This is a genomic window from Fibrobacter sp. HC4 (genome assembly GCF_023373925.1).
GTDB lineage: Bacteria > Fibrobacterota > Fibrobacteria > Fibrobacterales > Fibrobacteraceae > Fibrobacter.
In genome coordinates, this window is sequence record NZ_JALCZV010000006.1 from 119,953 (window position 1) to 177,623 (window position 57,671).

Below are 57,671 nucleotides of genomic sequence, written 5' to 3' on the forward strand. Positions count from 1 at the left end.
GTTCATCGCCAGCCTTTGCCGACATAAGTGCCGGATAAATATCCAGCACATCGATACCCGCTTCCAGAAGTTCCTGAGTAAAGGCTCGACCTTCAGGATTGACGCACAAGTCAGCAGCAGTCCCCGGCACAAGCTTTTCACCATAGATTTCTTCTTTCACCGGAACTGGAACAACCAACAATTGGATACCAAGAGAATCCAGATACTGCTTCAATTCTACCATTCGGGGCAGCGGATTATGGAGAGAATCCTGGGCACTAATCTTGTCAGCCAGCAGATAATTTGCATTGCGACGGAACCAGAGGAAACCTCCCTCCACCTTCTTGCCGTTAGCATCTACTTCGGCCCAGGCATTCTGTTCCTTGGACAGTTTCGCCATCTGTTCTGCCAGAGCCTTGCGGAATGTTGCGGTAGCTTCGTTCGCCGGGCAGGAACCCTTCACTTCATTCAAAGTTTCAAGGCGGAATGCAGACGTTGTATCCAAGTGACGTTCCACCGGAATCACTTCGCCGGAATTGGCCAGAGAATCAGCCACCTGCTTAGCTCGAATCGCCTCATCACTCATACGGAACGCAGGAACTTCAAAGCCGATCCACATAGGCGTGCCCATTGGATTGCCACGCATCACGGCAAAGGGTTTACCATTTTCCCAGGGAGCACCTGCCGTATGCGGTTCCAAATCTGTATTCAAGGTCGGATACCAGTAAGAAGACAAAGTGCGAGCCCAGTTCATGGCATCATCCGCATTCATCTCACCAGTTAGATAGTAATTCAGGATTTCAGCAGCCTCTCCAGTAGACTTGTACTTCAGCTTACCATAGAAAACACTGCGACCCGTCCAGAAAGCAGGCATCACCTCGACCCACCATTCCACAGAACCGTCACTCATGGGAACACCCCACATGCGATTCACATTCTGGAAGGCACGGAACACTTCAGGTTCGTCCCACTTGACCGCTTCCACGGAATTCAAAATTACATTCAGGGAATCGTTACCCAACTGGGTATACATCAACTTGGCAAAAGGTTCCCAAGAAATGGGAGCACGTCCACCGACAACGGCCGGTTCATAAGCAGAAAGAGAATCCAGCATGGGGAACGGATAATCCTTCAGCTCGGCGGAAGCCATCTTACCAGTATAATTTTCAGGCTTTTCATCCTTACCGGCCCAACGGATAGGATTGTTAAAATAGGTGGCAAAATCAAGGGCAGCCATGGTGGGCTTTTCCACCACACGAATCTGCTTGTCTGCAGAAACCACTTTCATTTCGAAAACGGCAACCGGTGAAGAAGGAGGCGGCAGCGGAATGACAGGCGCAACCATTTCTGCAGAAGAATCAATTTCAGTCTTCTTATCGACCCCGGAATTACTTCCGGCACAAGACATCAAACCAAAAGAAAAAGCCGATGCAGCGAGAACGGCCCCGACCTTAAAACATTTAACGGTATAATTTTTCATATTCATTAGGGAATATAAAAAACTCCGCCCGACTTTATTTTTTTTGATTCTAAAAATTCATTTCCTTTGGGTAACACATCAAGCATATCCAAGTGTTACAGGAAAGGAACAATTTCTATATTTAACTCGGTAAATAAAGGAATGCTTATGCCCGCACAAGGTGAACACAACAAGTGGATAGCTCTAGCCCTCTGTATCTTACTAGGCTATCTAGGACTGCACCGTTTTTACGAAGGAAAAATCTGGACGGGAATCCTCTGGCTTTGCACTGGAGGTCTTTGCGGCGTAGGTATCGTCGTCGACGCAATCCTCATCGTCCTTAAACCGGAACACTACTAATCTTCCCCATCAACCTTTAACCGAACCTCACCCATGAAAAGTCTTTTTGTTATCGCTACCGGCAGCGCAGGTAAAATTCGTGATTTCGCCCACATCCTGGGAACAGACCACTATGAATTCAAGACTCTCAAGGACATCGGTTTTGACGGGGATATCGTAGAAGACGGAAACTCCTTTGCCGCCAATGCCATCATCAAGTCTAGCGTTACCGCCCAGTGGCTCGCCGACCGCGGTATCGAAGCAACCGTTCTTGCCGACGATTCCGGTCTTGAAGTTTTTGCACTAAATGGCGAACCGGGAATTTACAGTGCTCGCTATGCCGGCGGTCACGGCGATGACAACGCCAACAACGACAAACTAATGGCAAAACTTGAGGGAATCAAAGATCGCGCCGCCCGTTATTTCTGCGCCCTCTCCTACCAGCAAGTCATCAAGGGCGAAGACGGAAAGTTCTCCGTGACCGAGCCTAAGATTTATGAAGGCGAATGCCGAGGCAACATCAATTATGCACCCGTAGGCGATATGGGTTTTGGATACGACCCTCTCTTCGTTCCCAATGGCGAAACCAGAACTTTCGCCCAGATGGAACTTGAAGAAAAGAAAGTCATCAGCCACCGCGGCAATGCCATCCGAGCCCTATATAAGGCACTCTCTTCCAAGTAAGACATACTAGAACATTCCACATTAGGGTGTTTTCAGCAGAAAACACTTTTGTGCAATTATTTCAGCAAAACAATCCTCGCTCTGTTTAATTTTATAGTCAAACATGAGGATTGGTTTATGAATTTCAAAAAAAGTATCGCAAGATTCCTGACAGTCGCTGCGTTCTCTACTATAGCAGCCCAAAGTGCTGTGGCAGCAACAGTTCACCAGAACCAGATTGGCTTCTTGACCAAGGGACTCAAGCAAATTGCAGTCGTTGGCGCAGAAGGCATGGAAGTTACCTTCAAGGACGCTTCCGGTTCAAAGGCTCTGTCCGTAAAGGTTCCTGCAGCGGCACCTTGGGCACCCGCAGGCGATACAGCAGCCTCCCTTGTAGATTTTTCCGAACTTTCCAAGGCTGGCACCTACCAGGCCTACATTGGCGATGAAGCCGTAGGCTACCCCATTATTGTCAGCGATAACGCCTATGAGGCAATCGGCAAGGCCGCCCTCAAGTTCTTCTACTTCCAGCGTTCATCCACCGAACTGACCGAAGAATTCGCCGGCAAGTACGCCCGCGCAGCAGGCCACCCGGACACAGCTGTTCGATACCACGAATCCACAGGAATCATCGACAACATCTCCACCTTTAATGGAGCCAAGGGATGGTATGACGCAGGTGACTACGGCAAATACATTGTCAACTCCGGCATCACAACCTACACCCTTCTTCAGCTTTACCGTCTGAACGAAGACTATTTCAAGTCCCTGAATTTGAACATTCCCGAAAGCAAGAACGACGTTCCCGACATTCTTGATGAAATCCGCTGGAACCTTGAATGGATGCTGACCATGCAGGATGTCGACGGCGGTATTTTCCACAAGTTGACCACCAAGAATTTCTGTGGTGAAATCATGCCCGAAAAAGACAAATCCGTCCGTTTCGCAATCGGCAAGAGCATCACCGCTACCTGGAACTTCGTAGCAATCATGGCTCTCGCAGCAGACATCTACAAGCCTTATGACGAAGCTTTTGCAGAAAAGTGCGTTCGCGCCGCCGAAAAAGCTTACTACTGGGGTACACTGAATCCTAACGCAAAGTTTGTACAGCCCTCGGGCGTCGGCACCGGAACCTATTCCGACAACTCCGCTACAGACGAACGAATCTGGGCCGCCGCCGAACTTTTCCGAATCAGCAAGAACGAAACCATCAAGGCAAAGTTCCAGGAAGTCCCCCTGTTCCATTCCAGAACGTCTCTGCCCACCTGGTCTACCACCTTTATGCTGACTTCCTACACCGTATCCACCAACCCCACCATTTTTGACAAGGCAGATGTGGATTCTGCAAGAATTCAGGTTTTGGGTCTCGGAGACAAGATCGTTGACCTTTTGAATGATAACGGCTATGGCGTCGCCATGGACGGCAAGGATTTCAACTGGGGTTCCAATAGCTTCGCTGCCAACAAGGGCATGGCCCTGATCTACTCCTACATCCTGACCAAGGAACAGAAGTATCTGGATGCTGCAGTAGGTCTGTTGGATTACCTCATGGGAAGAAACCCCCTGGATATGTCTTACCTGACTGGCTATGGCGTGAACCAGGTTATGCACCCCCACCATCGTCCCAGCACAGCTGACACCGTTGAAGCCCCCGTCCCCGGCATGCTTTCTGGCGGTCCCAACCCCGCCGCCACCGACATCAAGTCCTGCGGCAACGTAGACTACCGCGATGAAAGCGCTCCCGCCAAATCCTTCTACGACAACAAGTGCAGCTACGCCAGTAACGAAGTGGCTATCAACTGGAATGCCCCCTTCGCCTTCCTGGCCAACGGTCTCCAGGCAATTTCCTCTACTGGCAAGGTATTCGACGTCGAAAAAGCCTCTGCCGCCAACTTTGAAGTGAGCAGTATCGCCAGGAAACGCGAAATTTCCCCGAAAAACACAGTTGGCAGCCAGCTGATTGTTCGCAAGGGAAGCGTAAACATCAAAAAGACCGATGTTAACGGATCTACTCGCTACTTCAATCTCAAAGGACGTCAAATCCGTTAAAATCCACACCCCAGAAAAAATGTGATTAACACCACACATTTTTACAACGGAAAATGCGGCGGAACCATGCGTTCCGTCGTATTTTTATTTACCTTTTGCGGTATGAATAAGAAAATTTTTATCCCCGTCTTTTTTTCTCTTGCCGCATATATTTCCGCAGCAGAGCCTCTCTGCCTTTCTCCTGTAGAAGCCAGTGGCATTTCCGCCGAAACCCAGGCTAGTATTCCTTCCCTTTTCAAGAACTACGTTGACAGCCAGGGCAGCTACCAGATTGTTGCCGAAGGTTGCCAGAAGACAGCCTCCATCAACGTCAGCAAGTTGGGTCAGGCCACCATGGTCAGCGCCAAGATCCAGGATTCCGAAAACAAGCCTGTCTGGAATCACCAGGTCAAGATTCTCAAGGAAGAGAATATGGACAAGGCCCTTGCAAAACTGGCCGAAGTCATGAGTTCCGAAAATCAGGCTGCAGCACCTGCCGTTGAGCCCGCAGTTGAATCCGTCGCCAAGGCAGAACCTGCCGCCGAACCGGTTGCAGAGCCTGTCGCCGAGCCTACCCCCAAACCGGCAGCAGAACCAGTCGCAGCCGCTCCGGCTCCCATGCCCGTAGCAAAGGCCCCCGCAAAACAGCCCGCCGCACAGCCTGTTGCAGCACCGGCTCCCGCAGTTTATGAAGCAGCTCCGGCCGCAGAACCTGCACCCGCCAAAAAGCCTCGCATTCCCAATCTCTACTTCGGTGTCGGTCTCGGTCTGACCAAGTTCATCGGTGACGAAATCAACGCATTCACCGATTACGAACCCCTGACCTCCTACGATTTCTTCTTTGCGTACGATTCCAAGTACACAATCACCATGCTGACCCTCAACATCAGCCACAAGGTCAATACAGTCGACAGAAATAACAAGGTTAACAACGGCGATTACTACTACTATAATTACGATAAGTACGAAGACATCACTACAGACTATATCGCCTGGGGTTTCTCTTTCTACTACCCCATCCTCTCTGGTCCGATTGCCCCCTACATTGGCGTGGGTATGTCTGCAACAACCTTTGACATCGATTACGAATACAACAGCGATGAAATCCGCGACAACGGCCTCCAGGCTCACATTGGTGGCGGCATCCTACTGAATCGTAACAGACGTCTCAACACCTGGATTCATGGTGAATACTTCTTTAACACCTATGAACCCATTAACCACACTTTCCATGGTTTCAGCCTGCTCATGAGAGTTTCTCTGGGCGTCTAACCCACAAGGTCAAATTTTTATGGAAAAGGCTTGGCCCAGGGCCAGGCCTTTTTTTGCAACAAGGAACTGCTCTTTTGAACAGTTCCTGTTTCGTTTTTACTATATTGTCGACCGAAAAGTTCGCAGGGGCAGAACTATCTTGACACTAAAGTGTCAGCGAAAAAGTTTATCTTTGTGAAAAATTTTGAAATAGACATTTTGAACTAGACATTTTGAACTGATTTTTTAACCTTAAACGTTCTGATTTAAAGATTATGGCAGCAGCAAAGTATACAGACGACAGCATTAGAACACTGGAATGGAACGAACACATCCGCGAACGTCCGGGTATGTACATCGGCAAGCTGGGCGATGGCCAGAGCCCCGATGACGGTATCTACGTTCTCGTCAAGGAAATTATCGACAACTCCATCGACGAATTCGTCATGGGCGCCGGTAAAAAGATCATTATCGACATTGAAGATCACTCCGCCCACATCCGCGACTTCGGCCGCGGCATCCCCCTGGGCAAGGTCATCGACTGCGTCAGCAAGATCAATACCGGTGGTAAGTACGATTCCGACGCCTTCCAGAAGTCTGTAGGTATGAACGGCGTGGGTACCAAGGCTGTAAACGCCCTCTCTACCAAGTTCATCGTCAAGAGCTACCGCGATGGCCGCGTCAAGGAAGCAGAATTCAGCAAGGGTGTGCTTGTCCGCGAAGAAAAGGAAAAGGACACCACCGAAAAGAACGGTACCGAAATTTTCTTCGAACCGGACGCCAATATTTTCAAGAACTTCAGATTCCTTCCCGCCTACATGGAAGAAAAGGTCTGGAACTATGCCTACCTGAACAACGGTCTTTCCCTCATCATGAACGGCAAGACCTACGTCAGCCCCAACGGCCTCCTGGATTTGCTCCAGAAGCACGTAGACGATTCTATCCGTTATCCGGTGGCCCATTTCAAGCAGTCCGACATTGAGATCGCCTTTACCCATGGCAACCAGTATGGCGAACATTATTACAGTTTCGTGAACGGCCAGTATACCACCCAGGGAGGTACCCATCAGCAGGCTTTCCGCGAAGGTATCGTCAAGGGCGCCCGCGACTTCTTCAAGAAGGATCTGGATCCGTCTGACGTCCGCAACTGCATTATCGGCGCCATTTCTGTGCGTATCCAGGAACCGGTGTTCGAATCCCAGACCAAGACCAAACTGGGCAGCACCACCGTTTCTCCGGGAGGCGCTCAGCTCCGTACCTGGATCGTGGATTACGTTTCCAAGGAACTGGACAACTACCTCCATAAGAATCCCGAAACCGCAAAGGCCCTTCAGGATCGCATTACCCAGAACGAACGCGAACGCAAGGAAATTGCAGGTATCAAGAAATTGGCCAACGAACGCGCCAAGAAGGCAAGCCTGCACAACAAGAAGCTTCGCGACTGCAAGGTCCACCTGACCGACGTGAAGAACGCACTGAACAAGGAATCCATGATCTTTATCACCGAAGGTGACTCTGCATCCGGTTCCATCACCAAGGCTCGCAACGTGCAGACCCAGGCCGTGTTCAGTCTCCGCGGTAAGCCCTTGAACTGTTTCGGACTTACCAAGAAGGTGGTTTACGAAAACGAGGAATTCAACCTGCTCCAGAGCGCTCTGGATATCGAAAATGGCCTTGAAGACTTGCGTTACGACAAGGTGATTATCGCAACCGATGCCGATGTGGACGGTATGCATATCCGCCTGCTGCTCATGACCTTCTTCCTGCAGTTCTTCCCGGAACTGGTAGAACAGAAGCACCTGTTCATCTTGCAGACTCCGCTGTTCCGCGTGCGTAACAAGAACGTGACCAAGTACTGCTATGACGAAGCCGAACGCGACAAGGCCGCCAAGGAAATCGGCAAGACAGGTCTGGAAATCACCCGATTCAAAGGTCTGGGCGAAATCAGCCCCGAAGAATTCGGGCAGTTCATTGGCGACCAGATGCGTCTGGAAACCGTGATTCTCCCGCCGGACGCCAACTTCGGCAAGATGTTGGCCTATTACATGGGAAACAACACTCCCCAGCGCCAGGACCACATCGTGACGAACCTCCGTGCTGAAGCGGTTGACGAACTTTAACCTAGATCGTCAGACGAAACAGACCGCGAATTTAACGCAAGGAAGCCCGCTTCGGCGGGCTTCTTTTTTAGGTTTGCGGGACTCGATCTGCGTCCCCAAATCAAACAAAATCAAGTGACGCGGAAGGCCTGCGTACGGGGACCGGACTTGGGCTTGTTCTTGCCGGGCTGGATCATGAGAACCTTTTCCATGCGGTTGCCTTCCATCTTGAGCACACGGAAGGTGTAGCCCTTGATGACCACTTCGGCGCCAGGAGAGGGAATGATTCCGAGGGTTGCCTGGATCAGGCCGGAAAGGGTTTCCACATGGGAATTTTCCGGAGCTTCCAGTTCCACGCCCAGTTCGTATTCCAGGTCGGACAGGGTCATCAGCGGATCCAGGATGTAGCGGCCGTCCTTCAGTTTCTGGACGTCCTGTTCCTCATCCACGTCGTCTTCGTCGCGGATTTCGCCAACGATTTCTTCAAGGATGTCTTCCAGGGTTACAAGGCCCGCGGTTCCACCATATTCGTCGACCACAATGGCCAGCTGGTTACCGGTCTTTCGCAGGTCGGTCAGCATGTCGTCAATTTTCTTGTGGTAGGGCACGAATACCGGCGGCATCACCAACTTCATGATGTCGAAAGTTTCGGTTTCGTGATGTTCGGTGTACCACTGCAAAAAATCGCGGTTAGAAAGGATACCTACGATGTTGTCGACGGTTTCCTTATACACCGGCAAGCGGGAATGGCGTTCGGTGTTCAGCACCTTCACCAAATCTTCCAGGCTGGTATCGGCATCGATGGCGCACATGTCCACGCGGGGAGTCATGATTTCGCGAACCGGAGTTTCCACAAAGTCGAAGATGTTCAGAATCATCTGACGTTCTTCTTTTTCCAGACCTTCGCCATCGTCGCCCTGGACGTCAGACAAGTCGGCCTGAACAGCGTCGCGGCGTTCTTCGGGCAAGAAGCTGAGTTTGGAATCGTAACCCATGACCTTCAAGATCTTGACAAACATCCAGTGGCAGATTTTTGCGGGTACCGCAAAGGGCAGGCGGATCCACTTGAACAGAGGGATCAGCACAATGGCCAAGGTGTCGGGTTTCAGGTTTCCGAGAACGTTGGCGCAGAAAACCGTAAGGGTATAAATGCAGATGCAGGCCACCACCATATAGGCCAGGAACGCAAGAATCCAGAAGTCCTTTGCCCAGGGGAGCATCTCGAACAGATAGAATCCCAGGACACCGCTACCCACATTGCAGAAGATTCGGCCAATGGAAATGGTCTCGTTGAATCCGCCCAGTTCCACCAGGGCGGCCACCTTCTCTTCACGGCCTTCGCGGTCCTTGGCATCACGCTTGGCGTAAATGCCACTGAACACAGCCTTGATTAACGAGAAAGAGAAGGAAACAAAAAGGAAAAGGATTAAAAAAACAATCGCCCAACTTTCAGGAGATTCCATCAGTCCTTCTCCTTGTAGGGGTCAAGTCCAAGAAATTCGCACTCGCGGGCGCGCATCACCTTGCGGTCGGCAGCCTTGATGTGGTCGTAACCGGACAGGTGCAAAAGGCCGTGAACAATGACACGCTTCAGTTCGGCGTAGAAAGTGTTGCCGTACTCCGGAGCCTGTCTGCGAACCTGTTCCTGGGCGATGTAGATTTCACCCAGCATTTCGGGTTCACCGGGGAACTCGGCATGCCATTCAAAGGAGAGCACGTCGGTCACCTTGTCCAGACCGCGGTAATTCTTGTTCATTTCGCGGACGAATTCGTCGGAACACATGACGATATTGACGTCCTTCTCCTTGCCTTCTTCGGCCAGGAGTTTGCGAGCCATCTTTTCAAACTTGTCCTGATAAGGGAACTTCTCGATGTCGCCTTCGGTAAGAAAGTCGATGTTATAACTAGCAGGGTCCATTAGATGTTGTACCACTTCTTGAGAACTTCGATGATAGCTTCAGCCTGGGCCTTGCCGGTAATCTTGAACTTACCCTGGGCCTTGAAGTTTCCGTTCATCTTGCGATAACGACGGAGGCTAACCTTAGGTTCACCGAATTCACCGGTCTTGGGATCCTTTTCCTGATAGTGGAACATGACGGTCGGCCATGCGCCCTTGGAGAGGATCTCCTTGCCCAATTCCTTGATGACTTCTTCGCCAGAGTCTTCGTCGCTGAATGCAACGGTCAGTTCTTCAACTTCCATAGTGCTATCCTTTTATGAAATACTTCTATATATATAGCTTTTTTCGCCAAAAGAGCAAATCTCCAAGGGGTTTTAGTCCACGGAATACATCAAACTTTTATTTTTGATACAAAAAGGCATCTTCCCCTAAAGCTATATTTGCCCCAAAAGACATGAAGACCCCTTTGAACGAGAGGCAATATGTGTTCACGCTATTCTAGAGTTATCGCGATATTCCTGGCCCTTCTGGTAGCCAACTCCTTCGCCGCCAAGTCCGCTTCGGGCAAGGTCCGTTCCCGCATTGGCGAAGTAACGACCCAAAAGGAAGGCAAGGGAGACTGGAAAGACCTTAAAGTTGGAAACAAGGTCAACCAGAGCGACTTGATCCGTACCCTGCTGGAATCCCAGGCAATCATCGCCCTCCCCGACGGAAGTAACATTTCCATCGAAGAGAATTCCCTGGTGTCCATGACCGAAGTGATGACAGACGACGGGAAGAATTACATCACCGCCGAAATCAAGTCGGGCAAGATTAAGTTCGACGTCCAGAAACAGAATGGCGGAAGTCATTTCAAGTTCAAGACGGGCACCGCCACGGCAGCTATCCGAGGAACCTACGGTCTGACAGGACTTAGCGAACGCCAGACACCCATTGCAGCCCTGATTTTTGGTAAGATGGACATGTTCATGGGAACTCAGGCCGTATCCATCCACGAAAATCAAGCCATTGTCACCCACCGCGACAAGTTGGTCGTCATTGACCTGAGCGCCGGAGCCGACGCCGATTTCCTGGACAAGATTGACAGCCTGGCAGGCGACTCCACCATCACAGAAGAGGAACTGCTCAAGAAAGCCGGCGAACTGGACAAGCTCCGTGCAGAAGCCCTGAAAAAATTGAAGGATGGCGTGCGTTGCGAATTCGAGGCTCTGCCGGACACCATCCGCGAAAACTCCGTAAAAATCCAGGGCCAGTGCACCCAGGGCATCAAGGTCGGTATCGGCGGCGAAATGCAGAACTCCGACGAAGGCTCCGTCACCTTCACCCCGGAATGGTCTCCGAAACAGCAAGGTCCGAAGAAATTTACAGTCACCTGCCAAGTGGGAAAGACCAGCTTTGACTGCGGAAACTTGGCCACTTACTATGTCAGTTCCGCCCCCAGGGATTCTGTGGCAGGCCACGAGCCCTTGACTCTCATCACCAGCTCTCCCCTTACCGTTAGCGATCCGTCTGCGACCATCATCGAAGGAAGATTTGATCCGTCCGACCCCAATGCCACCCTTACGGTAACCCACGATGGCAAGGTTTCTGACAACCTGCTCCTGCGCAATCCCGATGGACACTTGCGTTACAACCTATCCATCAAGGACTCCTGGAAAAACTGGAACAGCGAACTGGTGGAAGTGGAATACAATTCTGAAAAATACGGAACCGAAAAGGCAACACTCAAGCTGGCCATCAAGAAGAACAGCAAGACCATCAATACAATTTCTCCAACCATCGGCATCACAAGGACCGATTCCCTCAAGTGCTTTATCAAGTTAAATATCAAGGATACTGAAGGTGACCAGGTCATACTGACCCCCTATGTAGATGGAGTCAAGGGCATCGACCAGATTTACGGAAACTCCGGTGAATACACCTTGAAGACCACCAAGGGCATCCACAACTACAGCTTTACTGCAGAAGACCTGGCAGGCAACACAAGCAAGGTTAGCAAGACCTTGGGATGTTTCCCCAAGACTAATGCCACCCTGGATGTTGAAGGACCGAAGAAGATCCGCCTCCGCGTTCCGCGCCCGCCCCAGAACCACACCAATCGTTTTTACCAGATGATCCGTTTCAAGGTTAACGGGCTGCCCGAAAACAATCCCCAGTTTATCAAGCGCATTGTCATTAGCCAGTCCGGCGAAAAGGATGACGTTCTCACCGAAACCGATTTTCAAGGAACAGCTTTTGACAGGCAGGTAGGAATCATCCGAGGAAAGACTACCGAAATCAAGATCAAGGTATTCCTGAAGAGCGGCGAGACCTTGAACGCAACTAAGATTTACGAGGTTCGCTAATGAAACACGTTCTTATTACAGCAATCGCGTTAACAGCAAGCCTTTCCTCTGCACAAACTGAACTTCAGGCAGAAGCTCAAACCGCAGCCCAGACAGAACAGACCCCAGCACAGAAGTCCCCCATTCTTCGGGGCACCGCCATCAGCGGAAACATCCGCGGTTTTCTGCGAGCAAGCGAATCCCCTTATCTTGTCACTGGAGACTTGCTTGTAGACAAGGCTTCGGCCCTGGTCATCGAACCGGGAGTCATCCTCCAGTTCACTCCCGGTTCCAAGCTGAAAGTCGAAGGTCAGATTGTGGCTGCAGGCATCAGCACCGAAGCAGTCGTTTTCAAATCCGCAGCCAGGACACCCAAGGCCGGCGATTGGAAGGGCATCACAATTTCTGGCGAAAACGGATCCGAGTTGCGTAACGCAGTCATTACCGATGCAGAAAACGGAGTCGTCATTGAAAACACAGGGCTGAACCTCCACGGAAGTTCTATCAAGAACAGTACAGGTCGCGGTCTTTATATCCGTAACGGCAAGGCAGAAATCACGGACTGCGAATTTACCGACAACCAGGGTGCAGCCCTCCATGTATCCAACTACGGCGAGGCCTCCCTGGACAACGTTGTCTTCAAGAAGAACACCGTAGCCATCTACAATTCCAATCTGGGATACATTGATGCTAGCGGAACCACCATCCAGGAAAACGGCTATGGTATTCTGGATATGGGCAACAGCCATCTGACCCTGAAAAATTCCGACATATCGAAAAATACCGTGGGAGCAAGCGCCGCTGACGTTCTCGACAATTCCGTTTCAGAAAGCATTTCCGGTAACGCCAACGATTTTACGGTAGATTCCAGAACTGTTGCAGGAGCCCTTTCCGAAGACCCCCAGATTTTCGGAATCAAGAAACGTATTACCGACCCCGACGAAAAGATCGGAAACCTGATCAAGTCCCGCGAAAAGGAATCCGCCCTGCAGGATTCTACCGCAAAGTCCTGGAACATCATCGGTAACGTCATGCTGGGCGGAAACTACCACCATGTCATCACCGGCAAGTCCTACGAAAATACATTCCAGGTTCCGGGATTCGGTGCTGAAGCCAGCGCCTACTTGCTGATGCAGTCTCCAGACGGTCGAACCATCGAATTTAACGCAGACCTCTCTGCAGACTCCTGGAATCACTTCTCACCAAACCCGGTCACCCTCTCCTACACAGACCAAGTCAACCATTTAGTTCTAGGTGACTTCCAGAAAAGTCAGGGGGACATCTACATGTCAAACCTACCCATCTTCGGTGTAGGCTACACCATGTCGCTCCTCAGAAACAACGCAGACATGCCCCTCTTTGAACTGGGCGGTTTCTTTGGCGAAGCCCGCCGCCCTTACGCCTGGAATGACCGTCACCCCCTTATTTACAAAGAATACATTGAAGATGGAGAACTCCAGGCCCAGCGTCTTGCCTACGGAGCCTCCTTCAAGTGGGCGCCCGTACGCCGTTTCGACGCCACCGTGGGAATCATTTACGCCAACGACGAAATGGAAGACCCGCTGCTCCGCGACGGTTCCAGCAGAAGTACCGGCGAACCGATGCAGACTTCCTTCACCATGTACGCCGACGGAAACTGGCTATTCTATCCTGGAGACATTGAACTGAATGGCTCTGTGGCCGTAGGTCGCGCAGACACCGCCGACGTCGCCAAGGAACGCGCAGCAAACAAGGTATTTAGCGAAGCAGGACTGAACGTAAGTTCCATGGGAACTCTCCGTCAGCTTATGAACAACGAATCCCGAATTCGCACCCTCAGCGACCAGGAACTCTACAACATTTTCGGAGACAACACCACCCTCACCCGCAGCCAGATGCGCGACTCCTTGCGCACCCTCATTCGCGATGCGAAACTTGCCAAGCGTGAAGAAGACAGCGATATCGAAGACAGCCGCGTTATGGGCCTCAACTGGGGCAGTCAGAATTTCGCCATCGGCGCTTCTCTTGATTGGAGCATCTACAAGACAACTATCTCGGCTCACGTCAAGTATGTAGGCGAAGACTTCTACAGCGCAGGTTCCCCAGACCAGCTTTCCGACACCCGCGAATTCGGCGGCCGCATTGAACAGGAAATCCGAGATTACTGGACTCTTGGTTTCGCCTACCAGATTAACGTAGAGAACGCAGCCAACCACGGAAACACCAACCTATTCGGCCTTGGTGAAGGAACCCGTTGGGGATTCTTTGACGAGGCATCCGACAGTTGGCAGGAAGAACATGAACTGGATAACGACAGAACCAAGTACATCCAGAATTTCTCTCTAGAAAACACATTCAAGATCTCAAACAACATTTCTACAAGACTGAATTACAATCTTGAATACCGCACTCAATATCGTCCCTACCAGTTGCAGGTGAACCAGTTCTACAAGGACGGAGTTTTCCTAGACGATTGGTTTGCACCTCGCAAGGGAAAGAAAACTATTGAACTGACCGACAACGAAAATTCCACAACCGTAGACGCAGAACGTTGGGCTCAGTACACCGGCTATGCCATTGAAGACTACCTGGCCTCCAATTTCCAGGAAAGAATTTTCAGACATACCTGGGCAGCAGATGTATCCCTGAAACAGGGTAAATCCATTGTCAAGGTGGGTGGAGTCCTCTCTATCAGATCTGACTATTCCAAATTCTACAAGGATAGCCTTGCCAACTTGCTGGACCTCGCTGATTCTACCTGGGGCAAGATGGGTTATTACTTCGGCGGCGCCGATTATCTGGAACACACCTATCCCCTTTCATGGACTCTGGAAACAGACCTTCTCCAGAACAGCCTAATTGTCCGCCCCCGCTTCAAGAACTATACTCGCGACGAAATGAAGGAATCCGAAATCAATGTCGACGAAGAAATGACGATTCCCCTCATGAACAAGTTCCTGACGCTTGGCATCAACGGAGAATTCCGCTACCTGCTTACCACCTGGGAAGACGATGGCGAACAGGATGAAACAGAAATGGATATTCTTGGTGGTCTGAACGTAAAGGTGAACCACACCAAGCACTGGAGCAGCGAATGGTTTGCCGGCACGGCCATGTATCTGCGTCCCGATAGCAAGCGCGATGAATACACCGACATCTACGGCGGTATCCGCGTGAACTACATTTTTTAATACGGTAAGCGTAAAAGTACCGCATACGGTAAAGAAAGAACATTGAGAGGCGAGGCTTATGCCCCGCCTTTTTCATACATTTTTAGTACGTTCACTTTTACCCTTTGGGAAGGTGTTAAAAATTTTTATCATTGGCGCCGAAAATTAAAAGTTTGATTTCTGACGAAAAAAAAAGAGGCGAAAAATGTTCACCCACAAGACGAAAATTGTATGCTCCATGGGCCCCACCACCAAGGATGACGAAGTTGTCTCCCGCCTGATTATCGCAGGCATGAACGTGGCCCGATTCAATTTCTCCCACGGCTCCCACGAATCCCACAAGGATGCCATGGACAGGGTGAAGCGCGTTTCTGCCAACCTCAAGCGACCCATCGCCTTGATGTTGGACACCAAGGGTCCCGAAATCCGCACCGGCAATACCGAGGGTGATGCCGTCATCCAGTTCAACAAGGGCGACAAAGTTTGGGTAACCGTCGACGACACCCTCACCAAGGGCGCCACCGAAAACGAACCGGCAAAGCTGAGCCTTTCCTGGAAGGAATTGCCCCAGAAGATTGAACCCGGCCACCGCATCCTTATTGCCGACGGCCTCCTGGAACTAGACGTAGAAGAAACGGACGGCTTTACCGTCAAGTGCGTCGCCAAGAATTCCGCAGCCATCGGAAGCAAGAAGAACGTGAACCTGATCGGTCTTCACGCCGGCCTTCCCATCATGAGCGAACAGGACAAGAACGACATCAAGTTCGGTGCCGAACAGGACGTAGACTTTATCGCCGCCTCTTTCGTAAGCTACGCCAGCGAAGTCCAGGAAATCCGTCGCTACCTGGATAGTCTCAATTCCAAGGCAAAGATTATCGCCAAGATTGAAAACGAAGAAGGTCTGAACAACATCCGCGAAATTGCCGCCACGGCTGACGGCATCATGATTGCCCGCGGTGACCTTGGCGTTCAGCTGCCCACCGAAAAAATTCCTCTGGCCCAGAAGCACATCATCCGCGTCTGCCGCCAGCTGGGCAAGCCCGTCATTACAGCCACCCAGATGCTGGACTCCATGATTCAGCACCCCCGCCCCACCCGTGCGGAATTGACCGACGTGGCTAACGCTATTTTCGACGGTACCGACGCCGTGATGCTCTCCGGCGAAACCGCCAACGGTCTCTACCCCATCGAAGCGGTAGAAACTCTGGTCCGCGTTGCAGTTACCGTAGAATATTCTCCCGAATACTACAAGAAGATGCGGGAATCCTTCGAAATGGATCTGCAGGGCGACATGAGCCGCATCGTTTCCCAGAACGCCTACCAGACCGCCCGCGAAGTGAACGCCGCTGCCCTCATCACGCCGACGCTTACCGGAAACACCGCCCGCATGATCAGCATGTTCCGTCCCAGTCAGCCGATCCTTGCTGTAACTCCCTTCGCACAGGTCAAGCGCCAGCTCCTCTTGAACTGGGGCGTATTCCCTCTGTTTGCCGAAGAAGTAAACGACTCCGATTCCATGGTGCAGAACGCTATCAAGAGCGCCTACGACGCAGGAGCCGTCCACATTTCCGACCGCATCGTCATGGCTTCCGGCTACCCCATTAGCGCACAAATTGTGAACACCATCCGAGTCCTCCACGTGGGTAACGAACTGGTGAAGGGCGAACAGGGCGGCTGCGCCTCTGCAGATATTGCCCGCGCCAACGGCCGTATCCTTCGCGCAAAGACCCCCACCGAAGCCTACATGCTTCTGCGTCGCGACAGCAACGAAATCTTGCTGTGCAACACTCTGACCGAAGAATACATTCCCGTACTCCGAGACGTTCGCGGCGTAATTGTAGACGGCGAAAGCAGAATTCCTGCAGAAACCTTGCCTCTGATCAACCCCCGCCTGGTATGGCTCGCCCTGGCCAAGGGTGCCTTCAACGCTCTGGAAAGCGGCATGGCCGTCACCATCGACGGAAAACGTCTTGTGGTTTACGAAGGTACGCTGTAAATTTCTACCTTTGGGTTGATGTATACTTACCGCTACAGAGAACTTTCCGTCGCCCTCGCCAAAAAGGGTGAGTACCGAGCCGCTTTGGCCCGGGAATTGCGAATCCATCCCGAAGAAATCTTCAATCTGGAAGTGGAACGTTTTTCTCTAGATAGCCGCCGTAAGGGAGACCCAAAGTGGTCTTACAATGTCATTTTTGAAGTAAAGCGCCAGTTGCGAGCCACGGGCAATCACGCCAAGGGCTTGGTGGCCGCCACACGAGAAACCGAATCCCTGGGAAATGATCCCCAACGCAACACCGTTCCCATGGCAGGCCATGTGGATGTGATCGGTGCAGGTCCCAGCGGATTGTGGGCAGCCCTACACTTGCTTCGCAAGGGTTTTTCTGTGGACCTCTACGAACAAGGCAAACTGGTAGAAGAACGTTTTAGGGATATCCGCCGTTTCTTTGTAGACCGAAAATTCAATGCATACAGCAACGTGCTCTATGGCGAAGGTGGCGCAGGTGCCTTCAGTGATGGAAAACTGAACACCCGCAGTCGCAACCTGTTTTCTGAAGCGGTACTAAAGGACATGGTATCCTTCGGCGTCGATGAATCCGTAGTCACCTTTGCAAAGCCCCACATCGGCACGGACCGACTGGTTTTGATGTTACGTCAGCTTCGCGCCGAAATCGCACGACTGGGCGGCAAGATTCATTACAGCACCACCCTGGAAGATATTGAAATCAAGGACGGACGGATTTGCGGCATCAAGCTGCGGGACGTGTCCCGCCGTAATTTGGGAGAAGTTCCTTCTGCAGACTTCGCAGAAATCTGCCCCAGCCATTGGCAGCCTTGCGAGGCCTTGGTTCTCGCCGTAGGTCATTCTGCACGGCACATTTACGAAATGCTCCATGCTCGCGGAGTCTCTCTCGAAAGCAAGGCGTTCGCCATGGGCGTTCGCGTAGAACACCCGCAGATGCTTATCAATATGCGCCAGCTGGGCCGCGACATCGATACAAAGCTTACCGGTTCCGCAGAATATTTTTTGGCCACGCCGACCTTGAACAAGACCAGTTCCGCCTACAGTTTCTGCATGTGCCCCGGTGGTGTCCTGGTGCCCTGCGCTTCAGAACCCGGCACTCTCGCCACCAACGGCATGAGCTACAGCCATCGAAACGGTCCTTTGGCCAACGGCGCCATCGCAGTTCCTATTACACCGGGTGCAGAAGGTTTCGATATCAAGACTGCCGGCACCCTCTTTGGCGGTCTTGACCTGCAGCGCAAAATTGAAGCGGACGCCTACGCCGTTGGCGGTAAGAACTACGCCGCTCCCGCCCAGACCATCAAGAACTTTTTGGCAAAACGCGTCGACAAGAATCTGCCCAAGACCACATACCCCTGCGGCCTGGTAAACAGCAATATGTGGGATTGGATGGACAAGACCATCTGCGCTTCCCTGGCAGAAGGCTTCCAGAATTTTGACAAGAAGATTCCAGGCTTTATTGAAGAAGGTTTGATTGTGGCGCCGGAAACTCGAACCAGTTCTCCCCTCCGCATCACCCGCAATAACGAAACTTTAGAAAGCGTCAACACCAAGGGTCTTTACGTTCTTGGTGAAGGTGCCGGCTACTCCGGTGGAATCGTCACCAGCGCCGCCGATGGCATCCGTCTAGCCCACTACGCAAAGAAATAGGTATCAGGTATGAGGTATGAGGTCGGAGCCTACGGCTCCTTTCAGGTAGATAATCGCGCCAAAGGCGCCCTGTTCAGCGGTGAGTTTTCTGCAGCGAGCCTTGAATTTTATAATCGCGCCGAAGGCGCCTAGCTTTAGCTCACAGCTCATAGCTCACCACTCATAACTATTCACTTTTCACTCTTCACTGTTTGATATGATTACTCGCCAGATTGACCGCAACTTCGCAAATATGCGTCTCGACCGATTCCTCCGCAAGGCTTTCCCCGAGGAATCCCTCTCCGTATTCTTCTCCGTCATCCGCAAGAAGAAAGTCCGCGTCAATGGCGTGGTCGCCAAGGCAAACCAGATGCTCCAGGAAGGCGATCTGGTAAACATCTATGAAAACTTCAAGTCCGTTTCCGAAGAAGAAAAGGACATGAGCCGCGCCCAGTCCGCACAGATCAAGGCCGAAGTAGAAGCCGCCTACGAGGCAGGCGAATCCAACATCATTTCCTTCCCCGGTGCAGCGGGTTCCGCAGCAGGCGCAAACCGCGACAAATCTGCGGTCACAGGCTTCGCCAAGAACAAATCCACCTGGGGCAAGAACATGTCTGGCGCCGAGAAGCAGTCCAACTGGGGCGCTCAGGAACTGGACATCGTCATCCAGACCGAAGATTATCTGATCGTGAACAAGCCCTCGGGATTGGCAAGCCAGCCCGGTTCCGGCACCAAGCCCGGCGAAAGCCTGGTGGAATACCTGTGGGAATGGGGCCGCAAGGAAGATCTGGACTTCAAGCCCACCATCGCCCACCGACTGGACCAGGAAACTTCCGGCATGATCATGGTGGCCCTCCACGGCGACACCCTCCGCGAACTTACCCGCATGATCCGCGAACACGAAGTAGACAAGTATTACTTCGCCCTGGTCAAGGGCAACCTTTCCAAGGACCGCGGCACCATCAGCGAAAAACTGACCCGCACCGACGCCGCCAAGGGTAGCAAGATGAAAGTTGGCGAAGACTCCAAGGACGCCAAGGAGGCCGTCACCCATTACCGCGTCAAGCAGCATTACATCGGTTTCGACCTGGTTAAGATTAAATTGGAAACCGGTCGTATGCACCAGATTCGCGCCCATTTCGCAAGCATCGGTCACCCCCTGCTGGGCGACTCCCGCTACGGCGATTTTGCCCTGAATCGCGAAATCAAGAAGCAGCTGGGCCTGCACCGTCTATTCCTCCACAGTTGCCGTCTGGAATTCGACTGGCAGGGCGAAAAGAAAGTTTTCGATTGCCCCCTGCCCAAGGAACTGCAATCTGTTCTAGACCAGCTGAAGCGCAAGCCCTACGAACGCAAGGAAAACAACTTCCAGCAGAGCCGCCGCAGGTAATGTCAACCGCTCTTCTTCTGGTTCAATTAGGCTCCCCCGCCAATCTTGATGTCGATGACATCGAGACTTATCTCCATCAGTTTCTTGGAGACTGGCATACCATAGGCAAGAAGAGCTTATTTTGGAAACTGCTATTAAAGTTCGTCATTTTGCCAAAGGGCAAATTTTCTAGTTACGACAAATACCTTCAGATGTTTAACAGCAACGATTTCAAGGAAATGCCGCTGGTAACGTACTCTGAAGAATTTCTGACGGCACTCCGCAGGAAATTCGTCGCATCGGACGCACTGGAACAGCACAAGGTTGAAGACTACGTCACAATCCGTCTCGCCTATCAATACGGCTGTACTCCATCCATTAGCGAAACCCTAAAGCAACTTGAAAAAGACGGTGTCGACACAGTTCACATGCTGCCTTTGTACCCGCAGCGATCTGGCGTTACCACACAGGCAGCCATCGACAACGTATTGGACTGTGCCAGGAAAATCAAGTTCAAGGGGAAGATTTTATCTGCCACAGGTTTCTGCCAAAACGAAGCCTGGGCCCGAGAAGTGGCAAAAACCATTAGCGAGCAAATCGAAGAGGAAGACACCCTTCTTGTGTCATTCCATTCGATCCAAAGTTGGCGTGTAGAAAACGCAAGCGACCCTTACCGCAGTGATTGTGAACAAAGTACCAAGAGCATTTGTCAAAGCCTCGCAGAAATTGCAGGCGACAAATTCAGCGGAGAAGCCCACCTGGTTTATCAAAGTAAGTACAAGCCCGGCAAGCTCCCCTCTGGAAAGTGGTTGGGGCCATCACTGGCAGAGACTTTGCAGCAGCTGGGCGAACAAAACAAACCCGTCGTTGTGGTAAGTCCAGTTTTTACCGCCGACAACCTGGAAACCATCTACGAAATTGACGACGAGGTGTCTCAGATCTATTATAGTGCTGGCGGTCCTCGACTCAAGCGTATTCCTTGCCTAAATGCAAACCCCGACTGGATTACTGCATTCGTCGAAGAAATCCTGCCCGCATTAAAGTTCGCCTAGGTCCAGCCCCAAAGAGTCTCCAACGCTGTCAAAACGCATTTTAACACCCCGGTCCCAAGACCGAGGCTTTTATTATTTCTAAATTGTCCCGCGTAATTTATGGGCTGCACAAGAGCCTGCTGTCTTTAAAAAAGATTGCAGTACAGGATGCAGTTAAAAAAGGAATAAAAGATGAAAGTTTCTTTAAGTTGGCTGAAGCGTCACGTGGATCTGCCGGAATCTGTGGCAGAAATCGAAAAGGCATTGACTTCCATCGGTTTGGAAGTTGAAGGCATCGAAGAACCGGGTAAGGTTTACGACAAGCTGGTGGTGGCAAAGGTCCTCACCTGCGAAAACCATCCGGACAGCGATCACCTCCACATCACCACAGTCGACAACGGCAAGGAAGTTGTTCAGGTGGTTTGCGGCGCACCTAACGTTGCAGCAGGCCAGACCGTAGTTCTCGCTCCTATCGGTGCAGAACTTCCCATGAGCGACGGTTCCGTCCTCAAGATGAAGAAGTCCAAGATCCGCGGCGTAGAAAGCTTCGGCATGATTTGCGCTGAAGACGAAATCGGCCTTTCCGACGACCACGGTGGCATCATGGTTCTGGACGACTCCATCCCCGCCGGCACTCCTTTCGTAAGCCTGGGCATGTACGACGTCTGCTTCGAACTGAACGTCACCCCCAACCGCCCCGACGCACTTTGCCACCGCGGTGTCGCCCGCGAACTGGCAGCCAAGTTCGGTCGCGAACTGAAGCCCCTGGCCTACAACCTGGTTGAAGAAGCAGAAGCCGCATCCTCCGCAGCATCTGTTGAAGTTATCCCCGGTTGCGGTTGCTCCCGCTATACCGCCCGCGTCATCAAGGGCGTTGAAGTCAAGCAGAGCCCCAGCTGGCTGGCTAAACTCCTCCACACCGTCGGCATGAACTCCATCAACAACGTTGTGGACGTTACCAACTTTATCCTCATGGACGTAGGTCAGCCCCTCCATAGCTTTGACATGGACCAGCTGAAGGGTTCCATGATCAAGGTCCGTCGCGCTGTGAAGGGCGAAAAGATCCAGACCATCGACCACACCGACCACGAACTGACCGAAGCTGAACTGGTCATTTGCGATGGCGACCGTCCCGTAGCCGTAGCCGGCACCATGGGCGGCGTAGAATCCGAAATTGTGGACACCACCAAGAACGTTCTCTTGGAAAGCGCCTACTTCAACCCCACCATCGTCCGTAAGCAGGCAAAGCGTCTGGGCATCGGCTCCGACTCCAGCTACCGCTTCGAACGTGGCATCGACACCACCACCCAGGACGAATACAGCAAGTACGCTTGCGCCATGATCCAGGAAGTGGCTGGCGGCAAGGTCCTGAAGGGTTGCGTGGAATACACCGGCGAAGACCACCAGAAGGAACTGACCAAGATCGACCTCCGTGTTTCCCGCGTTGCAAAGATCATCGGCATGGACATCGCTGCCGACGTGATCCGCAAGCACCTCACCAGCATCAACCTGAAGCTGGCTGCAGAGAACGGCGAAACCATGACCTTCGAAATTCCGGGTAACCGTCCGGACCTGGAACGCGAAGTTGACCTTATTGAAGAAGTGGCACGTCTCGTAGGCTTCGACAACATTCCTTACAGCCTGCCCAAGTTCACCATGCAGCCCAACGAACTCCCGGCTGTGGAAGTGATGAACCGCAAGATCCGCAGAACCCTTTCTGCCATGGGCCTCCACGAATGCTTGAACCTGCGTTTCACCAGCAAGGCCCGTACCGAAGCATTGTTCGGCGCAGAATCCGACGACCGTCGTTCCAAGCCCGCAGCTCTTCTCAATCCCCTTTCCGAAGAACTGGGCATCGTTCCCACTTCTCTGTTGCCCAACCTGCTGAAGAACGTTGCAGAAAACGAAAAGAACCGTCCGGGCTCCGTTCGCTTATTCGAAGTGGCCAAGGGCCAGTTCAAGCGTGAACGCGCCGACGTCCGCGACAACGGCTTTGACGAATCCAACCTCATCGCCCTTACCGTTGCTGGTGCATTCGACGTGAACCCGCTGAACGACAAGCCCGCTCAGATTGACTTTGCCGCCTTCAAGGGTCTGGTCCAGTCTTTCTTCAAGCGCTGCGGTCTCGTTGTCGAATTCCGCGTTCCCGAAAAGTTGGAAGCCTTTATGCATCCGGGCAAGCAGACCGAAATCGTCTGCGGCAAGACCGTTCTCGGCACCATGGGCGCCCTGCATCCGTCTGTAGCCAAGTCCTTCGAAATCGGTTACGAAACCTATGTGATGGAAGCTAACCTGGACAAGATGATTGAAGAAAGCCACAAGAAGATTATCTTCCAGGCCTTCAGTCGTCAGGTTCCTTCTACCCGCGATATCTCCCTGGAAGTGGCAAAGAGCCTCACCCACGAAGAAATCGTCGCCCGCATCAAGGGTCTCAATCCCAAGAACCTTGCCAAGATTTCCCTCAAGAGTATCTACGAAGGTGAAAAGATTGAAGCCGGCAAGAAGAACATGGTCTATAGTCTGACCTACCAGACCATGGACCGCACCTTGACCGACGACGAAGTGAACAAGGCCCACAACAAGCTCCGCGACAAGCTGGTTGCTAACGGCGACATCGTTCTGAGATAGCGGAAAGCGAAAAGGTCAAAGCGTAAAGAGAAACTTTAACCTTTAGGCTTCAGGCTTCAAAAAAGATTGAACATCAAAAAATCCCCGCAGTCCAACTGCGAGGATTTTTCCTTTATACTTTAAACTATAAGCTCTAAGCTATCAAACTCCCAGGGCGTCCTTCACCTGGCCAATAAAGGCCTTTTCTTCGGGAGAAATGTTGCTTGCGTTTCCGTCTTCGTTAGAAGCTTCTGCCACGCGAATCATGGCGTTCAGCACAGCACGCTTAAATTCTTCGGACTCACCCTTGATGGCTGCCACACAGGCATCAATACGATCCTTGGCGTTGCGGAACTTGCCATAGGTGTTATTGAAATCGTCCCAACTTACGTTCGGAGTCAGTTCGTCATGAATCTTGTCCAGTTCATCGCTTTCGGCTTCAGTTGCAGAGGCGGAACCCGGCAAAAGTTTTTCGGTTTCAGTTTCATGAAAAAGGCAAGCCACCTGCCAGGAAAGGATCAAAAGAGCAAGATTCGGATTCATTAGTACCTCGTTTGTTTTTGCTAAAGATACAATAAAATAGTGAACAGCGAAAGGTGAATAGTGAAAAGGATTTATGAGATATGGCTTTGACGAGTGTTTGCGTTTGTCATTCCGAACTTGTTTCGGAATCTCATGAGTGCATAAGCCCCTGAACGTCCTCAGGGTGACTCTAGGCGCCTCCGGCGCGATTATAATAACTCATAACTCGTATCTGATAACTCATATCTCACCCATCACTTCTAGCACCTCATACCAGTTGCCTGAAACCTGGAGTCTGAAACCTAAAAAGCGAGCCCCGCGAGCGACCCAACAACCTCAAAGGAGCCGCAGGCTCCACCCTCCCCCCTTAATCTGTCCCCTTTAAACTTTCCCCTTTAAACTATTTTACTATATTCCAGCCCATGGCATACGTAGCAATGGCCCGTAAGTGGCGTCCGCAATCTTTCTCCGACATGGTCGGTCAGGAACACATCGCAAAAACCCTTCAGAATGCAATTGAAGGGGGCCGTCTTCACCACGCTTTCCTGTTTACCGGAACCCGCGGCGTCGGTAAGACCACCAGTGCCCGTATCCTCGCCCGTACTCTGAACTGCACCGGCGGCGACCCGCTCCACCCCTGTGGCGAATGCCCCAGCTGTAAGGACTTTGCCGGCGGCAATCCCATGGATATTTTCGAAATCGACGCCGCATCCAATACCGGTGTGGACAATATCCGCGACGTGATCGAACGTGTGCAGTACCCGCCTGTTATCGGCAAGTACAAGATTTTTATCATCGACGAAGTCCACATGCTTTCTACCGGTGCCTTCAACGCCTTGCTGAAGACTCTTGAAGAACCGCCTGAACATGTAATCTTTATCTTCGCCACCACCGAAGTCAACAAGGTGCCCCAGACTATTCTTAGCCGCGTGCAGCGTTTTGACTTCAAGCGCCTTTCTGTAGAACAGGTCCGCAGCCGTCTGCGCTACATTTGCGAACAGGAAAACATCAACGCCTCCGACGAAACTCTTGACGTGTTCGCCGAAAAGGCAGACGGTTCCATGCGTGACGGTCTCACCTATTTCGATCAGGCCTACGCCTTTACCGGCAGCGAAATGACCGCCGAAGCCGTACGCAGCGTTCTGGGCATTCCCCCTGTAGAACTGTTCTTCACGCTGATTAATGCCATCGAAAGCCACGACCTCAAGGCCTGCTTCCATATGGTCGATGACGCCTGCAAGCGCGGTATCGAATTTACTCCCCTGCTGGATGGTTTCGGCAAGTTCCTCCGTAACCTGCTGTACTCCCGTCTGGACGCCTTTACCGCCGACGCCCTGAACGTCTCCGACGAAATGTACTCCAAGTACAAGAGCGCCGTTCCCGGCCTTGGCAACGTAGACATCCTCCGCATTTCCAAGATGCTGATCGACCTCCAGGGTACACTGCGTTACAGCACCAATCCCCGCCTTCTGGTAGAAACAACATTCGCCCGAATGGCATGGCTCGACAGAATCGTCGACTTGAGGCGAGCTCTTGCCGCCATCAACGATCCCGCAAACGCCTCGGCCAGTGCTGACCAAGAGGCGCTAAAAAAAAAAGTAACTGATGTCCAGAATATGCTGGACGCCCAGGAAGAAGCCAAGGCACTCCAGCAAGCCGCCGAAAATCCCTTTGCCGCCATGGAAAGGGGCATCTCTGGAGGTTACTACGGCGACGTCTACAGCCGCTACGAAGTGGCTGCCGCCTGGGGTTCCATCAGAAACCGCATCAACGATGACGGAGACTTCGCCTTTTCTGTGGCCCTCAACGATTCCGTGCTTGAAACGGGCAACATCCAGGAAACCCCCTTCCCCATCGCCCTGACTTATGTAGGCGACGCCGGTAAAGACGCCTGGGGCCCCAAGCAGATGGAAGAACACCCGGAATACCTGGAACGTCTAAAGCAGATTCTGGAAAATTGCCTACAGACCCCGGTTGCACTCTCCGTGAAGACCCGTGCCCTCAACGCCCAGGAACTTCACCAACGAATGCAGGCCCAGATGTCCCCCTATGAACTGGATATCCAGAAGGAGCCGGGCCTCCAACGCCTCAAGGAACTTTTCAATGCGGAACTAATCTATTCCCGCAAGAGCAAGCGCCAGGTTACCGTGCAACAGACCGAAGAAGACCTCGAAATGGCGGAGCAGGACAACTAAAAAAAACTATGTTTGCCCAAATTTTTCGTCTTTTTGTATAAAATCAGCATATTTTAACTGCGAACATTTATAAAAAAAAGAAAAAAGTCAATTTAGACACGCATTTTTGAACATAAGAAAGGAATAATACTATGGACATGAGCAAAATGTTGAGAGACCTTCAGAAGATGCAGAGCAAGATGATGAAGGCCCAGAGCGATCTTAAAGCCCAGAGTTTCGAAGCAGAAGCCGGTGGTGGTATGGTCAAGATCGCCATGAACGGTAAGGGCGTGGTCACCATGATCAAGATCAACCCGGATGCCGTAGACAAGGACGACGTGGAAGCCCTGGAAGACCTGCTCATGGCAGCCATCAACTCCGCTGTCAAGAAAAAAGATGAAGCCACCCAGTCCAGCATTTCCGACATTACAGGCGGCATGAAAATCCCCGGTTTGATGTAATTTTTCCATCTTTTTTACCTCATTTACAACCATTTTTGAGGAAAAAAGAGCCAAAAATATTTTACATTTTATGTAAAAGAGCCCCCTAAAAAAGGGGGTTCTTTCATTTTTTTCTTCATTCATACGCCAAAATGGCCCGTTCATACAGACCCTAGGGAAAAAAGCCCTTGAATCACCCCCTCATTTTCCTAAATTTGGCACGTAAAAAAATTAAACAGGAGAATTATGTCTAAGCAACTTGCTATTTCGGCCACAATGGCTGTGACAATTGCCCTAAGCATGGCCGCTCAGACGTTCGCAGGACAGGTATATACCCGCGAAGAAGCTATCAAGGTGGCCCTTGAAAACTCATCCGATGTAAAATCTGCAGAAGAAAGCCTGAAAAAGACTCAGTCCGCAGTTAGCGAAGGCTACGGCAATGCATACCCCAGCATCGATCTCTCTGCCAAAGTGACCCGAATTTTCGGCCTGGATGACGTCAAGGCAAGTTCAGATATGTCCGATGCCATGAAGGGAATGGCACAAAACCCCGATTACGGCGCCCCCTCTGCCTATGATATGGCTGCCGCAGGCGGCATTGACGGACTTGTTTCCGCCATGAAGGCTCAAGGATACCGTTGGCAGTCCAGTTTGGGCATCACCGCCACCCAGATTCTTTACGCCGGCGGCAAGGTGGGTACCGGTATTGAAATTGCCAAGACAGCAAAGCTCGCCAGCGAAATCACCCTCGAAAAGACCAAGAATGACGTCCGCGCCCAGGTTGATGAAGCCTTCAACACCGTCATTTTCCTGGATAGTTCCGTTGCCGTCACCGAAGAGACCATGGAACTCCTCCAGAACGCCGTGGATTTGGCCACTCAGGCATACCAGAGCGGCCTCGGTACAGAACTGGACGTTGTCCGCGCCCAGCTGGAACTGGATGGCCTCAAGTCGGGTATCGAAGGCCTCAAGAAGACTCAGATCGTGGCACGCAACGGCATTCTCAACATCATGGGCCTCCCCTATGATCCCGAAGTAAAGTTCACTGGTGAATTCCGCGACCCCGAAAAGACCCCTATGCCGGACCTTTCCATGGAAGGTGTCAAGAAGCGCCGCAAGGAACTGGCTCAGCTTGCCGCCAAGGAAGAAATCGACACCAAGTTGGTTGACATCGAAGAAGGCAGTTTCAAGCCTACCGTTGTACTTGTGGGCGGTGTAGAATATTCAAACAAGCAGAATGAATTCTACAAGTGGGATGCACCTAACTGGGACAAGAACATCAACAAGTATATCGCTCTTGCCGTCACCATGAACCTCTTCAATGGTAAGCAGACCACCGAAAAGGTTGCCCAGGCAAAATCCGACTTGCGTTCCACCCAGATTCTCAAGGACCAGGCAGAACGCGGATTCCGCCTGCAGATTGAATCCTGCCTCAGCACCCTCGGAAACGCACGTCAGCAAATCAACATGAAGAAACGTTCCGTAGAGCTGGCACAAAAAAATTACGATCTAACCGACGCAGCTTTTAAAGTTGGCCGAGAAACCCAGATAAACCTGCTTACCGCATTGGTAAGCCTGCGTAAGGCAAAGCTGGAATACTTCGAAGCCCTCAAGAACTGGAACTCCGCATACGAAGCTCTGCTCCAGGCAACCGGTGAATATTAAGAGAAAAGAGGAAGAAAATGAACAAGACCGTTAAGACAATCGTAACTCTCATGGCAGCCTCCCTGCTTTTCGCCGGCTGCGACCTCAAAAAGAAAGATGAAAAGGCTCAGGACGCAAAGCAGGTTACCACCATCGAAGAAATTCAAAAGCAGAAAGGCAAGCCCGCTCGCGTCGTAAAGGCAACCAAGGCCAAGCTTACCGACGTGCGCAAGTTCAGCGGCACCATCGAAGGCATGCAGCAGACTTACGCCATTTCCAAGATGAACGATCCTCTCGCCGCAATCAACGTAAAGGTCGGCAGCAATGTCACGAAGGATCAGGTTCTCGCAGAATACGTACGTTCCGCAGACAACACCCAGTTGGAACAGACCAAGGAACAGATTGCCCTCCTGGAAAAGGCAACCGAACGTATGCGCGATCTCCACGCCAAGGGCGGCATCACTCAGCAGGATATGGATTCCCAGGAACTGCAGCTGAAGATCGCCAAGATGAACTTGGAAACTTTGGAACGTGCAAACAAGATTTTGGCACCTTCTTCCGGTGTCGTTACAGAAATGAAGTTCCAGGTGGGACAGGTTCCGGGACAGGGTACATTCTGCACCATCGCAAAGCTGGACCAGGTCATCCTGAAGCTGAACATTACCAGCCAGGACATCGGTCTTTTCAAGAAGGGCGCTGCAGCAACTGTTACCCTCGCCGACGGCAAGAAGGTGAAGGGTAAGGTGACCACTATTCCTCTGGCTGCCAATCCCCAGACCCGCTTCTTCCCTGTTGAAGTTACTTTCGATAACAAGAACAAGAAGCTCCTCCCCGGCATGTACATTACAGCGGACATGGACATGCAGCAGGTTAGCGGCGTAGTCGTTCCTGCCGAAGCAATCGTTTACCGCAACGGTCTTAACACAGTATGGACTGTTGATGGCGAAGGTAACGCCAAGCGCAAGATTGTGCAGGTTGGCGTTCAGGCAAACGGAGATGTCCAGATTGTAGATGGACTTAGCGATGGCGACGTCGTGATGGTCGAAGGTCAGTCCAAGATGAACGACGGCGACAAGGTTCTCATCGTAGAATAATCCCGGGAGACTTTTTGAATGATTAAGGCAAGTATTTACAAACCAATCACCATGCTCATGGTCATCTTGACCGTGGTGGTGTTCGGTATCTACACCTACCGTATGATGGTGGTGGACTTGATGCCGAAATTCGATATTCCCGTTGTAACTGCAGTGGTTGTCTACCCTGGTGCAAACCCGGAAGAAATCGAATCTACAATTATTAAGCCCGCCGAAGAACAGGTGGAACTGGTGGACGGTATCGACTACGTGCAGTCCATCTGTATGGAAAACTACGGCATTATCGTTGCCATGTTCAACATGGGCATCAACGTTGACGTGGCCGCAAACGACGTCCGCGCCAAGGTGGAGCAGGCTGCAGCCGACTTCCCTGACGCAGCGGAAGCTCCCATCATTTCCAAGGTGGACATTAACGCCTCTGCAATTATGTCCATCTCCTTCACCGGTCCCGCAAACTCTACCGAACTCCGCCAGAAGGTGGAAGACGACATTCAGCCCCTCTTCACTTCCGTTCCCGGCGTTGCTAGCGTCGATATCTTCGGTGGTACCACCCGTCAGATTTCTGTGGAATTGGACAAGGACATGCTCAAGAACCGTGGCGTAGATATCGCTACCATGATGGGTATGTACGGAGCCTCTAACATCAACAACCCTGTGGGTGAAGTCATCGGTAAGCGCAAGAATACTTCTGTGCGTACTGCCGGTAAGTTCCGCAGCCTCGATGAAATCCGCAACCTGGACCTCCCCACCGCTTCTGGCGTTATCAAGCTGGGCGAAGTCGCAAAGGTGAAGGACACCGTCAAGACCATTACTTCTGCATCTCGTTTCAACGGCATCAACTCTGTTTCTCTGGATATCAAGAAGCGCTCTGACGCAAACGTGGTGGAAGTCGCCCAGGGTGTGATCAAGCGTCTGAATGAAGTCAACAAGACTCTGCCTCCTGGTTTCGAACTCCATCTGGTTTACGACAAGTCTGAAGCAGTTAGCGAATCTATCGACAACGTGATTCAGAACATTATCGTCGCAATTCTCTTGACCTCCGTCTTGTTGCTCCTGTTCCTGGGTAAGCTTTCAACCATGCTTATCGCAGCACTGACCATGCCTATTTCTGTGGTGGGTTCCTTCACTCTCATGTACTTCGCCGGTTTCGGTATCAACATGATGAGCTTGATGGCACTTTCCTCTGCAGTGGGTCTGTTGGTGACCAACTCCATCGTGGTGCTTGAAAATATTAACGCCAAGTTGCAGGAAGGTCTTGATCCGAAGGAAGCTGCCTATAAGGGTACTTCTGAAATCATGGTGGCCATTATGGCTTCTACCCTCACCAACGTTTGCGTGTTCGTGCCTATTGCATTCATGAAGTCCATCGTGGGTATCTTCTTCAAGACCTACGGTATGACCATGGTGTTCGCAACGGTTGTGTCCCTCCTCATCACCTTCACTCTTACCCCGCTGATGGCAGCCTACCTGTTCAAGGGCAAGAAGCGTGACGAAAACGGAAACATCATCGAGGAAAAGCCGGGCATCATCGGCAGATTCTTTGGTGCCATCATGGGCATCTTCCCCGCCATCATGAACGGTGTTCGCTTTGTCTACCTCAAGACCCTTAGCTTTGCACTCTCCATTTTCGGTGTGATTTTCCAGGTTGGCGCCCTTGTCGCCATGGTGATGTTCGTGGGCTACATGGTAAAGAACCACATGACTGTGGAACTTTCTCCCCGTCAGGACCAGGGTATGATGGCAGTGACTTTGGAAATGCCTGTGGGTACCAATATCGAAACAACGGATAGCGTTACCAAGATCATTGAATCCCGCCTGAAGGGCATTCCCGAAATCAGCCAGTACAGTGTGACGGTGGGTGGCGAAAGCGGCTTTACCTCCGTAAACCAGGCCAAGATGCGTTACAAGATGATCAAGCGCTGGGAAGGCCGTACCCGCAGTACTGACGAAATCGTGGACTCCATCCGTCCTTACCTGGCCGACATTCCTGACGCCTACATTTCCGTCAAGAGCACCTCCGCTTCCGAAATGAGTAACAACTCCGCCGGTGACGTGGTGCTTGAAGTTAGCGGTCTTTACGCAGACTCCGTGATTAAGGCCGCCGACATTCTCAAGGCTGCCGTTGCCGAAAAGATTGAAGGTGTCGTTGAAATCAAGTCCAGCTACGAAGCCGGTAAGCCCGAAATCCGCATGATTCCGAATCGCCAGGCCATGGCAGACTACGGAACCACAGTCCAGCAGATGGCAACCTACAACTACATTGCAGTCAGCGGTTACGAAGCTGGTACCTACTCTGAAAACGGTGAAGAATACGACGTCTACTTCCGTATGCAGGAAAAGGACCGCGCAACTCACGCCGACATTGAAGACCTCCCCATGCTCACTCCGAAGGGCTACGTTTCTGCAAAGGAACTCTTCTTCATCGAAGACGGTGCAGGTCCTACCAAGATCGAACGTAAGCGTAAGCGCACCCGAATTGACGTTTCTATGAACTTGCTCCCGGGTCACACCACTGGTGAAATCATGGGTAAGGTTGGCGCTCTTGCTGCAGAAATGAAGGATCAGCTTCCTGATGGTGTTACCACGGGCTTCGGCGGTAACGCAGACATGCAGAACGACATGGTGGAAGAATTTATCGCAGCAATCATCATGGCTATCCTCATGACCTACATCTTGCTGGTGGCTTTGCTGGAAAGCTTCGCACAGCCCTTCATCATCATGACTACCATTCCTATGGGTGCAATCGGTGTGTTCCTGGGCCTCATCTTTACAGGCAAGGCTCTGTCCATGATTGCATTGATGGCTATCGTGATGCTTATCGGTGTGGTGGTGAACAACGCTATTCTATTGCTTGACGAAGCAAACCGACTGCTACGAAGCGGTGCCATGGGACGACGTTCCGCTGTGATGACCGCAGCAAAGTCCAAGTTCCAGGCCATCGTGCTTGCAACACTTGCTTCCGTTGTGGCTCAGCTTCCGCTGGCATTCGCCATGGGTGGTGATGTGGCAGCAATGACCCAGCCTATGGGTATCGCTTCTGTGGGTGGTTTGATTGTGTCTGCAATCCTTACCATGTACCTGATTCCTACCTTCTTCTGGTTGCCCAACGCCATCTTCGGCAAGGTCAAGAAGGGCGCCAAGGCTGTGGCAAACAAGGTAAAGCGCAACAAGAACGACTAACATTTTAGTACATTAGAGAGAGAAGGTCCCGCGAATTCGTTCGCGGGGCTTTTTATTTTGCAAACAATATGCGACACAAAACGTTATACTTTATTTATATAATTCAGTAGATGAATAAGATAAGTGTCCAATGGTTAAGACGTATCGGAGTCTGCCCCATAGAAGGGGCGGTTGCCGTCCCCAACAAATACGATGAGTTCCTGCTAGAGAAACTCCGAAAGGAACTGAGTGTAAGCCACATAACGCCGCAGGAATTTTCGCCGGCTCAAATCCGCAGGATGATCAGCCAAAGTCCATACGCCAACCGCAACACCAGCCAGGAACTTACCGAAGATATTCTAAAGCAGTCCACCAACTCCTGGGAAGCGGAACCTATTATCAATCTCGTAGACAACTTGCTGGAGCAAGCCGTCGATTCAGGCGCCACAGACATCCACCTGGAACCATTAAAAGATGAACTGCGGATCCGTTTTCGCAGGGACGGACTTCTTGAAGATTTCAAGAGGTTGCCCCTCTGGACCGCCGACCCGATTCTTGTACGCCTGAAAATTCTTGCAGAAATCGACATTACCGACAGGCGGATTCCCCACGACGGGAGCTTTACCTACTGCGGGCTCCAGGGGACCGCAAATGTCCGAGTCAACACGCTCCCCGTTCAAGGTGGCGAAAAATGCGTTCTTCGCCTGCTGCCACAAAGGCAGGACCAAGGCGAGGCACCTCGGGGACTCGCCGCCCTTCATTTCTCTTTAAAAATTGAACGAACCCTCCAGCGGATATTCCAATCCCCTCAGGGGCTGTTCTTGGTTACGGGCCCAACGGGCAGCGGCAAGACCACAACGCTTCACGGAGGACTTCAGGAAATCATCCAAAGAAAAATCAACGTAGTCACTATCGAAGATCCGGTAGAATACACTCTGAACGGGGCCAATCAGGTTCAAGTCAACGAAAAATGCGGGCTTACCTTCGCCTCGGCACTACGGTCTATTTTACGTCAGGATCCCGACGTTATCCTTGTGGGAGAAATCCGCGATTCGGAAACAGCCAAGATTGCAATTCGCGCCGCCCAGACCGGGCACCTGGTCCTTTCTACCCTGCACACCAATAGCGCAAAGGCCGCTTTCACCCGATTGCAGGATTTGGGCATTCAGCGTAACCTCCTGGAAGAATCGCTTCTGGGCATTATGGCCCAGCGTCTTGTCAGATTGAAAAACGGAGGGCGACAGGCCATTGTAGAATTGCTCCTGCCCAACGGATCATTTGCCGACGGGGACCTGCAGGATTCAGCTCGCAGACTTGTGCAACAAGGGGCCGTAGACCAGGCCGAAGTCCATCGAGTCTTGGGAAAATCTTTTCTATATTGGTAGCCATGAAGATTTCTGACCGCACATTGGGATACCTCAGCATAGTCGCACTGCTGTTGATATTCGTAGTTGTGGCCTACAGCATGTACAACGCCCACCACGAAGAAACCAAGACCGCCTTGGTGGACTTTCCTGAGTTGGGAACCCTGCAGCCCGAAGACCAGGTGGTTGTTCGTGGCTATACTGTCGGAACCATTGGCTCCGTCACCTGGCTTGGCGACCGCGCCCGCGTGCAAATCAAGTTTAACGAACCCATCATCCTCCGAGAAGGCTCCCAGTTCAACAACGTGAACTACGCCATCATGGGTCAGCGCCGTCTAGAAATTATTCCCTCCAAGATCGGAAATGTTCTTCCCGAAGATTATGTTCATACGGGAACATTCCAGCCGGGCATCGCCGAAGTCCTCCGTTACATTGAAAATGTGAACGAGCAGATGGATGTCATCCGCCACATGGTCCTTATGATTGTCGAAGGGGATTCCACCCACAAGTCCGCCATCCAGATGGTCGAAAATGCCATGACAACCATCGAGGGAATTGCCAAGAATGTGGAACGGCAGCTTTCAATCCTTCAGCCTGCACTCAAGGACGTATTCGCACAGATCGACAACGCCAGCGAAACTCTCATCGACGTAACCTTGCAGGCTGACACCGCCATTAAGGTAGCTGAGCAGACTGTCAACGAAAAAGTCCAGATGGCAGACAGCGCTCTCAAGGTCATTTCTGAAGGGGTCGCCCACACCAACGAAATCATCCTCAGCATAGAACAGAACTCCCTGGCCAACCAGCTTATTACCTCCACCGAAACCGTGGATATGCTGAACGACTTGCTAGACAAGCTCAGCAGCCTGATCAAGGCTGTGGACACCAAGGGCATCAAGGTTCTTGACGATGACGGCAACCCGGTCAAGCTGTTTACCTGGAAGAATACCAACCTGATTGGAAAGACCGCCCGCGAAAAGGCTCGCGAACGCGCAGAAGAAGCCAAGAAGTCCAGCAGGTAAGGTGAGCCGATGGATTTGTCGCACCTTCCCAAGATGGGGCCTAAAAGTCTTGACGCGCTAAAGTCCGCAGGCATCAGCTCCCTTTCTGAATTTCTTTACAACATTCCCCGAACTTATCTGGACCAGACCAAGGTTTCTAAAATTGGCGACCTTCATGTAGGGGACCGAGTCGTGTTGATTGGAACCGTCACCAGGGCTGGTCTAATCCGCGGAAGGACTAGCCGCTTTGTGGCCACCCTTACCGACGGCACCGGCGAAATTTCGCTGACTTTTTTTCAAGGGGCTAGTTATCAGAGCAGGCGCGTACAGCCCGGCAGCCATTGGCTGGTAACAGGTGTTGTTGGCGAATACCGTGGGTTCCAGATGACCCACCCCGACATGCAGCCCTTCGATGCCGACGAGCAATTCAACGGCCAGATTTTACCAGTTTACCCCATGACCGAAGTCATGACCAAGAGTCGTATTACCCAGAAGGCCATGCGAAACTGGTACAGGTTTGTATTCAATTTTCCAAATCTAACCTTACCTAATGTCTGCCCCAAGGCACTGACGGATTACCTCCATTACCGAACCGTGGTAGACAACCTGAAGGCACTGCACCTGCCCACAGATTTTAACGCCATTCGTCAGGCAAAGTTCCAGCTGAAAATTTTGGAACTGTTGCCTTTCTGCCTCCGTATGATCCGCCGTCGCGAAAATCAGAAATTGCGCGGCCACGAACGCCAGGTGGATTTGGGGCAGGTCATGAATGCGAAAACCAGGCTGCCCTTTAGCCTAACCGCCGGGCAGGACGCCGCCCTGAATACGATTATCTCGGGGCTGAACGGCAAGAAGCAGTTCCATGCTTTGCTGCAAGGTGACGTGGGCTGCGGAAAGACTGTTGTGGCCATGTTGGCCATGCTGGCCGTATGCGGCGCTGGCGAACAGAGCGCCCTGATGGTCCCCACTGATATTCTGGCAAGACAGCACTACAAGCAGATGAAGCCTTTCTTTGAAGCCGCCGGCATGCGAGTGGAACTTCTGGTAGGCGCCACTCCTGCGGCAGAACGTAGGCAGATTCTGGGTGAACTGCGGATGGGACTTTGCCAGGCCGTCATCGGCACTCATGCGCTGTTTTCGAAGGACGTTGAATTTTCGAAGTTAGGTTTCGTCATCATCGACGAACAGCACCGCTTTGGCGTGGGGCAGCGCGAAGCGCTTCTCGCCAAGGGCGAGTATCCTGACCTGTTGGTCATGAGTGCCACGCCTATCCCCCGCAGTCTCGCCATGACTTTATACGGCGACCTGCAGGTCATCTCCATCAAGGAAAAGCCTGCAGGACGTAAGCCCATCAAAACCCGCCTGGTCTCCCCCGACAAGCGCAACGACATGAAGAAGTTCATCGTGAACGAAGCCAAGGGAGGCAATCTCTGCTACTGGATCGTCAGCCGCGTCAACGCCGACGACAACGGCAGTTCCGCCGGCGATAACGCAGCACCCGCCCGCAGCGTCGAGGATGTAGTCAACGAACTGCGCGCCTTCGACAAGACCGTCGTGATAGAGGGCATCCACGGCCAGATGGACGAATCCCAGCGGGATGAAATTCTCAAACGTTTCGCCGCAGGCGAAGTCCATGTGCTAGTTGCCACTACTGTCATCGAAGTGGGCGTCAACGTCCCTCAGGCAAACGTCATGGCCATCGATTCCCCCGAGCGTTTCGGACTGGCCCAGCTCCACCAGTTGCGAGGCCGCGTCGGTCGCGGAGACGTGCAAGCCTGGTGCTTCTTGATGATGCCCGAAGGTGCCGCCGCCGAAAACTCCGTCGAACGCCTCACCCAGTTCAGCCACACCGAAGACGGTTTCGAAATTGCGGAACTGGACCTGAATACCCGCGGTGCAGGTAACCTAGAAGGCAACGAACAGAGCGGCAGCTGGGTATTCCGCTGGTTCGACTGGATCCACGACCAGGAACTGATCAGTCAGACGTTACAGATGGCCGAAAACATATTGAAGGATGCCGCCGCCTTCGACGAGGAAGCCCGTGAAAAAATCCAGATCTGGTACAGCGAGAAAAAATCCGCCAACGAAGACGGAATCCATTAACAGTTCTCTTTATATTTAGCGGAACCCTTTCTGCGGTCCCTATAATAAATTGGTCACCGTGCCCACCACTAGGGCACACAGTACCACATTCAAGAAAAAGAACGTCCGGCGCACCACGATATAAAAAAGCGGGAGCCACTGGAGCATATTGTCCACAGGCGCCACCAGTTCCTTGATTCCAAGAAAAACGCTGATCAGGCCAGTAATCACCATCATGAGGGCCCCAACAAAATAGCCTTCGCCCAAAAACAGGATGGTAAGCACCGCACCGAGAATCATGGCGATGACGCCGATAATGACCTCCACGCGTAAAACGATATTTTTCAGCTGTTTTCTATCAATCACACCCTAAATTTAGAAACCCAACCCAAATCGGACGTCCTCCGCATACAAAATTCAGCAGACGGAAATCACACTCTTTTCGTTTTGTAATAAAAAAGTAATCTCTTCAGCACAATTTTTGATAATTAATGGTATATTTTGATAACAAAAGATTACCAAAGGACTTTTTATGGGAAAAACATGGGTTAAAACTGCAGCCGTTATCGGTCTGGCCACCTCTAGCCTGTTCGCAGGCGGCGCCACCACCAACAACAACCATTCCGCCGCCTTCCTCCGTAGCGTTGCCCGCAATGCCACTATCGAAAACGACGCTCCCTACTACAACCCGGCCGGAACCGCCTTCATGAAGGACGGCTTCCACCTGTCACTTTCCAACCAGACTTTCTGGCAGGGCCGTACCATTACCACCGAATCTCCCCTGTTCGAGGGTGGTAAAAAGGAATACGAAGGCAACACCTTTGCCCCCTCCATGCCCGGCTTCCACGCCACATGGCATCACGGCAACCTGGCCATTTCCTCTACCGTCGGCGTTATCGGTGGTGGTGGATCCCTGAACTTCAAGCACGGCATCCCCTCTTTCGACTCCCAGCTAGCCTCTCTCCCCATGGCACTCTCTATGGGTGGACTCTCAACTACCAAGTATGACGCCGACATCAAGCTGGAAGCATCGTCTTACCAGATCGGTATCGCCCTGGGTGCCGCCTACCAGTTCGCCAACATGTTCAGCATTTACGCCGGTGGCCGAGCAACCTACTCCTACAACAAGTACGAAGCGACCCTCTCCAACGTAAGAATCAATCCGGAAAACGAACAGTTGGGACTTGACGGCGAAATGGTCAACGCAGCCGCCACCTTCAGCCAGCTTTCCGAAACGTTTGACGAATACGCCACCGCCGCCAAGGAAGCAGCATCCCTCTTCGAAAAAATGGGCGACAAGGCCTCCGCAGCCGAATACGAGGCAACCGCCCAGCAGATGGCCGCACAGTCTGAAGCCATGGCCGGTTACGCACAGGAAGTCAGCGACAAGGGACTTGACGTAGAACAGGAAGGCTGGGGATTCGCCCCCATCTTCGGTGCCTCCTTCCAGTACAAGGGCCTTACCGTAGGCGTGAAGTACGAAATGAAGACCGACCTGGAAATGAAGAACAGCACCAAGAAGAATGAAGTGGGCATGTCCGACTTTGACGACGGCAAGACCGATCACGCCGACGTTCCCGCAGTTCTCGCCCTGGGCCTGTCTTACGCCATCCTCCCCAACACCCGAATTTCCTTCGGCTATAACCTGTGGTTCGATAGCGATGTCGACCTGACCGGAGACACCGAAAACTATCTGGAAAACAGCCAGGAATTCATGTACGGCGTAGAAATCGACCTGTCCAAGAGCTGGACGATCAGCGGCGGACTCGCCGTATTCCGCTGCGACCGCACCGACAACTACGTCAGCGACCTGAGCCAGCTGCTGAACACCTCTACCATCGGTCTTGGTTTCGCCTACCGTGTTACCGACTACCTCCGATTCGATGTGGGTTACTACCACACCATCTACAACAAGGATACGGATCAGGAAAAGTACGGTCTCAACACCTACGAACGCACCAGCCGCGGATTCGGTATCGGCATTGACCTGGATATTTAGTCGCATAAAAACAAAGCAGACTTAAAAAGAAGAAGGAGAAGCCCTCGACGCACCGTCGTGGGCTTTTTCCGTCTCCGCAACCGTCAGAGATGGCCTGCATTCAGCCCTTGCAAGGCAAGGGCCTGGGGGTCCAGGGGGCAAAGCCCCGCCAGAGATGGCCTGCCTCCCGCCCTTGCTGGGCAAGGGCCTGGGGGTCCAGGGGGCAATGCCCCGCCAGAGATGGCCTGCATTCAGCCCTTGCTGGGCAAGGGCCTAGGGGTCCAGGGGGCAAAGCCCCCTGCATCTAATAAGACCCCCGCCTTTAGGGCAGGGGTCTTCAAAATAAGGGGCAGTTATAAGCCGGGTTCTGTACCCCTTGCGGGGCGATGACCATCTCTCTGGACGAACTGTTACCAGCCGCCTCAAGCGACCTACCCGGATATCCAACAGGCACGAGCCGCACCTGGCCGGAGTTGCCTCCAGCGGATTCCTGCTTGGTCTTGCACCGGATGAGGTTTACATTGCCACCCCTGTCACCAGGAATGCGGTGAGCTCTTACCTCGCCATTTCACCCTTACCTACATTGCTGCAGGCGGTATAATTTCTGTTGCACTTTCTATCGCGTTTCCGCGCCTGGACGTTATCCAGCATCCTGCTCTGTGGTGCCCGGACTTTCCTCCAGTCTGAATTTCTTCTCGCCGGCGGCCATCCGCTGCCCCGCGCTTAATATAGAAAAACCTAGCATTTGTGGCGAGGCCATTCCGTAGGCATTTTTCGTCAACATCCATTTTTTTTATATTGTGGACAACCTAGGATTTTTATGAACCGATTCTTAAGCACAGCCCTCGTCACTTTTGCAACCCTTGTCACAGCCGCGTTTGCAGAGCAGGATTCCACATTCAAGGACGAAGGCGCTTTTAAAATCGATTCCATCCAATACCACATTGGCGATGCATTCGACGATTCCAAGGTCCACACCAAGTACGACAAGTGGGCCTACGATCTTCTAAACTGGATTCACATCGAAACCCGTGAATCCACCGTCGAAAAACTTCTGCTGTTTAATGAGGGCGACCAGGTAACGTCAATCCAGGTCCAGGAAGCCGAACGTTTCCTGCGTACCCAGAACTTCCTTTCTGACGCCCACATCAATATCGAAAATTCCGACGACAAAAACATCGCCCATGTCCACACCAGCGACAACTGGACTCTCACCGTTCCCATCGGTATCGGTTTCGGCGGCAAGGAATGGTCTTACGACAATCTGGTCTGGAGCATCGGCCTGCAAGAAAGCAACTTTCTCGGTCTAGGCCAGAAGTTGGGATTCTACTACGGACACAACGAATTCCGTGACATGCTTACGCTGGAATACAGCGCCCCCCATTTTCTGTTCCGCTACAACCACCTGGACTTGACCTACAGCTATAACACTGACGGTTATCTCGCCAGCGGCCAGATGTATATTCCCTTCCTGAGCCGTAGCCAGAATCAGTGGGCTTACACCATTGCAGGCCTCAAGAACAAGCGTTACGCCTACTTCTATGGCAGCGGAGATATGCCCGCCGGCGCAACCCATTACGACATGAACGTTCCCACCGACTCCCTAGACAAATATCTGGGCGAACTCCAGCAATACAACGGCAACGAAACCGTCCAGCTGATGAAGGTCAAGGAATATGTAGACGACTCCCTCAGCTTCCGTGTCAGCAGATCCTTCGGCGGAACCTTCCGCAAGCTCTATGTAGGCGCCACCTACGACTACCGCCGCGAAACAGCCTCCCACGGCAAGTTGTACCGTTACCTGTTTACCGACGGCGAAGACGCCTACGCCATCGACTCCGCCAGCGCCTGGAACGAATGGCTTCCGGAACGCAAGGATTCAAGATTGGGTCTGTACCTGACTCTTTCCAACCTACGCTACGAAAAAATCAAGAATTTCCACAACGTCAAGTGGACCGAAGATATCGAAAAGGGTTACAGCCTCAAGGCCCAGATTTCCAAGAACTACGAACAGTTGGGTTCCGCCAACAACGACATCCGTCTGGACCTGTGGGGTGAACTTTACCTGGGAACAGGCATGCATCACCTGACCCTGAAGTCCAACATGAACTTCTACCTGGATCACGGGGAACAGCGGGACTTCTACGGAAAACTGTGGGGCGAATACATTTTCCACCCAAGCAACAAGGTTTCTACTGCCATTACGGGACTTGCAGACTTTTATGAAGACGCCCGCTACGGCTATCAGGTTTGCCTAGGCGGCATCAACGGAGGCTTCGCAGGATTTCCCACAGGATTCTACACAGGTCAGGCCCGCGTATACGGCAACCTGGAACAGCGCTACTTCCCCGACTTCGAACTGGCCACTCTGCGCCCCGTTTTCGTCGCCTTCGGAAGCATCGGCGAAACCGCCTGGGATTTCAACGACATCAACCGCAAGGACCTGATCTACGTCGTAGGCTTCGGCGCCCGCTTTGTGCAGACCAAGTCCATCAGCCATCTGATCAACAAGATCGACGTCACCATCCCGGTCAACGGCATACGCAAGGGCGAGCCCCACTACTCCGTCACCACCTCCTACAGCCTGTAGTTAGGTTCCATACAGGGTCCCGTCGATACAGCTTTTCGCCAGGTCGGCCACCGCCGGGCATGCCGAATCCGTATGCAGGAATGGATCAGCCAGAACTCGCATCATCCATTCCTTGACCAGCAACCACATCTTCCAATTCCTTTGAGATTTCCTCCCTTGATTCGGGAGTCAAATTTCGACCCTTGAAAGAATCCCTTTTTAGTTGAACCTTTAGACTATCAAAGAAAATACCCCGCCATTCATCATCGGCCTTACCCGACAGAATTTTTCCATAGACGTCTTTAACAAACCGAATGGCCTCGTCTAGGTTTTCTTCTTTCAACGGACCATAGATTGCTCTCTTCCCCATTCTGCGGCTTACGGCAATCATATCCCATCTCACGATTAATACGGAAACCATCCGGACACCCAAGGACATTCTTCATCACAGGGTAGAAATTCCTGTCTGAATACCAGAAAGATACCCGATTTTCGCCATTCTGAAGTAGGGTTCCCGTTGGCGGTAATCTCACGAGCCAGAAGTTCCCCCGCCTTGCGCTTGTCTCCAAGACCGCAAAATTCCAGGGAACGTCCCACCATACCCGCATTCTGTTTAGCTTTCTGCGCCCCACTCTTCTTTATTCGGCCCATTTTACACCTCTCCTCCCATTATCGTATCCAAAATTCAGTTTGCAAAATTCGATAAAAATCACATTTTGAATATGGAACCACCCCACAAACCAAATAATTTCGTATTTTAAGGCACGAAAAGGAGTTTTATGAGAAAATCCGGTACGCTTTTACAAAATCTGTTTTGTTCTGTTGCATTGACCGTTGCCATTTCTGCAGGAGCCGCCTCCGCCCAGCTAGCCCTGGAACAGCCCAAGATGGCCGACGTCCAGCTCATGCAGGATAGCACCACCAACCAGCCCATGAAAATGGACTTTTCCAAGCCCCTGGCCGGCATCAGCGATCCTGGCATCCTCTTTAGCCATTTCTCTAACCGCCCCCTGCTGATCTACTACTTCAGCCCCAAGTGCCCCCACTGCCAGCGCCACATGCCCGAAATCCAGGACCTGATGAAGGAATATGAAAAGGACGGCCTGACCGGTATCGCCATCGGCCTCGGCGGCGGCATCAAGAAGAACGACATCCGCCTCTTTATCGACCAGTACAAGGTGGTCATCCCCGTCTTCCAGGACTCCGAGTACAAGTTCGCCCCGGCCTACGGCACCGGTTACATCCCCGTGGTCTACCTGGTGAACCCCGACGGGACATTCTACCGCTACGAGACGGTGAACGACGCCAACATGAACCACCTGCGAGCCACCCTGAACAAGATGCTCAAGAAATAGGCTGGACATCAGGTTCACACGCTCTAACTTTTAAAAAGGGACCTCTACGAGGTCTCTTCTTTTTTTGCAGACCGACAATGCTGTATTCCCCGCACAAAAACAAGGAGAGCTAGACAAGAACAAGAAGTTCATCATTCTTGCTGCGGCAGGCATTCTCGCCGCATGCGGCGCAGCAGCTCTACAGTTTCAGCACCCCATTCGACAGAGAAACCTGCAATGTATCCGCCGACAAGTCCTCCGCCCAATGGGAAAGCCATATAGAAAGTGCAGAAGCAAAGTTCCCTCAGGAACCTGGACGGAAACGGGCTTTGTTGTTTATGATGGGATAATGGAAGAAGTTTTTGAAGATTACATCCCCCACGAAATAAACACCATTTCCATCACAGAAAACACAATCACCTTCAGTTCACCGCAAAACCCAGATTGGGACTTCTACAAGAACGAATTAGAGGCAGCATCAACGGAACCCAGTACTCCTTCACGAACGACAATCTATAGAGTTCGGATATAGCGACATTCACCCTTTCCGCAAACGGGAAGCAATGCCAGTACCGTTACATCTACGATCACAAGAAGGAAAACTGCACCTCAGAAAACATTCCCTATATGAACCTCGATGATTACGAAAGCGAAGGGGGATTCTACAAGTGCATCACCAACCTAACAAAATAACAGATCCAGTTGATGAAATAGAATATTTTTGCTATATTCCCGCCACACTTGAGAAAGTAGTATGGTCGAGTAGCTCAGTTGGATAGAGCATCTGCCTTCTAAGCAGAGGGTCGTGGGTTCGAATCCCGCCTCGACTATGAAAAAAGACCACCCCCTGTGGGTGGTCTTTTTTTTCATATCCGAGACGTAGAAACTGCAGCAAGCCGCCAGGCTTGCTGCATCCCGCCTGTTCCAACGCAGACCTCATCCCTTTCAGTGATTCTACTAACCATTTCCCGATTTCCGTTACGTTTAGTGCGTAGTTTATTACTTTGTTCGCTACAAAATTTGAGTTATAGTCTTATTTTGGGGGCTTTTTTAATAAAAATTTGCATTTTTCGTCCGACTCTCCCCTTTTTTCGGACACCTTTCGTTACTTTATCTTAAAAAATTACTAACTAAAGCACACCTAAGGTCCCCATTTAGTTAGTAAAATCGGCATTTTCACCATTTTGCCCTCAAAAAACATATAGTTTTTTTCTATTGCCAGCCATATAAAAAAAGTCTATTCTATTCCCCATCAATTTTTCCTATCTTACGCACCATGAAAATCGTTGATATTCTCAAGCAAGATAAGATGTCCCTGTCCTTCGAAGTGTTCCCGCCCAAGAAGGAAACCAGTTTTGAAAGCGTGAAAAACGCCACCGAATCTATCGCTGCCCTTGGCCCCGCCTTTATGAGCGTCACCTACGGCGCAGGCGGCGGCGTCAGCCAGTACACCCTGGAAATTGCCAAGAATCTGAAGTCCAAGTTCGGCGTACCCATGCTGGCCCACCTAACTTGCGTGTCTAGCAGCAAGGAAACCGTGAAGCAGCGCATCGAAGACATGAAGGCTGCAGGTATCACTAACGTCATGGCCCTCCGCGGTGACCTCACTCCGGAACTGATCGCCAACGGCCGTACCGACTGCGACTACCACCACGCCGTGGAACTGGTCCGCGAACTGAAGGAAAGCGGCGCAGACTTCTGCATCGGAGCCGCCTGCTACCCCGAAAAGCACCCCGAAAGTGCCAACCAGCGCGAAGACATCAAGTATCTTAAGGAAAAGGTGGACGCCGGTGCCGACTTCCTGACTACCCAGATGATTTTCGACAACAACCTGTTCTTCAACTTCCTGTACAAGCTTCGTGAAGCAGGCGTTACCTGTCCGGTACTCCCCGGTATCATGCCCATTACCAACGCCAACCAGGTAGAACGAGCCATCAAGCTTTCCGGCTCCTTCATGCCCCAGCGTTTCAAATCCCTGGTAGACAAGTTCGGTAGCGACCCCGAGGCCATGAAGCAGGCTGGTATCATCTACGCCAGCGACCAGATTATCGACCTCTACGCCAACGGAATTACCAACGTCCACGTTTATTCCATGAACAAGCCCGACGTTGCCGAAGGAATCATGAGGAACGTTTCTGCCATCCTGGGCAAGAACTTTATCGCCTAAAATCACAAAAAAAAAGCATTTTTTGCGAAAATCCGCCTATATTCCAACTTGGGCGGATTTTTTTATTCCATTGTTAAAATAAAAGTTTGTTTTTTAAAAATTCAAATTATATATATTGTCTAGGAACCGCCCCTTCTGGGCGAAAAAGGATATATATGATCTCTTACAATGACGCTTACAAGATCGCCGCCGAAATTCACCAGGGACAAGTGGACAAGGCCGGTGGCCCCTACATCGATTTTCTACAGAATGTTGTTGACAACCTTAAAGCCAAGGGCGAACCTGAAGAAGTGCAAGTCCTTGCCCTGCTTCAAGATACCACAACTGCATCTGCCAAGAAGACTGCTGCGGACCTGGTCCAGATGGGCGTACCCGCCGACCTGGTCGCAAAGATCGAGAAGATGACTTACCACAAGAACCAGAGCTGGATCGACGAATACAGCTGCAAGCTGATGGCCCAAGGCGTTCCCGCCGAAGAAGCCACTTACGAAGCCCGCGAAAAGGAATTCGTCAAGTTCGCCGAAAGCCTGAAGGAAGACCCCGTCATGGCCAAGGCCAAGGCTGCTATCCTTACCACGCTCCTGGAAGACAAGTATATCCGCCGTAACGAACGCCGCGAACTGAAGACCAAGTTCCGTCTGAAGAAATATCAGGCTGCAGTCGAAGCGCTGGGCGTGTAGTTAGGACGGGAAGCCCCCTCCAGACGAAAGTCTATAGACGAGAGTTTCTCTCGTCTTTTTTTTTGTTAAAACATGTAAAAAGAACTTTCCAAAATTCAAGCTTTTGCTAAATTTACCCCCGTCGAGAAACCAAAAGGTTTTTCAAGAACACTAAATAAGGAACATTATCATGGCTAATAAGGTCTATAACTTTAGCGCAGGCCCGTCTGTCCTGCCCGAACAAGCACTCAAGGAAGCTTCTGAAGCATGCATCGACTATGCAAACTCTGGCATCAGTATTCTCTCCATGAGTCACCGTTCAAAGCCCATCGAGAACATGTTCCTCGAAACTGAACAGCTTCTCCGCGACCTCATGGGAATCCCCGCCAACTACGACATCATTTTCCTCGGCGGTGGCTGCTCTCTCTTGTTCTGCATGATGCCGATGAACTTCCTCCCGGCTGACGGCGTTGCCGACTACACCGACACTGGTGTCTGGGCAAACAAGGCTCTCAAGGAAGCTAAGCAGTTCGGTAACGTTAACGTTGCTTGCTCCACCAAGGCAGATGTGTACAACCACATCGACAAGAACCTCCAGCTCAGCGACAACGCAACCTACCTCCACGTTACCGCAAACAACACCATTTACGGTACCGAATGGCACAACTTCCCCAAGCCCAAGTCCGGCTTCCTCATGGCTGACATGAGCTCCGACTTCCTCGCCCGCAAGGTGAACGTGGAAGACTTCGGCGTGATCTACGGCGGCGCACAGAAGAACATCTCCTGCGCAGGCGTTACCGTTTCCATCATCCGTAAGGACCTCCTCGGTAAGGTTGACCGTCAGATCCCCACCATGCTGAACTTCAAGACTCACCTGGACGAAAAGACCGGCGTGAACTCCATGTTCAATACTCCTCCGGTATTCGCAGTTTACACCATGAACCGCACCCTCAACTGGCTCAAGCAGATTGGCGGTGTTGACGCTATCGAAAAGATCAACCGCGAAAAGGCTGCTCTCCTGTACAGCGCCATCGACAACTCCAAGGTGTTCGTCGGTACCGCTGCTAAGGAAGACCGTTCTCTCATGAACGTTCCGTTCGTCTTCAACCGCGAAGTTGTTTCCGAAGAAAAGGATGCAGACATGGCTAAGGACTTCATCGAATTCGCAAAGTCCAAGGGTCTCGTGCAGATCAAGGGTCACCGTTCTGTTGGCGGCTTCCGCGCTTCCATCTACAACGCAATGCCCATCGAAGGTGTCCAGGCTCTCGTCGACTGCATGGGCGACTACGAAAAGAAGATCCTGGGCTAGTCCTAAGACAGCGTAAAGCTGAAAGTTTAAAGGTTAAAGGATTCGTCCTTTAACCTTTTTTTCTTTATCCTTTTCGCTTTATCCTTTATCCTAAAAAGGGTGCTTAGGCATCGGGATTCTTTTGCATAAATGATCTGTTGCCACTTTCACCCGAAGAATTTTTACTTTATAGTCATGAAGTTTATTAATGCCATTCTGCTTTCGTTGGTTTTGTCGTTTGGGCTAAATGGCTGTTCCAAAACAGACGTTGTTGTAGGAGGCTTAGTATTTGGAACCTACATGATACTTGATGCGGGCTCCCAAGACACTAAGAAAACGGATTCCACGGCGATTGTTTCAGACTCCTCAAAAACGGATTCTACAACTCAAACCACAAGTGCCGCAAAGAATGCACTTTCCTTTCTAGGATATACGATTGCGATAGGCCTCATCGTCGGACTTCCCGTCTTACTGGTTGTATTGATGGGGGCAAGTCCCGGCCTTGGGGACTGACGACAGGATAAAAAAAGAACCCGAGGCATCGGGATTTTTTTATCTTTACTCTTATGAATTCTGCATTTTACGTCTTTATGAAGTTGCTGCCCAAGAACGCAGCCAGCCGTGCCTTTGGCGCAATCACTCGTCTTCGTTTGCCGATTATCAGCAAGGTGGCCCGCAACATGTTCTGCAGCTACTACAAGCTGAACATGGACGAATCCGAGTACCCGCTGGAACATTACGCCAACATCGGCGAGCTGTTCATCCGCAGGTTAAAGCCGGGCATGCGTCCCATTGCAGACACCGAAATCGTTAGCCCTGTGGACGGCGTTCTTTCCCAGACAGCAACTTTCGACGAAAAGCAGGAATTGATCCAGGCCAAGGGAAAGACCTACACACTGAAGGACCTGCTCCGCGACGATGAAATGGCCAAGCGTTTTGAAGGCGGCGCCTTTGCCACCATCTACCTGGCTCCGTTTAACTACCACCGCATCCATAGCCCCGTCAACGGTCAGGTGCTGGACGCCAGCTACTGCCCGGGTACTTTGTGGCCGGTGAACGTAGGCAGCGTGGAACGTGTGGAAGGCCTGTTCTGCATTAACGAACGCCTGACCAGCCACATCCGCCTGGAAGATGGATCCGAAATCCTGGTCGTGAAAGTGGGCGCCACCAACGTGGGCCGCATCGGTGTTGCCTACACCGACGAACTGCTGACCAACGCAGGCAAGCTCCCCCGTAACCAGAAGCGCTTCGACTGGATGCCCAAGGCCCCTATCGCCGTAGAAAAGGGTGGCGAACTGGGTCGCTTTGAAATGGGAAGTACAGTCATTCTCGTGGTAGACAAGAAGATCCGCGAACGCAACCCGAATCTGTTCAAGAGCCGCGTAGGCCAGGCCGTGAAGGTGGGCGAAGCCCTCTAGCCTAGAGCGTTCCGATCCCTCCGCAATGGCAGTTTCCATCGGCAAATTCATTCAAGACAATCCCGCGTTGTTCAAGGCGACAGCGGGATTTGTCGCTTTATTCAGGGACCTGCAGGATCCTGTCGTAGCCGTAACGCGGCACTGCAAAACTATCGAGGAAAAGGTGGGCTGGGTTTTACTGGGCACGGCATTATTCCAGAATTGCAGCTACCCGGAATTCGCAAACCTGATGCGAGCACTCCACGAGAGGTTCCCTGGAGACGCTCTATGGAAACTGCCTGTCCCCAAGGAAGAAGAAATCAACAACTGCGAGGAATCCGTCTTTCACACCCGCAGTTGGGAACTGTTTGATCATGCCGCAGGCATTTTCTGGAGCGTGGGCGCCTTTATGCGGAACCACGGCGCAGGCCCCGACCACAAGGGGAACAATAGCATCACCGATTACGTCGCCTCCCGCACCCCCGAGGAACTCTGGCGAGACCTGGGCGAAATCTACTTCATGGGAAAATCCAACCCGAGGCCCAAGGCTTGCGCCGCCATCTACCGTCTGATTACAGAAGAACCGGTAGGCCTTGGACTCCGCTGCAAACCTACATCCAAGATGCCCCACCTGCCCCTGACCATGGGCGCCCGCCGTTACATTTCTATTCTCGGCCCTGCCAGCAGCGAAAATGGCGGAGACGGATTCGCCAACATGACCCCCAAGGAAAAACAGGTCATGGCCAACCAGCTATTTGTAGCCCTGGCCAAGGAAATCCAGGCGTCCCCCTACCTCTCGTCTCACAGTATGCAGTACTTCCTGGAGAATGGCAAGGATGGGTTCATTTGTAGACAAGTGACCGACCACTGCAAAAAATGCCCCCTCCATGAGTTCTGCAATTACGCCGAAAAAAAGTGACGAACCCCAAACAGAGAGCCTCACAAATACTAAATTCAAACTGTATGAAGTTCCACAAGAAAATGATGAAGGCAGGTCTTTTTGCCGCCCTGATGCAAGCGCTACTCCTTTGCGCCTGTCAGCAGGAAGAGGTTAAGCCCGTAAGCCTGGAAGAGCTGACTTACAAGTCGGTAAAGCCCATCATTGCCGCAGTGGATTCAAGTATGGTCGGCGACATTTCCGCTCTGCAGAAGCGCATTGAAATCCGCTACCCGATTCTGGAAGGCGACACTCTGGACGTAACCATTCTGGAATTCAAGAGCGACGTGTACGCCCTGGATTACTACATGAACAGCGGACGATTCCAAGGCAGCGCCCCCATCTTGCGCGGTAGTTTTTTGGAACAGAGTATCCGTGCCGACCACAGGATTTTCATTTTCAGGCACGACAGCTTTAGACGCTACGAACGAAGCGACCTGGAAAACTACGTACGTCGATTCCCCGGATTCCACGGCGGATTTCCCCAGGCTTTCTTAAGTCTGCCCTTCGAAAATCGCGAACAGGGCAAGACCTCCATCCAGACAAAGTACTTCATGGGAGTCAAGTCCACCTTCCCCGTGCTTGTACAGAGCTACCGCGATGGCAACCTCCGCTGGAACGTGGCCCGCAGCTGGGACCAGGAAGAAGCCGAAGCTTTCGAAAGCTGGATCCAGAACTTGAACATTGTTGAACCCAAGGGCATCTTCCCCAGCAGCGACTGCGTCTATTTTGCTGCAGGCGAAGGGGCAAACGGAATCGCAACCCAGTTGGCAGGTGGCCGCATCGCCGTCGTCTGGGGATTCCTCAGCTGGCCCGATCTGGAACGCAAATTCTTTACCGCCAGCGACCGCATTTACGAAGCTCGATATTAAGGTTTAACGTTCATCCAGGCAAAACAACCTAGGTATTTATAACTATATTAGAATTATGGCTATTGAAAAACTCGCAGAAACTCTTTTAGAAAAGCTCCGCTTTATCACCCAGGCAGAAACTGTAATCGGCAAGCCCATTGAATCCGGCGACACCATCATCGTTCCCGTCAGCCGCGTTTCTGTCGGTTTTGGTTTCGGCGGACATTCCAGCAAGGGCGACACCTCCGCTTCCGGCGGCGGCGCTTCCGTAGATCCGGTTGCATTCCTGGTGATCAAGGGCGACGACGTTCGAATCATGCCCATCAGCAAGGACAGTTCCATTATGAGCAAGGTCATGGACCTGGTTCCCGATGTAATGAACAAGTTCAGCAAGAAAAATAGTGAAGTCTAATAGACAACGCATACTATAAAACAAGATGTATAGAAACGGCCCGCTATCGCGGGCCATTTTTCGTGCGCTAAATTTCTGCGTCAGACTAATGAGCTTCCAGGGTATTGACGTCGGTGGTGAACATCTTCTGCAGTCGAGCTCCAAAGGGTTCCGTCCATTCCTTTTCCGGAGCGACACGGCTAGCAGTCGACGCGGTATATTCCGAGTAGGTCAAGAAGACCAATTCCCCATAACGGGCATCCCAAAGGGTCCATAGGATCTTCCAGGTAAAGCCACCGGACTTGCCCAGATCAGGATCCATAAACACATCAAGACGCACCGGGATAGAAATATAGCGCAGACCATAGCGGCTAGCGGTATTGTTCAGCAAATTCTTGAGAGGTGTAGGCACCACACGGGTAAAGGGCTGCTCGATACCTTCGCGGTCCTGCCACGGGGTAAAATCTTCAAGAGGCAAATTATCGGCGAATTTGAAATTCAGGAAAGCGGCAGACAGCGTATCCAGGTAGCTGGAATCGGCGTCAGGCAGACGCATTCCCGGGAGCATCAGCTCGCGCTGCATCTTGGGGAAAGCCTTTACGAAGATGGAGTCTTCAACGCGAGCCAGATCAAAATCCAAGGCGTCGGCGCTGTAACTGTGGCAGAAGCGGCAGGTTTCGGGTCGCTTGGCATTTACCAAAAGCGAAGGGAACACGCCTACTACGGCATTGGAATCCAGGCGGTTATAGGCAGCCACATTCCATTCGCGGTAGAACTTTTCGTCGGTGATTTTCAGTTCGATATCGCCACGCTTACCGCACTCATCGCAGGGAGTGTCCATCATGCCGGAATCACCGGCAGATTCGCCGGGAGCATCGTCACGCATACCCGCGCACGAAATCATAAAAGAAGACAAGAACAGGGCGAAAAAAAGTAAGACGACTTGAAATTTTATTTTGCGCACATTATCCTCGCAATAGGCGGTGAGTTATGAGTTATGAGGTGTGAGGTGTGAGGTATGAGGTGTGAGTTATATTCTCTACACTTTAACCTTTTCGCTTTAGGCCGTTCGCTCTAGGTAGCGGAGCTACCGACCTCGCACCTCTAGCGAGGCTTGCCGAGCGAACCTTTATTCCAGCATGATGGTGAACGGGCCGTCATTGACTAGACTTACTTGCATGTCGGCACCGAAGCGACCTGTTTCCACCTTGGCAATTTCCTTGCGGCATTGTTCAATGACGTATTCATACAGTTCATTGGCAAGGGTCGGATTTCCGGCACCATTGAAGGTGGGTCGATTCCCCTTGTTGCAGTTGGCGTACAAGGTGAACTGGGAAACCAGCAGCAACTCGCCGTTTACGTCCTTGATGCTCAAGTTGGTCTTGCCATTTTCGTCGGCAAAAATCCTGAGGTTCATCATCTTGCGGATCAGGCGGTCTGCCTCTTCGCGGGTATCGGTTTCGCCAACCCCTATTAAGACCATATAACCCTGGTTTATCTGTCCGACGGTCTCGCCGGCGATATCCACCTGGGCCTTTTTTACTCGCTGGATTAGAAATTTCATATGACAAAATATAGACATTCAGACGATATATTAGTGGCTATATTTACCCCTAACTTTACGAGGAATTTATGAAGCGTCTAATTTTGATTTCCATGATTGCAACAGCCAGCCTTACCGCATGTGGCGAGGAAGCCAGCGAAACCGCCAGCAAGTACGCCAACAAGGCCAAAAAGGCAGCTACCGAAGCTGCAGATGTAGTCAAGGATAAAGCAAGCGATGCAGCAGATGCTGCTAAAGACAAGGCTAGCGACGTAGCAGATGCAGCCAAGGACAAAGCTAGTGATGCAGCCGACGCTGCTAAATCTACAGCCAAGGACGCCGCAAACGCCGCCCTAGACAAGGCCGAAGACGCTATCAAGGCCGCCAAGGAAAAACTGAATCAGTAATGTTCCTGCGAAAGTTACGCAACGAACCCGCAATCAGGCGTTTTCGAAAATTTTAGCCAGACGCGACGGATTTTTGGTCTGGGTCAAGGCCAGTCGCAAAAGAACTGCAGCCTTCTGAGGAGGCAGTTCACCGGCGCTGATTCTGGCCACACCTTCGGGTGCCAAAGCCAGATTCCTGTTCAGGGTAACCACACCGTGGTTAATTCGAGTAGCCACAACCACAGGGATGTCGACATTAGCCAATGCACGGGACCACGGAAGGCTAAATTCTCCACTGCCGGCCCCAGCAATCACGAGTCCGTCTGAAATGGCCGAGGCAAATTCCAGCAGGCGGGGGTTCGCGTCTACGGCGAAGTACACCACATGAACTCTAGGCAGTTCCGTCACGCCGGAAATATCAAAAAACGGGGATTCGCAGGCATTGTCAAAGTCAGCCGCCCCAGATCCAGGGAAATCGATTCCCATGGGCTGCAATTCGCTGGCGCTGCATTTCTGAACTCTGCGAGCATCAAACAGGTCGCCTCCGAAATAAACCCACACGTTATTTCCAACGGGTTCATCTTCTAGAGCAAAGCCAACAGCACTCTGTACGGCACCCAGCAAGTTAGCCGGGCCATCCGGTTCCTTGGCAGTGGCAGGGCGCATCGAGCCAGTCAGCACAACCGGCTTCTCGGTTCGCAAAGTCAGACTGAGGAAGTAGGCCGTTTCATCCATGGTATCGGTACCATGAGTTATGACGAACGCATCAACCAGTCCAGAGGCGGATCCATCCTCGGCAAGTTCGTCGATACGCTTGGCCAGCTTAAGCCACAGTTCGCCCGTCATGTCGTCAGAATTCACATTGCAGAACTGCTCCACCGTCACATCGGCGTAGTCTGCAATTTCAGGAACGGCAGCCACCAGGTCTACACCGGCAATCTGCCCCGATACATAGCCCGTATTGGCACCGGCTTCACCAACACCGGCAATAGTTCCACCAGTCGCAAGGATAACAACTTTCTTTTTCGCCATGGTCAGACCTCATTCAAAAGCTGTTGGGCAGTCACTCCATAAAATTTCTGCAGGGCTTCATCGGCGCTCATGGAGCTTAGGCTCTTGATAAAATCACGGAACCGTGTAAAGTCAGCATTCCTTTTCAGCATTCCCTCCACCATTTTCTGGGAATACCAGTAAAGCTTTACCGCCTCATCGGTACGGGTCTCTCCAACAAAGGGAGCCGACAGCACATCCAAGGAAGGTTCACTTCCGGCGGGTCTAGCCACGTCATTGCGGCTTGCATCTACAACCTGGGCAATACCTTCGTTGGCCCAGGTGGGAATTTTTACGCGGACCATGGCCCTAATAAAGGCGTGAGTCAATTCATGAAACAGCATGGGGCGATAGACTTCACGATACTGCATGACATTTACAGGAATACGAAGCTTTCCGTCAAACAGGGCTCCTGCCCAAGCAGGACGACCACCAACACCGCCATGATCTTCTGATTCATAAAGCACCACCTGCAACTTATTTTCGGGGCGGAAATCAAACAGGTGGCAAAGGGAATCGTAAGCGACTTCCAACACCGAGAGGGCTTCCAGCACATCGCTGCGAGAGGGGCGTCCATCAAATTCCAGTCGGAAATGGGCGGAACGTTCCAGGCCCAATGTTTCCATTTCTCGAATGAGCATCTTGGATTTTTCGGTTAGATATTCCAGATCCCCATTGCTGTAACCCAGTCCAGAAATGTAGGCGATGCAGTCTTCGTAGCGTTCCTGTTCCAGCAGCACACCCGCCATATGCAATTGCAAGTTGCGATTTTCGGGAGTTTCAGAAAGCAGCACTTTCAAATCCTTCTCGGCGCACTTCCAATCCCCGGATTCCAGACAGGCGTTGGTCTCTTCAACCAGGGCATTATGCTTTTCGATGGCGGCATTTTCTGCCAGGCGAACACGTAGCTGATGGCCTCCATATAAAAAGGCCACCACGACCACAACAATCAAGCCCAAGCGTTTCATAGGCGGCAAGAACCCTCACCACCAGCCGCTTTAGACTTTTTATACTTTTGCCCCTCCGGTGCCAAAGTGGGCGGCTCGGTCATGTCGGATTGCAAGCAATCCGCCGCGACTCTCGCCTTTTTATACTTTTCTCTTATCAACTGAAGGTCGTGTTGGTAGGGGTTGCGGGTAAAGTCTTCGAAGGCCCAGGCTGTAGGGTGAAAAACGCCCTTGGCATAGGTCAGCAGCATATCCAGCCACACGCCCTTCCCGGCGTAAAGTTTAAAAGGTCCGCGCTTGTAGCTAGGCAACACCACCTTATCCAAATCCATATAGCCGATGTCGATATTCACATGGCGGTGATCTGGATTCTCGCTGTTGGCTGTAGTCAATTCCAGTGCGTTGCTCCGCTCCTTTTCATCGGCGATGGTCTCAGGCGAAATGCATTTCTCAAAAGAAACCACTCCACGGTAAAGACCATCCCCCATTTCAGGGGTATAATAATTGGTCCTGTCAAAGGCAAAAAGTTTTCCCTTATGCCGAATCGGCCCCCAAGTCTTTTCGAGGAGTTCAATCACAGAGGGATCCCATTCAGCACCCTTCTGCAAAACAAAGGCTATCAGCTGAGCCTGTTCACTAAATTGAGAAGCTTTCATAAAAACCTTAATGAGGGAAAATCATCAAACTGGAACGAATGATTTCCAGCTGTTCCTTCGAGAACTGGGAATACCTGACATCAGAAACAACAGGGTACATGAAGTTGTCTGCATCGGGACACTGCTCCAATGTGAAATTATAGTCAGCCTTCGCTTCGCGTCTCATCCTCATTCCAGGAATACGGAAGTCCACCTCACCTTCTGCAGATTCCTTCACCAAGCCACTGCGCTGAAGTTCCGGACAATAGGGTGTGTCCTCCAGACCGTCTTCGTAATTGGAGAAATCATAATAGGCACTCATATCCCTCATAGTAGAGGTCGTATGGCGAAGTCCAAAGAAGTGTCCGGTTTCGTGCAAGGCAGTTTCCACAATTTCATCCATAGTCAAAGGAACTGACGACCCGCGGCTTCGCGTATGCGTTCCAAGCAACACGGTGCTGCCTTCACCAGCTTCCATATTACCGCTAAAAAGATTCGAGAAGCCAACAACGCCATCACTATAGATTGAGTGAACCAGAATCAATTCCAGAGCCGATTCCATATCGGGCCAGCCAGTCAATTCGCAAAGCATGGTATCCCTTGAAGATCTTCCGGCAACCCACGGTTCGTCAGCCGGATAATTCTTGCCCACCCAGGGGTGATCCTGGGCGTAGCTCACATACAGGGTATCGATGGTCACGCTGGAATAATACTTGCGGAACCTTTTCAGCAGTTCATCGGAAAATTCCTCAATGGTAAAACCATCCAAAGTCTCGGCCACATTTCCTACAGCCACCAAATTCAAGGACATGTGATCGGAGTAGGCTCCCTTTCCCTTAAATTCGACATTCCTTGTGGAGCCCTTATAAAATCCGCGGTTCATTTCCAGCGAGGTCGCCCATTGAGCCATATCATTTTCGTCGCAGGTAAACTTATACACAAAACGGCCATTACTTTCGGTAGCCGAAATCACGCGGACCTTGGATGCATAATAGCTGTCCCCCTTTACATCAAGTCTAAAAAGTTGCAGCCTGGGAGCTTCGGTAGCCTCCCCCTTGTCAAAGGACAGTTCGTAGGTAGCCTTAGGATGAACAAGCAACCTGATACCGTGAGCCAACTGGGCATCCACAGAATCATTGTTGGCCTTGTCATTGGGGAACATCTGAAAGAACAATCCACTGTCGGGCAACAAGGTCACTTCGGTTTCCTCATCGGAATCGAAGATACAGCCCATCATGCCAAGGCAAACCGCCAGCATCCACAACAACAAGGATTTCTTCAACATATTTTTACAGAAATTTTTCATTTTCATAGGTTCCTAATTCCCCAAAGATACGTGTATAGAAAAAAGATAGAATTTTGGGAGAATTCAGCCGATGAAGCACTTTTCAACTAGTATAAAAAATGTTTTCTGCAATCTTCAAGACCTGTTAACAGGAATCCAGGGAAAACCGGCCCTATGGGGAGCCATGGTTTTCATCGTCACTTTGGTCACCTTCGACGCCCCCGTCTATGGAATTCCCCTACTGATTCTTTGTCCCTTTTTGATCCACGTTGCCTCCCGCCACTTGCAAAAGGTCTCCCTTGCGGCCCTGATTCTAGCCCTAATCAGCCACTACGCATTGCATAGCCCCATAAACCCGATTAAGTCCCAAGATGTTCCTCAACAGGGTTGCGGCATCGTCGAGACGATTCAAAAAAAATCCAGCGGTCTAGCCGTCATCATCAACAGCGGTTCTAACAAAATAAGACTCACCGAAAAACGGGACCTCCCCATTATGCCCATGGCCGGAGATTCCATTTGTTACGAAGCCAGCTGGTACCCAGTCAATCCGCCAACCGTTCCAGGTGCGTTTGATACACGGCAATGGCTGCAATCACAAGGATTAACCGCCTACGGAAAATTCAAGCACTGGGATGTCTATAGCCACCGACTAGTTCCCGAACGATACTTCTATAAATTCCGACAATGGATAGCCCGCAGATTCGCCGACTACCTGGACCCAGCCGAAACAGGACTCTTGCTCGGGCTACTTGCCGGCGACAAGAGCGGAATACCCGACGCCCTCCGCAGCGACTTTCAGAGGACGGGGCTTGTGCATGTGCTAGCCATCAGCGGATTCCATGTGGTACTGCTGGCAGGAATGCTCATGATTCTTTTGAAAGCAACAGGCCTCCCCCATCACATAGTGCGTCTGTTGGCGGTATT

The 57,671-nt window shown here is 51.7% G+C and carries 49 protein-coding genes, 1 tRNA gene and 1 other RNA gene (2 of these 51 only partly in view); 36 read left to right on the top strand and 15 right to left on the bottom strand.

The window, feature by feature from the left end:
• On the bottom strand, positions 1 to 1,459 hold the 5' portion of the coding sequence (locus tag MMG03_RS05675) for an alginate O-acetyltransferase AlgX-related protein (RefSeq protein ID WP_249505848.1). 533 nt of this gene lie to the left of the window's left edge; 1,459 of the gene's 1,992 nt are visible here — the first part of the coding sequence; its start codon is at positions 1,457 to 1,459; the stop codon falls past the left edge of the window.
• 147 nt (positions 1,460 to 1,606) lie between these two features.
• On the opposite strand from MMG03_RS05675, the gene MMG03_RS05680 reads away from it, so the two are divergent.
• The 5 genes from MMG03_RS05680 (at position 1,607) to MMG03_RS05700 (ending at position 7,839) form a co-directional block, all read left to right on the top strand.
• Positions 1,607 to 1,798, top strand: coding sequence for a TM2 domain-containing protein (locus tag MMG03_RS05680; protein WP_073157379.1), 192 nt, complete (start codon positions 1,607 to 1,609; stop codon positions 1,796 to 1,798).
• 33 nt (positions 1,799 to 1,831) lie between these two features.
• Entirely contained in the window at positions 1,832 to 2,461 is a 630-nt protein-coding gene (gene rdgB, locus MMG03_RS05685) for an RdgB/HAM1 family non-canonical purine NTP pyrophosphatase (protein ID WP_073234722.1), read from the top strand.
• A 117-nt stretch (positions 2,462 to 2,578) separates the two neighbouring features.
• Entirely contained in the window at positions 2,579 to 4,489 is a 1,911-nt protein-coding gene (locus tag MMG03_RS05690) for a glycoside hydrolase family 9 protein (protein ID WP_249505849.1), read from the top strand.
• Between the two features lie 102 nt (positions 4,490 to 4,591).
• A complete protein-coding gene (locus MMG03_RS05695) occupies positions 4,592 to 5,740 on the top strand; it encodes a hypothetical protein (protein ID WP_139258187.1) in 1,149 nt (382 codons plus the stop codon).
• A gap of 254 nt (positions 5,741 to 5,994) precedes the next feature.
• Complete coding sequence (locus tag MMG03_RS05700; RefSeq protein WP_073156822.1) at positions 5,995 to 7,839, top strand: DNA topoisomerase IV subunit B; 1,845 nt, start codon at positions 5,995 to 5,997, stop codon at positions 7,837 to 7,839.
• A gap of 110 nt (positions 7,840 to 7,949) precedes the next feature.
• Here MMG03_RS05700 and MMG03_RS05705 read toward each other — a convergent pair whose 3' ends face one another.
• Genes MMG03_RS05705 through MMG03_RS05715 form a run of 3 tightly spaced genes read right to left on the bottom strand, consistent with a single transcriptional unit; the run spans position 7,950 to position 10,020 of the window.
• The gene (locus tag MMG03_RS05705) at positions 7,950 to 9,281 is read right to left on the bottom strand and encodes a hemolysin family protein (RefSeq protein WP_073156823.1); all 1,332 of its coding nucleotides are present in this window, start codon (positions 9,279 to 9,281) and stop codon (positions 7,950 to 7,952) included.
• Entirely contained in the window at positions 9,281 to 9,736 is a 456-nt protein-coding gene (ybeY, locus tag MMG03_RS05710; protein ID WP_083538114.1) for an rRNA maturation RNase YbeY, read from the bottom strand. Before ybeY ends, MMG03_RS05705 begins: the two co-directional genes overlap by 1 nt.
• On the bottom strand, positions 9,736 to 10,020 hold the full coding sequence (locus MMG03_RS05715) for a hypothetical protein (protein WP_073156826.1): 285 nt from the start codon (positions 10,018 to 10,020) through the stop codon (positions 9,736 to 9,738). The genes ybeY and MMG03_RS05715 overlap by 1 nt, the downstream gene beginning before the upstream one ends.
• A 180-nt stretch (positions 10,021 to 10,200) precedes the next feature.
• On the opposite strand from MMG03_RS05715, the gene MMG03_RS05720 reads away from it, so the two are divergent.
• The 8 genes from MMG03_RS05720 to pheT all read left to right on the top strand — a co-directional run bounded on the left by MMG03_RS05720 (position 10,201) and on the right by pheT (position 23,871).
• Positions 10,201 to 12,063: a FecR domain-containing protein gene (locus tag MMG03_RS05720; RefSeq protein WP_249505850.1), complete on the top strand. Its 1,863-nt coding sequence runs from the start codon at positions 10,201 to 10,203 to the stop codon at positions 12,061 to 12,063.
• A complete protein-coding gene (locus MMG03_RS05725) occupies positions 12,063 to 15,212 on the top strand; it encodes a right-handed parallel beta-helix repeat-containing protein (RefSeq protein WP_073283687.1) in 3,150 nt (1,049 codons plus the stop codon). Before MMG03_RS05720 ends, MMG03_RS05725 begins: the two co-directional genes overlap by 1 nt.
• A 184-nt stretch (positions 15,213 to 15,396) precedes the next feature.
• On the top strand, positions 15,397 to 17,187 hold the full coding sequence (pyk, locus tag MMG03_RS05730; protein ID WP_073156834.1) for a pyruvate kinase: 1,791 nt from the start codon (positions 15,397 to 15,399) through the stop codon (positions 17,185 to 17,187).
• An 18-nt stretch (positions 17,188 to 17,205) separates the two neighbouring features.
• On the top strand, positions 17,206 to 18,864 hold the full coding sequence (locus MMG03_RS05735) for an NAD(P)/FAD-dependent oxidoreductase (RefSeq protein WP_088658613.1): 1,659 nt from the start codon (positions 17,206 to 17,208) through the stop codon (positions 18,862 to 18,864).
• Positions 18,865 to 18,873: 9 nt separating this feature from the next.
• Complete coding sequence (locus MMG03_RS15840; RefSeq protein ID WP_256374933.1) at positions 18,874 to 18,996, top strand: hypothetical protein; 123 nt, start codon at positions 18,874 to 18,876, stop codon at positions 18,994 to 18,996.
• Positions 18,997 to 19,060: 64 nt separating this feature from the next.
• Positions 19,061 to 20,233 (top strand): RluA family pseudouridine synthase, encoded by a 1,173-nt coding sequence (locus MMG03_RS05740; protein ID WP_073156839.1) that lies wholly within the window; start codon positions 19,061 to 19,063, stop codon positions 20,231 to 20,233.
• Positions 20,233 to 21,264, top strand: coding sequence for a ferrochelatase (gene hemH, locus MMG03_RS05745; RefSeq protein WP_249505851.1), 1,032 nt, complete (start codon positions 20,233 to 20,235; stop codon positions 21,262 to 21,264). The genes MMG03_RS05740 and hemH overlap by 1 nt, the downstream gene beginning before the upstream one ends.
• 171 nt (positions 21,265 to 21,435) lie before the next feature.
• The gene (gene pheT / locus MMG03_RS05750) at positions 21,436 to 23,871 is read left to right on the top strand and encodes a phenylalanine--tRNA ligase subunit beta (RefSeq protein WP_249505852.1); all 2,436 of its coding nucleotides are present in this window, start codon (positions 21,436 to 21,438) and stop codon (positions 23,869 to 23,871) included.
• 141 nt (positions 23,872 to 24,012) lie between these two features.
• Here the strand turns inward: pheT and MMG03_RS05755 are convergent, their stop codons facing one another.
• Positions 24,013 to 24,393 (bottom strand): hypothetical protein, encoded by a 381-nt coding sequence (locus MMG03_RS05755; protein WP_073156847.1) that lies wholly within the window; start codon positions 24,391 to 24,393, stop codon positions 24,013 to 24,015.
• 401 nt (positions 24,394 to 24,794) lie between these two features.
• On the opposite strand from MMG03_RS05755, the gene dnaX reads away from it, so the two are divergent.
• The 8 genes from dnaX to MMG03_RS05795 all read left to right on the top strand — a co-directional run bounded on the left by dnaX (position 24,795) and on the right by MMG03_RS05795 (position 37,351).
• Entirely contained in the window at positions 24,795 to 26,567 is a 1,773-nt protein-coding gene (dnaX, locus tag MMG03_RS05760; protein WP_073156849.1) for a DNA polymerase III subunit gamma/tau, read from the top strand.
• A gap of 131 nt (positions 26,568 to 26,698) precedes the next feature.
• The gene (locus MMG03_RS05765) at positions 26,699 to 27,007 is read left to right on the top strand and encodes a YbaB/EbfC family nucleoid-associated protein (RefSeq protein WP_073156852.1); all 309 of its coding nucleotides are present in this window, start codon (positions 26,699 to 26,701) and stop codon (positions 27,005 to 27,007) included.
• A gap of 225 nt (positions 27,008 to 27,232) precedes the next feature.
• Positions 27,233 to 28,651: a TolC family protein gene (locus MMG03_RS05770; RefSeq protein WP_249505853.1), complete on the top strand. Its 1,419-nt coding sequence runs from the start codon at positions 27,233 to 27,235 to the stop codon at positions 28,649 to 28,651.
• 17 nt (positions 28,652 to 28,668) lie between these two features.
• On the top strand, positions 28,669 to 29,724 hold the full coding sequence (locus MMG03_RS05775; protein ID WP_249505854.1) for an efflux RND transporter periplasmic adaptor subunit: 1,056 nt from the start codon (positions 28,669 to 28,671) through the stop codon (positions 29,722 to 29,724).
• Between the two features lie 18 nt (positions 29,725 to 29,742).
• Complete coding sequence (locus tag MMG03_RS05780; protein ID WP_249505855.1) at positions 29,743 to 32,904, top strand: efflux RND transporter permease subunit; 3,162 nt, start codon at positions 29,743 to 29,745, stop codon at positions 32,902 to 32,904.
• A 110-nt stretch (positions 32,905 to 33,014) separates the two neighbouring features.
• Positions 33,015 to 34,268, top strand: a complete 1,254-nt coding sequence (locus tag MMG03_RS05785) for a GspE/PulE family protein (RefSeq protein ID WP_073234687.1) — start codon at positions 33,015 to 33,017, stop codon at positions 34,266 to 34,268.
• A gap of 2 nt (positions 34,269 to 34,270) precedes the next feature.
• Positions 34,271 to 35,269 carry an MlaD family protein gene (locus tag MMG03_RS05790; RefSeq protein WP_249505856.1) on the top strand — a complete coding sequence of 333 codons (999 nt, stop codon included), beginning with the start codon at positions 34,271 to 34,273 and terminating at the stop codon, positions 35,267 to 35,269.
• Positions 35,270 to 35,278: 9 nt separating this feature from the next.
• Positions 35,279 to 37,351, top strand: coding sequence for an ATP-dependent DNA helicase RecG (locus tag MMG03_RS05795; RefSeq protein ID WP_249505857.1), 2,073 nt, complete (start codon positions 35,279 to 35,281; stop codon positions 37,349 to 37,351).
• A 39-nt stretch (positions 37,352 to 37,390) separates the two neighbouring features.
• Here MMG03_RS05795 and MMG03_RS05800 read toward each other — a convergent pair whose 3' ends face one another.
• Positions 37,391 to 37,696: a hypothetical protein gene (locus MMG03_RS05800; RefSeq protein WP_101479569.1), complete on the bottom strand. Its 306-nt coding sequence runs from the start codon at positions 37,694 to 37,696 to the stop codon at positions 37,391 to 37,393.
• A gap of 166 nt (positions 37,697 to 37,862) precedes the next feature.
• Here MMG03_RS05800 and MMG03_RS05805 point away from each other — a divergent pair, with 166 nt between their 5' ends.
• Complete coding sequence (locus tag MMG03_RS05805; protein ID WP_073156873.1) at positions 37,863 to 39,329, top strand: OmpP1/FadL family transporter; 1,467 nt, start codon at positions 37,863 to 37,865, stop codon at positions 39,327 to 39,329.
• Between the two features lie 319 nt (positions 39,330 to 39,648).
• Here the strand turns inward: MMG03_RS05805 and rnpB are convergent.
• Positions 39,649 to 40,029: RNase P RNA component class A (gene rnpB / locus MMG03_RS05810), an RNA gene on the bottom strand.
• Positions 40,030 to 40,128: 99 nt separating this feature from the next.
• Between rnpB and MMG03_RS05815 the strand changes: the two genes are divergently transcribed.
• Positions 40,129 to 41,898 (top strand): hypothetical protein, encoded by a 1,770-nt coding sequence (locus tag MMG03_RS05815; RefSeq protein ID WP_249505858.1) that lies wholly within the window; start codon positions 40,129 to 40,131, stop codon positions 41,896 to 41,898.
• 85 nt (positions 41,899 to 41,983) lie between these two features.
• On the opposite strand, the gene MMG03_RS05820 is transcribed toward MMG03_RS05815, so the two are convergent.
• Both MMG03_RS05820 and MMG03_RS05825 read right to left on the bottom strand, forming a co-directional pair.
• Complete coding sequence (locus tag MMG03_RS05820) at positions 41,984 to 42,298, bottom strand: hypothetical protein (protein WP_249505859.1); 315 nt, start codon at positions 42,296 to 42,298, stop codon at positions 41,984 to 41,986.
• On the bottom strand, positions 42,283 to 42,528 hold the full coding sequence (locus MMG03_RS05825) for a hypothetical protein (protein ID WP_249505860.1): 246 nt from the start codon (positions 42,526 to 42,528) through the stop codon (positions 42,283 to 42,285). The genes MMG03_RS05820 and MMG03_RS05825 overlap by 16 nt, the downstream gene beginning before the upstream one ends.
• 128 nt (positions 42,529 to 42,656) lie before the next feature.
• Here MMG03_RS05825 and MMG03_RS05830 point away from each other — a divergent pair, with 128 nt between their 5' ends.
• The 11 genes from MMG03_RS05830 to MMG03_RS05880 all read left to right on the top strand — a co-directional run bounded on the left by MMG03_RS05830 (position 42,657) and on the right by MMG03_RS05880 (position 50,922).
• A complete protein-coding gene (locus MMG03_RS05830; RefSeq protein WP_083538113.1) occupies positions 42,657 to 43,232 on the top strand; it encodes a TlpA disulfide reductase family protein in 576 nt (191 codons plus the stop codon).
• A 64-nt stretch (positions 43,233 to 43,296) separates the two neighbouring features.
• Positions 43,297 to 43,743 (top strand): hypothetical protein, encoded by a 447-nt coding sequence (locus MMG03_RS05835; RefSeq protein WP_249505861.1) that lies wholly within the window; start codon positions 43,297 to 43,299, stop codon positions 43,741 to 43,743.
• Between the two features lie 224 nt (positions 43,744 to 43,967).
• A tRNA-Arg gene (locus MMG03_RS05840) sits at positions 43,968 to 44,041 on the top strand.
• A 446-nt stretch (positions 44,042 to 44,487) separates the two neighbouring features.
• Complete coding sequence (gene metF / locus MMG03_RS05845) at positions 44,488 to 45,378, top strand: methylenetetrahydrofolate reductase [NAD(P)H] (RefSeq protein ID WP_073156888.1); 891 nt, start codon at positions 44,488 to 44,490, stop codon at positions 45,376 to 45,378.
• Positions 45,379 to 45,533: 155 nt separating this feature from the next.
• Entirely contained in the window at positions 45,534 to 46,058 is a 525-nt protein-coding gene (locus MMG03_RS05850) for a hypothetical protein (protein ID WP_073156891.1), read from the top strand.
• Between the two features lie 169 nt (positions 46,059 to 46,227).
• On the top strand, positions 46,228 to 47,346 hold the full coding sequence (gene serC, locus MMG03_RS05855; protein WP_073156892.1) for a 3-phosphoserine/phosphohydroxythreonine transaminase: 1,119 nt from the start codon (positions 46,228 to 46,230) through the stop codon (positions 47,344 to 47,346).
• A 174-nt stretch (positions 47,347 to 47,520) separates the two neighbouring features.
• Positions 47,521 to 47,838, top strand: a complete 318-nt coding sequence (locus tag MMG03_RS05860) for a hypothetical protein (RefSeq protein WP_139259105.1) — start codon at positions 47,521 to 47,523, stop codon at positions 47,836 to 47,838.
• Between the two features lie 53 nt (positions 47,839 to 47,891).
• Positions 47,892 to 48,743: an archaetidylserine decarboxylase gene (gene asd / locus MMG03_RS05865; protein ID WP_249505862.1), complete on the top strand. Its 852-nt coding sequence runs from the start codon at positions 47,892 to 47,894 to the stop codon at positions 48,741 to 48,743.
• Between the two features lie 25 nt (positions 48,744 to 48,768).
• Entirely contained in the window at positions 48,769 to 49,641 is an 873-nt protein-coding gene (locus MMG03_RS05870; protein ID WP_073283734.1) for a hypothetical protein, read from the top strand.
• A gap of 44 nt (positions 49,642 to 49,685) precedes the next feature.
• Positions 49,686 to 50,531, top strand: a complete 846-nt coding sequence (locus MMG03_RS05875; RefSeq protein ID WP_073156903.1) for a hypothetical protein — start codon at positions 49,686 to 49,688, stop codon at positions 50,529 to 50,531.
• 55 nt (positions 50,532 to 50,586) lie between these two features.
• Positions 50,587 to 50,922, top strand: a complete 336-nt coding sequence (locus MMG03_RS05880) for a GerW family sporulation protein (protein WP_073156906.1) — start codon at positions 50,587 to 50,589, stop codon at positions 50,920 to 50,922.
• Positions 50,923 to 51,007: 85 nt separating this feature from the next.
• On the opposite strand, the gene MMG03_RS05885 is transcribed toward MMG03_RS05880, so the two are convergent.
• Entirely contained in the window at positions 51,008 to 51,787 is a 780-nt protein-coding gene (locus MMG03_RS05885) for a hypothetical protein (RefSeq protein WP_249269300.1), read from the bottom strand.
• 243 nt (positions 51,788 to 52,030) lie between these two features.
• Positions 52,031 to 52,465 carry a D-aminoacyl-tRNA deacylase gene (gene dtd / locus MMG03_RS05890; protein ID WP_073156911.1) on the bottom strand — a complete coding sequence of 145 codons (435 nt, stop codon included), beginning with the start codon at positions 52,463 to 52,465 and terminating at the stop codon, positions 52,031 to 52,033.
• A 68-nt stretch (positions 52,466 to 52,533) separates the two neighbouring features.
• On the opposite strand from dtd, the gene MMG03_RS05895 reads away from it, so the two are divergent.
• Positions 52,534 to 52,851 (top strand): hypothetical protein, encoded by a 318-nt coding sequence (locus MMG03_RS05895; RefSeq protein WP_249505863.1) that lies wholly within the window; start codon positions 52,534 to 52,536, stop codon positions 52,849 to 52,851.
• Between the two features lie 33 nt (positions 52,852 to 52,884).
• Here the strand turns inward: MMG03_RS05895 and MMG03_RS05900 are convergent, their stop codons facing one another.
• Genes MMG03_RS05900 through MMG03_RS05915 form a run of 4 tightly spaced genes read right to left on the bottom strand, consistent with a single transcriptional unit; the run spans position 52,885 to position 56,747 of the window.
• Positions 52,885 to 53,862, bottom strand: coding sequence for an asparaginase (locus MMG03_RS05900; protein ID WP_073283743.1), 978 nt, complete (start codon positions 53,860 to 53,862; stop codon positions 52,885 to 52,887).
• Positions 53,863 to 53,864: 2 nt separating this feature from the next.
• Entirely contained in the window at positions 53,865 to 54,848 is a 984-nt protein-coding gene (locus MMG03_RS05905) for a hypothetical protein (RefSeq protein ID WP_088665353.1), read from the bottom strand.
• A complete protein-coding gene (locus tag MMG03_RS05910; protein WP_249505864.1) occupies positions 54,845 to 55,483 on the bottom strand; it encodes a DUF4416 family protein in 639 nt (212 codons plus the stop codon). Before MMG03_RS05910 ends, MMG03_RS05905 begins: the two co-directional genes overlap by 4 nt.
• Positions 55,484 to 55,490: 7 nt before the next feature.
• Positions 55,491 to 56,747, bottom strand: a complete 1,257-nt coding sequence (locus tag MMG03_RS05915) for a hypothetical protein (protein ID WP_073156923.1) — start codon at positions 56,745 to 56,747, stop codon at positions 55,491 to 55,493.
• A 184-nt stretch (positions 56,748 to 56,931) separates the two neighbouring features.
• Between MMG03_RS05915 and MMG03_RS05920 the strand changes: the two genes are divergently transcribed.
• Positions 56,932 to 57,671 carry the beginning of a DNA internalization-related competence protein ComEC/Rec2 gene (locus MMG03_RS05920; protein WP_249505865.1) on the top strand. It continues 1,492 nt past the right edge of the window, so 740 of the gene's 2,232 nt are visible here — the first part of the coding sequence; the start codon lies at positions 56,932 to 56,934; its stop codon lies beyond the right edge, outside the window.

Coding starts and splice junctions, on each gene's coding strand:
- MMG03_RS05680 (WP_073157379.1), top strand. CDS start 1,607: ATGCCCGCACAAGGTGAACACAACAAGTGGATAGCTCTAGCCCTCTGT.
- rdgB (WP_073234722.1), top strand. CDS start 1,832: ATGAAAAGTCTTTTTGTTATCGCTACCGGCAGCGCAGGTAAAATTCGT.
- MMG03_RS05690 (WP_249505849.1), top strand. CDS start 2,579: ATGAATTTCAAAAAAAGTATCGCAAGATTCCTGACAGTCGCTGCGTTC.
- MMG03_RS05695 (WP_139258187.1), top strand. CDS start 4,592: ATGAATAAGAAAATTTTTATCCCCGTCTTTTTTTCTCTTGCCGCATAT.
- MMG03_RS05700 (WP_073156822.1), top strand. CDS start 5,995: ATGGCAGCAGCAAAGTATACAGACGACAGCATTAGAACACTGGAATGG.
- MMG03_RS05705 (WP_073156823.1), bottom strand. CDS start 9,281: ATGGAATCTCCTGAAAGTTGGGCGATTGTTTTTTTAATCCTTTTCCTT.
- ybeY (WP_083538114.1), bottom strand. CDS start 9,736: ATGGACCCTGCTAGTTATAACATCGACTTTCTTACCGAAGGCGACATC.
- MMG03_RS05715 (WP_073156826.1), bottom strand. CDS start 10,020: ATGGAAGTTGAAGAACTGACCGTTGCATTCAGCGACGAAGACTCTGGC.
- MMG03_RS05720 (WP_249505850.1), top strand. CDS start 10,201: ATGTGTTCACGCTATTCTAGAGTTATCGCGATATTCCTGGCCCTTCTG.
- MMG03_RS05725 (WP_073283687.1), top strand. CDS start 12,063: ATGAAACACGTTCTTATTACAGCAATCGCGTTAACAGCAAGCCTTTCC.
- pyk (WP_073156834.1), top strand. CDS start 15,397: ATGTTCACCCACAAGACGAAAATTGTATGCTCCATGGGCCCCACCACC.
- MMG03_RS05735 (WP_088658613.1), top strand. CDS start 17,206: ATGTATACTTACCGCTACAGAGAACTTTCCGTCGCCCTCGCCAAAAAG.
- MMG03_RS15840 (WP_256374933.1), top strand. CDS start 18,874: ATGAGGTATGAGGTCGGAGCCTACGGCTCCTTTCAGGTAGATAATCGC.
- MMG03_RS05740 (WP_073156839.1), top strand. CDS start 19,061: ATGATTACTCGCCAGATTGACCGCAACTTCGCAAATATGCGTCTCGAC.
- hemH (WP_249505851.1), top strand. CDS start 20,233: ATGTCAACCGCTCTTCTTCTGGTTCAATTAGGCTCCCCCGCCAATCTT.
- pheT (WP_249505852.1), top strand. CDS start 21,436: ATGAAAGTTTCTTTAAGTTGGCTGAAGCGTCACGTGGATCTGCCGGAA.
- MMG03_RS05755 (WP_073156847.1), bottom strand. CDS start 24,393: ATGAATCCGAATCTTGCTCTTTTGATCCTTTCCTGGCAGGTGGCTTGC.
- dnaX (WP_073156849.1), top strand. CDS start 24,795: ATGGCATACGTAGCAATGGCCCGTAAGTGGCGTCCGCAATCTTTCTCC.
- MMG03_RS05765 (WP_073156852.1), top strand. CDS start 26,699: ATGGACATGAGCAAAATGTTGAGAGACCTTCAGAAGATGCAGAGCAAG.
- MMG03_RS05770 (WP_249505853.1), top strand. CDS start 27,233: ATGTCTAAGCAACTTGCTATTTCGGCCACAATGGCTGTGACAATTGCC.
- MMG03_RS05775 (WP_249505854.1), top strand. CDS start 28,669: ATGAACAAGACCGTTAAGACAATCGTAACTCTCATGGCAGCCTCCCTG.
- MMG03_RS05780 (WP_249505855.1), top strand. CDS start 29,743: ATGATTAAGGCAAGTATTTACAAACCAATCACCATGCTCATGGTCATC.
- MMG03_RS05785 (WP_073234687.1), top strand. CDS start 33,015: ATGAATAAGATAAGTGTCCAATGGTTAAGACGTATCGGAGTCTGCCCC.
- MMG03_RS05790 (WP_249505856.1), top strand. CDS start 34,271: ATGAAGATTTCTGACCGCACATTGGGATACCTCAGCATAGTCGCACTG.
- MMG03_RS05795 (WP_249505857.1), top strand. CDS start 35,279: ATGGATTTGTCGCACCTTCCCAAGATGGGGCCTAAAAGTCTTGACGCG.
- MMG03_RS05805 (WP_073156873.1), top strand. CDS start 37,863: ATGGGAAAAACATGGGTTAAAACTGCAGCCGTTATCGGTCTGGCCACC.
- MMG03_RS05815 (WP_249505858.1), top strand. CDS start 40,129: ATGAACCGATTCTTAAGCACAGCCCTCGTCACTTTTGCAACCCTTGTC.
- MMG03_RS05820 (WP_249505859.1), bottom strand. CDS start 42,298: ATGGTTTCCGTATTAATCGTGAGATGGGATATGATTGCCGTAAGCCGC.
- MMG03_RS05825 (WP_249505860.1), bottom strand. CDS start 42,528: ATGGGCCGAATAAAGAAGAGTGGGGCGCAGAAAGCTAAACAGAATGCG.
- MMG03_RS05830 (WP_083538113.1), top strand. CDS start 42,657: ATGAGAAAATCCGGTACGCTTTTACAAAATCTGTTTTGTTCTGTTGCA.
- metF (WP_073156888.1), top strand. CDS start 44,488: ATGAAAATCGTTGATATTCTCAAGCAAGATAAGATGTCCCTGTCCTTC.
- MMG03_RS05850 (WP_073156891.1), top strand. CDS start 45,534: ATGATCTCTTACAATGACGCTTACAAGATCGCCGCCGAAATTCACCAG.
- serC (WP_073156892.1), top strand. CDS start 46,228: ATGGCTAATAAGGTCTATAACTTTAGCGCAGGCCCGTCTGTCCTGCCC.
- MMG03_RS05860 (WP_139259105.1), top strand. CDS start 47,521: ATGAAGTTTATTAATGCCATTCTGCTTTCGTTGGTTTTGTCGTTTGGG.
- asd (WP_249505862.1), top strand. CDS start 47,892: ATGAATTCTGCATTTTACGTCTTTATGAAGTTGCTGCCCAAGAACGCA.
- MMG03_RS05870 (WP_073283734.1), top strand. CDS start 48,769: ATGGCAGTTTCCATCGGCAAATTCATTCAAGACAATCCCGCGTTGTTC.
- MMG03_RS05875 (WP_073156903.1), top strand. CDS start 49,686: ATGAAGTTCCACAAGAAAATGATGAAGGCAGGTCTTTTTGCCGCCCTG.
- MMG03_RS05880 (WP_073156906.1), top strand. CDS start 50,587: ATGGCTATTGAAAAACTCGCAGAAACTCTTTTAGAAAAGCTCCGCTTT.
- MMG03_RS05885 (WP_249269300.1), bottom strand. CDS start 51,787: ATGCGTGACGATGCTCCCGGCGAATCTGCCGGTGATTCCGGCATGATG.
- dtd (WP_073156911.1), bottom strand. CDS start 52,465: ATGAAATTTCTAATCCAGCGAGTAAAAAAGGCCCAGGTGGATATCGCC.
- MMG03_RS05895 (WP_249505863.1), top strand. CDS start 52,534: ATGAAGCGTCTAATTTTGATTTCCATGATTGCAACAGCCAGCCTTACC.
- MMG03_RS05900 (WP_073283743.1), bottom strand. CDS start 53,862: ATGGCGAAAAAGAAAGTTGTTATCCTTGCGACTGGTGGAACTATTGCC.
- MMG03_RS05905 (WP_088665353.1), bottom strand. CDS start 54,848: ATGAAACGCTTGGGCTTGATTGTTGTGGTCGTGGTGGCCTTTTTATAT.
- MMG03_RS05910 (WP_249505864.1), bottom strand. CDS start 55,483: ATGAAAGCTTCTCAATTTAGTGAACAGGCTCAGCTGATAGCCTTTGTT.
- MMG03_RS05915 (WP_073156923.1), bottom strand. CDS start 56,747: ATGTTGAAGAAATCCTTGTTGTTGTGGATGCTGGCGGTTTGCCTTGGC.